At 70.7% G+C, this 50,692-nt stretch carries 29 protein-coding genes and 1 pseudogene; 18 read left to right on the top strand and 12 right to left on the bottom strand.

Annotated elements, in window-relative coordinates; all coding sequences use genetic code 11:
• From ENSA5_RS20645 to ENSA5_RS20625, 5 genes are all read right to left on the bottom strand, one after another.
• Positions 1 to 327: hypothetical protein (locus ENSA5_RS20645; RefSeq protein WP_219906822.1), on the bottom strand; the 327-nt coding region annotated here is incomplete at its 3' end.
• Between the two features lie 2 nt (positions 328 to 329).
• On the bottom strand, positions 330 to 2,873 hold the full coding sequence (locus ENSA5_RS20640) for a hypothetical protein (RefSeq protein ID WP_106393393.1): 2,544 nt from the start codon (positions 2,871 to 2,873) through the stop codon (positions 330 to 332).
• 19 nt (positions 2,874 to 2,892) lie between these two features.
• The gene (locus tag ENSA5_RS20635; RefSeq protein WP_106393392.1) at positions 2,893 to 6,150 is read right to left on the bottom strand and encodes a tubulin-like doman-containing protein; all 3,258 of its coding nucleotides are present in this window, start codon (positions 6,148 to 6,150) and stop codon (positions 2,893 to 2,895) included.
• Between the two features lie 49 nt (positions 6,151 to 6,199).
• Positions 6,200 to 8,761 (bottom strand): COG1470 family protein, encoded by a 2,562-nt coding sequence (locus ENSA5_RS20630; protein WP_146155923.1) that lies wholly within the window; start codon positions 8,759 to 8,761, stop codon positions 6,200 to 6,202.
• 112 nt (positions 8,762 to 8,873) lie between these two features.
• On the bottom strand, positions 8,874 to 10,706 hold the full coding sequence (locus ENSA5_RS20625) for an IucA/IucC family protein (protein ID WP_181197989.1): 1,833 nt from the start codon (positions 10,704 to 10,706) through the stop codon (positions 8,874 to 8,876).
• Between the two features lie 167 nt (positions 10,707 to 10,873).
• On the opposite strand from ENSA5_RS20625, the gene ENSA5_RS20620 reads away from it, so the two are divergent.
• Positions 10,874 to 11,485, top strand: a complete 612-nt coding sequence (locus tag ENSA5_RS20620; RefSeq protein ID WP_146155922.1) for a hypothetical protein — start codon at positions 10,874 to 10,876, stop codon at positions 11,483 to 11,485.
• Between the two features lie 9 nt (positions 11,486 to 11,494).
• Here ENSA5_RS20620 and ENSA5_RS20615 read toward each other — a convergent pair whose 3' ends face one another.
• Positions 11,495 to 11,890 (bottom strand): hypothetical protein, encoded by a 396-nt coding sequence (locus ENSA5_RS20615; RefSeq protein WP_106393388.1) that lies wholly within the window; start codon positions 11,888 to 11,890, stop codon positions 11,495 to 11,497.
• Positions 11,891 to 12,200: 310 nt separating this feature from the next.
• On the opposite strand from ENSA5_RS20615, the gene ybgF reads away from it, so the two are divergent.
• Together ybgF and ENSA5_RS20605 are read left to right on the top strand one after the other, a co-directional pair.
• A complete protein-coding gene (ybgF, locus tag ENSA5_RS20610) occupies positions 12,201 to 13,235 on the top strand; it encodes a tol-pal system protein YbgF (protein ID WP_146155921.1) in 1,035 nt (344 codons plus the stop codon).
• 14 nt (positions 13,236 to 13,249) lie between these two features.
• On the top strand, positions 13,250 to 14,644 hold the full coding sequence (locus tag ENSA5_RS20605) for a LysM peptidoglycan-binding domain-containing protein (protein WP_106393386.1): 1,395 nt from the start codon (positions 13,250 to 13,252) through the stop codon (positions 14,642 to 14,644).
• Positions 14,645 to 15,123: 479 nt separating this feature from the next.
• On the opposite strand, the gene ENSA5_RS20600 is transcribed toward ENSA5_RS20605, so the two are convergent.
• Positions 15,124 to 15,465, bottom strand: coding sequence for a hypothetical protein (locus tag ENSA5_RS20600; RefSeq protein WP_146155920.1), 342 nt, complete (start codon positions 15,463 to 15,465; stop codon positions 15,124 to 15,126).
• A 483-nt stretch (positions 15,466 to 15,948) separates the two neighbouring features.
• Here ENSA5_RS20600 and ENSA5_RS37980 point away from each other — a divergent pair, with 483 nt between their 5' ends.
• On the top strand, positions 15,949 to 16,785 hold the full coding sequence (locus ENSA5_RS37980; protein WP_181197988.1) for a hypothetical protein: 837 nt from the start codon (positions 15,949 to 15,951) through the stop codon (positions 16,783 to 16,785).
• Positions 16,786 to 16,791: 6 nt separating this feature from the next.
• Here the strand turns inward: ENSA5_RS37980 and amrS are convergent, their stop codons facing one another.
• From amrS to amrB, 3 genes are all read right to left on the bottom strand, one after another.
• Positions 16,792 to 17,859, bottom strand: coding sequence for an AmmeMemoRadiSam system radical SAM enzyme (gene amrS / locus ENSA5_RS20590; protein WP_258182941.1), 1,068 nt, complete (start codon positions 17,857 to 17,859; stop codon positions 16,792 to 16,794).
• Between the two features lie 127 nt (positions 17,860 to 17,986).
• Positions 17,987 to 18,580, bottom strand: coding sequence for an AmmeMemoRadiSam system protein A (gene amrA, locus ENSA5_RS20585; RefSeq protein WP_106393383.1), 594 nt, complete (start codon positions 18,578 to 18,580; stop codon positions 17,987 to 17,989).
• Complete coding sequence (amrB, locus tag ENSA5_RS20580) at positions 18,577 to 19,425, bottom strand: AmmeMemoRadiSam system protein B (protein ID WP_106393382.1); 849 nt, start codon at positions 19,423 to 19,425, stop codon at positions 18,577 to 18,579. The genes amrA and amrB overlap by 4 nt, the downstream gene beginning before the upstream one ends.
• Before the next feature lie 236 nt (positions 19,426 to 19,661).
• Here amrB and ENSA5_RS37975 point away from each other — a divergent pair, with 236 nt between their 5' ends.
• Positions 19,662 to 20,768, top strand: a complete 1,107-nt coding sequence (locus ENSA5_RS37975) for a CAP domain-containing protein (RefSeq protein ID WP_181197987.1) — start codon at positions 19,662 to 19,664, stop codon at positions 20,766 to 20,768.
• Here ENSA5_RS37975 and ENSA5_RS20565 read toward each other — a convergent pair.
• Positions 20,765 to 22,555 (bottom strand): acyl-CoA dehydrogenase family protein, encoded by a 1,791-nt coding sequence (locus tag ENSA5_RS20565; RefSeq protein ID WP_106393380.1) that lies wholly within the window; start codon positions 22,553 to 22,555, stop codon positions 20,765 to 20,767. The two genes, ENSA5_RS37975 and ENSA5_RS20565, sit on opposite strands and share 4 nt — an antisense overlap.
• Before the next feature lie 62 nt (positions 22,556 to 22,617).
• On the opposite strand from ENSA5_RS20565, the gene ENSA5_RS20560 reads away from it, so the two are divergent.
• A complete protein-coding gene (locus tag ENSA5_RS20560) occupies positions 22,618 to 24,504 on the top strand; it encodes an acetate/propionate family kinase (protein ID WP_106393379.1) in 1,887 nt (628 codons plus the stop codon).
• 12 nt (positions 24,505 to 24,516) lie between these two features.
• On the opposite strand, the gene ENSA5_RS20555 is transcribed toward ENSA5_RS20560, so the two are convergent.
• Positions 24,517 to 24,975, bottom strand: coding sequence for a hypothetical protein (locus tag ENSA5_RS20555; protein WP_146155919.1), 459 nt, complete (start codon positions 24,973 to 24,975; stop codon positions 24,517 to 24,519).
• A 182-nt stretch (positions 24,976 to 25,157) separates the two neighbouring features.
• Here ENSA5_RS20555 and ENSA5_RS20550 point away from each other — a divergent pair, with 182 nt between their 5' ends.
• From ENSA5_RS20550 to ENSA5_RS20495, 12 genes and pseudogenes are all read left to right on the top strand, one after another.
• Positions 25,158 to 25,871, top strand: a complete 714-nt coding sequence (locus ENSA5_RS20550) for a hypothetical protein (protein ID WP_106393377.1) — start codon at positions 25,158 to 25,160, stop codon at positions 25,869 to 25,871.
• Positions 25,855 to 27,744, top strand: a complete 1,890-nt coding sequence (locus ENSA5_RS20545; RefSeq protein ID WP_258182940.1) for a MutS-related protein — start codon at positions 25,855 to 25,857, stop codon at positions 27,742 to 27,744. The genes ENSA5_RS20550 and ENSA5_RS20545 overlap by 17 nt, the downstream gene beginning before the upstream one ends.
• 12 nt (positions 27,745 to 27,756) lie before the next feature.
• A complete protein-coding gene (locus ENSA5_RS20540; protein ID WP_106393376.1) occupies positions 27,757 to 28,512 on the top strand; it encodes a class I SAM-dependent methyltransferase in 756 nt (251 codons plus the stop codon).
• A gap of 44 nt (positions 28,513 to 28,556) precedes the next feature.
• Positions 28,557 to 29,393: a formylglycine-generating enzyme family protein gene (locus ENSA5_RS20535; protein ID WP_106393375.1), complete on the top strand. Its 837-nt coding sequence runs from the start codon at positions 28,557 to 28,559 to the stop codon at positions 29,391 to 29,393.
• Between the two features lie 491 nt (positions 29,394 to 29,884).
• Positions 29,885 to 30,919 (top strand): formylglycine-generating enzyme family protein, encoded by a 1,035-nt coding sequence (locus ENSA5_RS20530; RefSeq protein WP_258182939.1) that lies wholly within the window; start codon positions 29,885 to 29,887, stop codon positions 30,917 to 30,919.
• A 40-nt stretch (positions 30,920 to 30,959) separates the two neighbouring features.
• Complete coding sequence (locus ENSA5_RS20525; protein WP_106393373.1) at positions 30,960 to 32,876, top strand: S53 family peptidase; 1,917 nt, start codon at positions 30,960 to 30,962, stop codon at positions 32,874 to 32,876.
• A gap of 39 nt (positions 32,877 to 32,915) precedes the next feature.
• Positions 32,916 to 35,003: a CHASE2 domain-containing protein gene (locus tag ENSA5_RS20520; RefSeq protein ID WP_106393372.1), complete on the top strand. Its 2,088-nt coding sequence runs from the start codon at positions 32,916 to 32,918 to the stop codon at positions 35,001 to 35,003.
• Complete coding sequence (locus ENSA5_RS20515; RefSeq protein ID WP_106393371.1) at positions 35,000 to 38,557, top strand: poly-gamma-glutamate biosynthesis protein PgsC/CapC; 3,558 nt, start codon at positions 35,000 to 35,002, stop codon at positions 38,555 to 38,557. The genes ENSA5_RS20520 and ENSA5_RS20515 overlap by 4 nt, the downstream gene beginning before the upstream one ends.
• Positions 38,554 to 41,442, top strand: a complete 2,889-nt coding sequence (locus tag ENSA5_RS20510) for a hypothetical protein (protein WP_106393370.1) — start codon at positions 38,554 to 38,556, stop codon at positions 41,440 to 41,442. The genes ENSA5_RS20515 and ENSA5_RS20510 overlap by 4 nt, the downstream gene beginning before the upstream one ends.
• Entirely contained in the window at positions 41,439 to 42,515 is a 1,077-nt protein-coding gene (locus ENSA5_RS20505) for a hypothetical protein (RefSeq protein WP_106393369.1), read from the top strand. Before ENSA5_RS20510 ends, ENSA5_RS20505 begins: the two co-directional genes overlap by 4 nt.
• Positions 42,502 to 48,177: a hypothetical protein gene (locus tag ENSA5_RS20500; RefSeq protein WP_106393368.1), complete on the top strand. Its 5,676-nt coding sequence runs from the start codon at positions 42,502 to 42,504 to the stop codon at positions 48,175 to 48,177. Before ENSA5_RS20505 ends, ENSA5_RS20500 begins: the two co-directional genes overlap by 14 nt.
• A 48-nt stretch (positions 48,178 to 48,225) precedes the next feature.
• Positions 48,226 to 50,692, top strand: a pseudogene (locus ENSA5_RS20495) (hypothetical protein); the annotation flags it as partial.

Genomic DNA, 50,692 nt, shown 5'->3' with positions numbered 1-50,692 from the left:
GATCAAGCCTGCGAGCAGCAGCAACAGCGCGATCGCAACCAGGGGGAGCACGACCCGGGCCGCGCCGGCGTCGAGGAACTCGGCGATCGCCGGGGCCAGCTGGCGCTCGGCGTCGGCGAAGGTGTCAGGGATGCCCTCGGCGAGGGGGGCGGCTGGATCGAGGCCCGGGTCCGCGAGGGCGTCGACGACCGGATCGGCAGCCAGATCTTCGGTCAGATCTTCGGTCAGATCTTCGGTCAGAGCTGGGTCGCTGTCCTGCGACCCCCCCGGGGGCGCCGCCCACAGCCACAGCCACGCGAGCACGCCGTACCAGCTGAGGCCGAACATGCTCACGACGGGGACTCCGTGCTGTTCGGGTCCACGGCGGGCGCGGGCTTGGCCACCGAGTGGAGCGAGGCGACGGCCGACTCCGCGATGCCCGAGGCCGTGAGCACGTAGTAGGCCCGATCCTCCTCGACCCCGGGCCGCAGGACGATGCGCTCGGACGCGGCCTCGGCCCGCTCGCGGACCAGGGCCAGGGCCGAGCGGGGGACGATCGCCTCGCCGCTGCGGCGGAAGGGGTGGGTCACGCCGGTCGCGTCGAGCTCTTCGTAGCCCGAGAAATTGAGCGCGCCGCGCAGGGATCGCCGCTGCCGACGGACGAAGCCAGCGATCCGCTCGGCGGTCGCGCTGGCCCGCTCGGCCCCGGCGAAAGGATCCCAGGTTGCGATCGGATCGGCGTGGCGCTCCGACGCCCGCCGGAGGCGCGCGAGGTCGGCGAAGGGCAGCTCCTCGCGCCAGCGATCGCCGCGAGCGTAGTGCTTGGCCAGCGTCGCGAGCACGTCGTGGACCCGGCTCTCGCGGCCCTCGGGCGCGAGCGCGTCGACGATGTCCGCGGCCCCGTCGTCGCCGACGAAGGGTTCGACGAGGGTCTCGCCGCCGCGCCCGAGCAGGCCCGAGATGTCGTCGCGCTCGTTCGGGCGGAGCTCGACGCCGAGCTCGCGCAGGTGATCGCGCAGCTCGCCCCGCGCGCGCCGGGCGGCCTTGTCGATCAGCAGGAGGCTCTCGGCGTCGGCGTCGAGCGAGGCCTGGACCGCGAGCAGCGACTCGACCCGGGCGATCGCTCGGGACAGGCGCAGGCGCGTGGTGAAGTACTCGAGCAGCGAGCCGTGGCCGCCGGCGATCGTGTTACGGAGCGCGGCCCACATGCGGTCGAGGGCCCGGAGCAGGGCGAGCTGGGCCTTGCCGAGCACCCACCCGAGCCACGCGCCGAGCCCGAGGCCGCCGAGCAACAACGCGGTGACCCAGGCCTGGTCGCGGACCAGCGGCTCGTACCAGTGATCGGGATCGATCCACAGCGCGTCGGCGAGCATGCGCAGGACCGGCGGCACGAACAGCAAGATCGCGAGCAGGGCCAGGACCGCCCACAGCAGCATGCGCGGGGGATCGGGCTTGCGCCGGGCGGCGTCGAGCATGCGCGCGTGGGCGTCGCGGAGCTCCTCGAAGTCGGGCGGCGGGGCCGGGCGGGCCTGGTCGCGCTCGCGCACGGCGTCGTCGAGCTGCTCGGCGAAGGCCCGGCGGAGCTTGGCCACGAGCTCCTCGGTCCGGCGCAGGCTCTGGGGCGAGGGGTCGTGCCACAGCTCGCGATCGACGCGCCTGCGCAGGCGGGCCAGCAGCTGATCGCGCCAGCGCTCGACGGCCGCGCGATCTCGGGCCACGACGTCGTCGAAGCGCTTGCGTTGGAGCAGCCGCCAGGTGCTCTCGATCTCGCGCATGCGGGCCTCGAGCCAGCCGCGGGGCACGGCGGCCGGGGCCTGGGCTGCGAGCAGCGAGGGGTCGCCGGGGTCGGGGCCAAAGCGCTCGCTGACCCGCTCCGGTCGCTGCCACCAGCGCGGCGGGGGATCGGGCTCGTGCTTGGGGGCGTAGCGCTCGAGGACCGCGCGGACGTCCTGCTCGGCCTCGTCCTCGCGGTCGAATGAACGGGCCTCGATCTCCTCGAGGGCGTCGGCGTCGCTGAGGCTGGCGTCGACCCGCGGCGCGTCCTGGATCGCGTCGAGCAGCTCGAGGGCGACGCGGTCGCGCCCGTAGGCCGCGAGCTTGGCGCGGGGGAATTCGGCGACCGCACACACGAAGGTCGCTAGCGGCTCCTTGGGCTGGTCGCCGTGGAGCAGCTGGCTGCCGAGCTCGGTCCCGACGTCGGAGCCGGGGCCCGCGCCGAGATCCGCGTAGAGCAGCAGGGTCGCAAAGTTGCGCACGCACTGGCTGAGCTCGGCCTCGGACAGGACCGAGAACTCGGCGACGTCTTCGATCAGGTACAGCTGCGGGATCGCGCGGCGGCGCGCGGGCGTGGCGGTGACCGCCGTGACCAGCTCGTGAACCGTGGCGACGAGCTCGGGGCCGTCGGCGGCGCTCGGCGGGTGCGGCATCGTGAGCAGCGGCAAGATCACGCCGTTGCGATCCTTGCCGGTTCGGTAGGCCTCGAAGATCGGCCCGAGCTCGGCCAGCAGCCGGGCCTGGACCTTGCTCAGGATCGACCACAGGTGGGCGCGGACGTCGAGCTCGCCGAGGTTGGCGAACACGAAGATCGTCAGGCGCGTGTGGTGCTCGACGGCGCTCGCGTCGCGGACCGCGACCATCCGCGTGTGGGCCAGGGCCCGGCGCACGAGCTCGAGGGTCTGCTCGGCGATCGTGTCGACGCTGGCGAGGTCCGACGAAGCGACGCTCACGACCCCGAGCGCGTGGTCGGTGTCGGACCTGCTCGCGCCCTGGGCATGCTCGGCCCGGAGGCGCTCGGCGACCCGGGCACCGAATTGACCGAGCCCGAGCAGCACCGCGGGCACCTCGAGGGTCCGCGACGCCCGACCGCGCGTGGTGCTGCCGTCGCCGTCGACCATCGAATGCCCAGCGCGAGCGCTAGTCGCCGACGACCCCGGCCAGGATGCTGCGGGCGTCCGTGAGCTCGCGGTACTCGGTGCTGCGGGTCTTGCCGTCGAGCTCGAGATCCTGGGCTCGGGTCGCCCAGTTGCGGGTGAAATGCTTGAGCTCGGCCTTGATCGCCTCGTCGATCGAGGCGACGTCGGCGAGCAGCGGCGCGACCCAGCTGTCGTAGACCGCGGGCATGTCCTTGCGCAGGGCGACGAGCGCGTCGGCGGCCGCGAGCATGCCCTCGGCCAGGGGGAGCGCGCGGTCCTCGCGGACTCGGAGGGTGAACGAGCGCGTGCCCGTGGTGGGATCTTGGAGCTGTTCGACGACCCCGCGGGCGAGCCCGAGCGCGAGCCCGACGACCGAGACCCGGCGCTGGGCCTCGACCGCCTCGAGCTCACGGCGGCGATCCTCGGGATCGAGATCGGGCAGCCGCTCCCAGTGATGGTCGATGTGCAGGGGCCAGGCCTGCTCGCGCTGGGCCTGGAAGCGGCGGTAGGCCGCCTTCATGTCGTCGTTGATGTGGGGGAAGCAGTACAGGGGCACGCCGAGGATCGAGCGGTAGAACACGATCCGGTGGGAGTCGCCCCACTCGAGCTCCTGCGAGTCGTTGCCCGTGGCCTCGGCGTAGACCTCGTGGAAGGGCCCGCTGCGCAGCGACTCGTGGAGTCCGACGAGCAGCATGTTGGGGTGCTTGATGCTCCCGCGCAGCTCGGGCTGATAGCGCGACAGCGGCTGGGCCTTGTTGATCGACAGGTCGATCTTGCGCCGCGCGTAGGTCCGGACCTTCTCGTCGCGCCACAGCTCGCTCGGGTCGAGGGGGCGATCGTCGAGGAGCTCGATCGGCTCGGCGCGGGGGTCCTCGGACTGGCGGCCGTAGTAGGCGGCCTCGAGCGCGAGCGCGTCGTCGATGCGCAGGCCGAGGCGGCGGCTGGGATCCGAGGCCTTGGGGTCGCCGACGATCTCGGGCCCGAGCCGCTGCTTGGCCATGTCGATCAGCTGATCGACGATCTCGCCGACGATCCGGCGCGCGTCGGGGCGGACCGTGCCGCCGTGCTCATCGAAGCGCGGGCGCAGGGCCTCGCGCAGGGCCACGAGCACCGCGTCTTGGTTTTGGAGCTCGGGCCGGCTCTCGATCTGGTCGACGTAGTACCAGCTCCAAAACCGCATCCGCGCCGAGGGGTGCTGGAGCAGCTCGACGTCGAGGGCGTACTCGTTGGCCTCGCTGCGCAGGCCCTCGACGCCGCCGTCGAATTCGTAGCGCCGGGCGATCTCTTCGAGGTTGCGGGCGAGGCGACCGGCCGAGGCCTCGATGTCGCGGAAGGTCCGGCGCAGGTGCTCGGCGGCGCGGCCGAGCGCGCCGACGAACTCGAGCAGCGCGGCCTTGATCAGCCACGCGCGGATCTTGTCGACGTAGTCGTTGAACAGCGAGACCGCGCGATCGCGGGCGGCCTCGAAGTCCTTGTCTTTGCGGGTCAGGAGCTTGTCCCAGCCGCCGTAGGTCCGCTTGATCTCCCCGGCCTGGGTGTTCATCTCGCCGCGGAAGCGCCCGTCGCTGCCGAGCTCGCTCTCGGCCTGGAGGCGCTGGACCTGGGTCCGGAGCTCGTCGATCGCGCTGGCCGTGAGCGGGCCGTCGCTGCTCTCGCGGAAGTCGATCAGCACGAAGCGCTGCTCGTAGAGGTTGAGCTCCGGGGCCTCGTCGGGCCCGGCGTTGGCCAAGAAGGTCGTCCACCAGTCGCCGGTTGCGATCCGGTCGAGCTCGAGCTGGACTGCCTTCTCGATCTTCTCGCGGGCCTCGGCGACCTGACGCTGGAGGGCGTTGAGGCTCGCGGCCGGGGTCCACGAGCCGTCGAGGATCCGGTCGGCCGAGATCTCGCGGACGCCCACGGTCTGATCGCGCAGCTCGTTTTGGAACTTGTCGAGCGCGGCCTGGAACTTGGCCCGGGCGAGCTCGGGCAGCTTGGCCATGCGCTGCCAGATGCCGCCCTCGACGTCTTGCTGGGTCGCGAGCAGGCGGATCTTGCTCTCGAAGCTGTCGTCGATCCGCCGGGCCTTGGCGTCGTCGGACAGCTGCGAGAATTCCTCGGGCTTGATCGCAAAGCGCTTGAACTGTTCGCGCTGGCGCGGCGAGATCAGGGCCGGATCGTCGAGCAGCACGTAGCGGCGCACGGCCGTGGCCGCGTAGCGCCGGGCGCAGTACTCGAGCACGTCCTCGCGCGGGAGGATCATGACCGAGGCGCCGAGGGTGCCGTAGAAGGCCGAGTAGCCGTCCTTGCGATCCCACAGCGAGTCGGGAAAGAGGCGCCGGTTCTCTTTGGTGTAGTTGTCGTAGTCGGCCTGCTGGTCGCCAATGATCGGCGAGAAGATCTGGACGTAGGTCGCGTCGGCGAGGGCCTCGCCGACGTCGTCGAGGCTGAAGGTCTGGGGCCGATCGACGACGTAGAGCAGGTCGTAGGGCCGACGCGAGACCGAGAGCCTGTGCTTGTTGCGGGGGTCGTAGTGGAACGCGAGCTCGTCGACCGGGTACTGGGTGTCGAGCTTCATCAGATGCTCGACCTCCTTGAGCGCCGCGTAGCCGTTGGCGTAGATGCCGTCGCGGTTCATGCCGACCACGCTCTCGAAGGCCTCGGGCAGGATCGCAAAGCCGACCAGCCGGGCCGAGCGATCGTCGAGGATGTCGCGCATCATGTAGGCGAAGGGCAGGAAGCCGCCCGAGCCGGTCCCGCCCGCGACCGAGAAGTACACGAACACCTGGATCGACGCGCTCTGGTGGCGCATGCCGTCGGAGTGACTGCGCAGCTCCTGAGTCACGGCCTGGAGCTTCTGGACCATGTCGGCCGACTCGATCGCCCGGAACATGCTCAGGCGGCTCTCGATCCGGATCTGGCCGGCCCCGGCGCCGCTCTCTTCGCGGAAGTGGTACCAGTCGTGGACCCACTGGGTGAAGTAGCTGTCTGCCTCGGCGAAGCTCTCGCCCCGGCGGAGCTTGGAGTAGGCGACCTTGTCGAAGTCGCTGATCAGCACGGTCTCGTCGACCTTGCCGTACTCGTCGGTGCCCTTGCGGAGGCGGGCGAGGTCGGCGTCGTTGGTGTCGACCGCAATGAAGCGGACGAGGCTGCGAAACTGGAGATCGTAGTCGCTGTGGGCCCGCAGCCGCTTGGCGATGCGCCCGACGGCGCGGCCGCCCGAGCCGCCGAGTCCAACGAACAGAGTCGGGGTGACCTCACCTGGCATGATCCTGATCGGCATGGCTGTCTCCTGTTGGTCTTCGCTGGGCTGTCGTTGTTGAGGGCGCGCGTCAGCGCCGGAACATCAGGTAGGTGTCGTCGCGGCGCAGCACGATGCTGCTGCCGATCGGGAGCTCGCCGGTCGGGACTGGCTGCCAGCCCGACGATTCCTTGAAGATTTCGATGCCCTCGGCCTCGACGACGAGGGTCGCGTTGCCGTGGCCGCGGGCCTCGATCCGCGCGTCGGCCGGGAGCTCGCGCAGGCTCGGGAGCGCGGCCTTGGGCCCGCCAAGGTGGACGGTCGCGGGCGTGTAGAAGCCGCGCTTGGTCGTGTCGAGCGAGCGAACCAGGCGCCAGTCTTCGTCGCCCTCGGTGAGCTTGGACAGGGCCTCGTGGCTCTCGGATCGGGCGAGGACCGCGGTCTCGGCGAACTTGGCCGGCGAGGTGAACCCCCGGATCAGCCAGATCGAGAAGCCGAGGCCGAAGGCGACGAGGGTCCACTTCAAGATGATCTTGCCGGGGCAGACCCAGAAGCTGGGCTTGGCCACGGTCACGGTCAGCGGGATGTCGAGGGCGGGCCCACCTGCGCGGTCGTGGACGAGGAGCGAGTAGGCGTAGCTGCCCGCGGCGCAGCAGTCGGTCGCGGTCAGCGAGATGCTGACCTCGGCCTCGCTGCCGGGCTCGCCGGTCAGGCGCAGCTCGCTCTGATCGAGGGCGAGCGCGAGGCCCTCGGGGAGGTCTTCGTCGCGGGCGACGAGCTCGAGCTCGACGGCGGCGTTGACCGGGCCCGGGAAGCGCAAGGTCGCGCTGGCCGACTCGCCACCGGTGACCTCGGCGGCCTGCGCTTCGATGAGCGCGTGGCGCAAGCTCGCGCGGATCGGCACCCGCCGCTCGCCGACCTTCTCGGCCGCGCCCGTGGCCTCGACGACGAGGTCGAGGGCGACCGGCAGCTGGCCCAGGGCGTCGGACACGAGCGGGCAGAAGCTCGACGCCGCGACCTCGACCTGGACCGTGAAGGGATCTTGAAGCCCGACGGTCGTCGGCTTGGGTACACAGCGCAGGCAGGGCAGCTCGCCGGCGAGCAGGTTGGCCTGCCCGGTGTCGCCAGCGATCTCGCAGCGGACCTCGGCCTCGCCGCCGTCGGGGAAGCTGCCCGAGAGCTCGAGCGTGACGACCGAGGGCAGCGCCTGCGGGAGGACCCCGAGCTCGAGCCCGTCGATCGGCTGGTCGGGCTGGTCGGTGCGCGCGACCGAGGTGATGCCGAAGGCGACGGCCTGGATGCCGCGCCGAGCCGTGACCGGGCTGGCGAGCGAGCCGCCGTGGGCCCGAAACCAGCGCTCGCTTCGGCCCTCGGGCATGACCCCGAGCTGGGCGTTGTGGGTCCCGTCTTGGTCGGGCTGCATGGCCGACGAGCGCTCGCAGGCCGCGTCCTCGCAGACCTCGAGCTCGAAGGCGAAGGAGTGGTTGGGGTGGATGGTCTCGCCGCGATCGCCGACCAGCCGGGCCCACGCGCACGCGGGCTGGCCCGAGCGCACGGCTTGCTCGCGGGTCCACGGCAGCGGCGGGCGCCCGTCGTCGCCCGGGCCCGGACCCGCCGTGCACGGACCGACCACGGCCTCGACGCGGAGGGCCCCGTAGCTGGGGATGACGAGGACCTCGACGCCCGCGTCGGGCGAGCGGACGGAGAAGGGCAGCTCGTGGGCGCCGCTGCGGGCGACCCGGAGGCTCCAGCCGTAGTCGCCGTGCTTGTAGGTGGGGCCGCCGGTCAGCGGATCCTCGCGCGAGCCCATGCTCGCGTCGGTGAACGCGAGGCTGATCGGCGCCTGGCCCTCGGTGCTCACGGCCAGCACGCGGACCTCGCGGGCGCCGGCGAAGCTGCGGTCGAGGCCGACCCGGCCGCCGCCGTCGTAGCGCAGCCCGCGGGAGAAGGACAGGACCTCGGCGAAGGCCTGCAGCAGCGAGCGCGAGTCGAAGGAGATGTTGGGATCGGTGGTCCAGCCCGTCGCGGTGGCGTAGGCGACCAGGGCTGGATCGACGCGCCCGCTGGTTTGCTTCTTGCTCAGCAGCGCGAAGCGAAAGCGCTGGTCGGCGTGGCTCTGGAGCCTGGCGAGCCACGACTGGGCCGGCTCGATCGCGCCGCTGCAGGCCCCGTCGGTCAGCATCAGCAGGGTCTGCGGGGCGCCAGCGGCGGCCACGGCCTCGAGCAGCTCGGCCGCGCGATCGAGGGCTTGCCTGCAGGGCGTGCCGCCTTGGTGGACGGCCATCTGATCGAAGGCGGCTCCCGCCAACGCGCGCTCACCCTCGCCGCCGTCGCGCTCGGCGAGCAGCTCGCGCGGCGACACGAAGCGCGGGCCGTTGACCCCGCCGTCGGCGAGTTCGTTGAGGCCGACGATCATGATCTGATCGGCGTCGCTCAGCGAAGCCGCGAGCGCGAGCGAGGCGAGCATCACGATCCGGTCGGGATCGCTGCTGTTCATGCTGCCCGAGTCGTCGACGACGACCAGGTACTGGCCCCAGGTCTCGGCTCGCGCCGGGCTCGGCCACGCCAGCGTGACGAGCGCGAAGCACGTCGCCACCAACCAGGCCAGACCGGTGACCCGAGCGAGGCGATCACTGAGAACAGAGGAGCTCACGGGCTGACGAGTTGCGGCGCGCAACTGGCGTGAGGTTCGGATGAATTTGTCAGCTGTGCAAGCGCTTCTCAGCCCGGTGGGTAGTCGTCGAAAGGCGAAAACCGATCCCATCTCAGCTGGGGGACAGCGCGTTGTCGACCGTGGTGTAGTCGTAGTCCGAGCTACGCTGGAACAGACGCATGCTCAGGAGGGCCTTGGCGCGGACCTGCGGGCGGGTCAGGGCGCGGAGGTCGTCGTCGAGATCGCGGCGGCGCTGCGCGTTCGTTCCTGTCTCGGATCGCCAGGCTGTGTAGCAGTCGGTGACGCAGCGGCGCAGCTTGGCCCAGGATCGGCGCTCGTCGACGCCGAGGGTGCCCGCGACCGCGAACAGGCTGGTGAAGTGGGCGTGAAACAGCGTGTGCTCGAGCTTGCCCCGGACCTCGTCGAGATCGTCGGTCACGATGAAGGAGCCGTCGGCGAAGCTCGGCTGCTCGATCGCGAGCGCGCGCAGGCGCGGCGCGTGGATCCGAATGCCGCCGAGATCCCGGACCCAGATCGCTCGCAGCCGGCCCTCGGCCACGCACGCGAGGGTGTTTTGGGTGTGGAGCTCGAGCGCGACGCCGTAGACCGACAGCAGTCGCAGCGCCGCCGGACACAGCTTGGCGATCCAGTCGTCGATCAGGGCCTCGACGCGCTCGCGTCGCCCGCCCGGGTAGCCGGCGCTGGCCCGGTCGAGGACGAGCTCCTCGGTCCCCGGCCAGCGCTCGCCGATCGCGGCGCAGACCCAGGCCTGCTCGCCCGTCCCGAGCTCGGGTACGACGCGGAGGATCGCCCCGAGCTCCGACGCGCGCGGGCCGACGCGCGCGGGCTCGAGCCCCGCCGCGGCCGGCTCGGGCAGCAGGTGCAGCTCGGCGGTCAGCGGATCGCGGCGCTGGATGGCGGCGATCAGCCGTGACACCTGCGGGCCGTTGTGAACGCTCATCGGTGAGACCACGCGCCGGGTCGAGGTCGTGTGCACGGGGCACGCGAGCTTGAGCTGACGGGTCGGCGCGAGCGCGAGCGTGCGCAGGCTCAGGAGCGAGCGGCAGGGCAGGGCGGGGGCCTGGCTGGGACGGATCGCGCCGCGCTCGATCAGGCCCGGGAACAGCCGGCGGAGGTTCGCGGGCGCGGCCGGGTGGATCGGGACGCGGACGAAGCCCGACGGCGCGGCCCCAAACCACCGCGCGGACTCGTCGCTCCACTCGCCCGCGACGCGCACGATCGCGGCGTCGACGTCGACGCAGCGGACCCGGTTGAACGCGAGCTGCTCGGGCGCGTGGCGCAAGACGGCGGCGCGCGAGAGGCCGAGGCGCGTGCGGGTCATGGGATGCCAGGGGTGGCCGTCGGTCACGAAGTGCTCGGGATCTCGGAGGCGAGGATCGTCCGCGTCGACTCCCCAGCGCGCGGGGTCGCGCGCGACGAGCGAGCGGAGCTCGTCGGCGACTCGGGCCTGGGCGAGGTTGACGATCGAGTCGAGGATCTCGACGCCGACCCGATCGCGGTTGCGTGGGTCCAGGCCTGCCCGGGCGCACACCTGCGCGACGGTGGCCAGGGGATCGTCGAGGCGCGGATCGAGCTCGAGCTCGAGCTCCGGCCAGTGAAGCTCGAAGGGGCCGCGGCGTCGCAGCGGCACCGTCAGCGCGCCGTCATCGAGCTCGATCTCGACTGTGTCCGCGCCGTAGCCCCCGTCGAGCAGCCGCTCCCGGACCCCCGCGAGCAGCACTCTCGCCGCGATCTCGTGGACCGCGGCCGGCCAGATCCTGGCACACAACTCCGAGAGCCAGGCCGCCGAGACGGGCGGCGTGATCTCGGCTGAAGCAAACAGCGGGCCGCGCCACACCAGCTCGACCCAGCGCAGCCAAGCCTGAGCCTGGCGCGCGAGCGCCATCGTCGTGGGTGTTCGGAGCGGGTCGCTTTGCCGGGTCAACTCGACGACGGTACTGCTGCGCCCGGGGGCCTGGCATCAGCGCTGTTTCCGCCCGCGAATTTGGCCTGTCTTGGGCCCGTGCCTGGACGAAGCCCTCGAGTCGGCCTACTTTGATCAGGATGGACGGTGCGCGCGAGGTCGCGTGGGCGGTGACGCGTGCGGGTTGTATGCGTAGGCAGATCGCCGACGACTTCGAGATGCTGGTCGGCGCGGTCGCGGGCGCGTGGAGCACCTCGTTTCCGCGCCGGCTGGGCTACACGACCCGGACCGAGGCTGTGTCCGACGAGAGCGTCAGGCTCCACGTCCGGCGCGGCGACTTCGAGGCCCACGTCGAGCTGTGTTGCGACGAGGATCGCCGGGGCGCTGCGCTGATTCGGGCGGTCGCCTCGGCGCGGTCCCGTCGGCTCAGCGCCGCGGAGGCGGCCGGTCAGCGCGTCATCCGGCGCACCCGCGCGATCGCAACTGGAGTCGGAGCCGCGCTCGGCGGCGGGTTTTGCTGGCTCGCGGCCGGGGTTCAGATGCCGATCGTGGGCGGGCTGATGCTCACGGTAATCACCACCTCCTTGCTCGTCGGCGGAGCCAACCTCGGGGGCCGCATGGGCGAGGCGATGGCGGAGCGCCGCCGGATCAGCGCCGAGCGTGCGATCCGCGAAGACATGAGCGTGCAAGCCGATATCCGCCGGTGGAACAGCGTCAATCGGCAGCTGAGGAGCCACCGTCGGGCCCTCGCGCGGGGCCTCGACGGGGCGCCATTTCGGCGCCCCGCGGTGGGCGCCTGACCGGCCTACTCAGGTCGGCGGCTTGCTGACCCGGCCCCGCTTGTTGTTGTTGCGGAGCGAGAACCCGACCAGGCACTTGGCCGAGCCCTGGCCGTTCTGGTAACGCGGGGCGATGTTGACCTCGCCATCCTGGCGGATCGACTCGACGAGGACCTGGATCATGTCGGCTGACAGCGTCCGGCTGCCGCAGGAGGTGCCGCCCCAGCGATACTCGACCGTCGACTTGCCGGCGGTGACGAACAGCCGGCCATGATACTTGACGTAGGCGTCCGCGGAGGGGCTCAGGACCTCTACCGTCTTGGCTTGACCTTCGCTGCCGGTCTTGTCGGCGGCGTGGGCAGTGGTGGGGATGGCAACGGCGATGGCGAGGAATGAGGCGAGAGCGAAAGAGCGACGAGCACGCATGGACTGTGGGTCTCCGGTGGTGAGTGAGGTGCGCGCCCCGATGGCGCGGCAGTGAGTGCGCTGACCGACGGATCAGTCGCGCACAGATTCAGCCGAGGCCAGTGCGCTGTCTCGGATGGGGCGGAACATACCCAAAGTCGGGTTCTCCGTCCCATCCTGCCCCATGCTTCACGGGGTGGGGGGCGCCCCGTCACCTGGCTTTGTGGCTTTTTTCCCAGCTCGCCCCGCGCTTGCTAGCCTGATCGCACATTGGTGCCCAGTGCCCCTCGGGCCAGGCACTCGAACGCGGGTTCGCTCGCCGAGGTACTGCATGCCGGTTCAGCAACGACGACTCTCACTCTCTGGGGCCAAGGCGGCGCTGGTCTGCCTCTCGCTCCCGCTGCTCGCCGCTGGCTGTGCCGCCAACCAAGCCGAGACCGAGGCCCCGGGCGTCGAGCAACGTGACTCGGAGGTCGCGCAGCTGCGGCGCGAAAATGCCGGCTTGCGCACGCGGGTTCAAAACCTCGAAGAGCGCGTGCGCCTGCTCGAGCACGGCGGCGCCGACTGGGGCGCCGCCAGCACCAGCCTCGGCGGATCCGGCTACGACAGCTACGCGGTCGACCCCGGCGACACCTGGGCCGAGCCCGAGCACGACGGCCCGCGCGAGCTTCCGGTCGTCAAGCTCACGCCTCACGAGCGCTCGATCGACCGCCACGGAGCGGTCGCCCAGCCGACCTCCGCCCCGCGCCCGAGCGGCTCGATCGCCCTGTCTCCGGTCCCCCACAGCGGCGCCCCCGAGCAGGTCGGCAGCCAGTATGTCGTCGACGCCCGCGGCGGCGTCGACCACGATGAGCTCGTCGATGAGGCGCCCGCGTACGCCGCCGCCGACGTCGGCGGCGAGCCGGCCAGCTATCGCCTCGTCGGCAGCAAGCTGGTCCAGGCGACCAAGCGCAAGTCCAGCACCAGCAAGCGCAGCAGCGATCGCGACTCGGGCGTGATCAAGGATTACAAGGCCGCGATGAGGATCTATCGCGAGGGCCGCTACGGCGACGCCGAGGCCGCGTTCGCGGCGATCGTCCGCGCCCACCCCAACCACGACTACGCCGACAACGCGCTCTACTGGCAGGGCGAGGCCGCCTACGATCAGGCTCACTACGCCGACGCGCTCGCGGCCTTCACCAAGGTCGTCGAGCAGTACGGCGGCGGCAACAAGGCCCCCGACGCGCTGCTCAAGATCGGACTGTGCTACGGGCGGCTCGGCGATGCTGCCAACGCCCGCGACGTCCTCACCCAGCTCGTCGCTGCCTATCCTCGGGCAGAGGCCAGCAAGATCGCCAAGCGCAAGCTCGCCGATCTCGGCGACTGAATCCACGGAGTCCCATGCGCCTCTCGCTTCGAACGAGTCTCCCCGGTCTGTTCTTGTTGTTCGCCGCTGTCGAGTTGTCGACGGCCGGGACCGCCGCCGCGAGCCCGCCGTCGAATGACGGCGGCGCCGGGGCCAGCGTCGGCATCGGCGGGTTCTCGCCGCCGCCCCAGGGCGAGTACGACCCGAGCACGACCTCCGATCCAGGCTTGCTCGATCGGCCGCGGGCCCAGGCGGCCGATCAGACCTACGGCCCGAGCGGTCAGGGCGATCAGCTCGGCTACGACATCATCGACGTCGGGCTCTACGCTGAAAACGGCTGGGAGCAGACCACGCCCGACTATCACATCGTCCAAGAGGGCGACACGCTGTCGGGGATCTGCGCCTACTACTACGGCGACATGTACCTGTGGCCGAAGGTCTGGTCCTACAACCCGCACATCACCAACGCGCACTGGATCTTCCCCGGTGATCGCATCCGCCTGACCGACCCCTACGACACCGTCACCGGCCCCGGCGGCGACGGCCTGAGCTTCGCCGAGACTTACGATCCCAGCCAACCCAGCAGTCAGACCTACCTGCTCGAGCGCTACGCGTTCATCGACGAGGAGGAGATCGACCAGGCCATGGAGATCACCGGCGGCGCCGAGGCGGCGATCATGATGGGCACGCTGGACACCGCCTACATCAGCTACAAGCCCGAGAACCCGCCGATCCCCGGCGAGCGCCTGAGCGTGTACCGCAAGAAGAAGGCGGTCTACGACATCAAGGTCAAGGGCAAGAAGCAAAAGCACAAGCAGGGCAAGCGGATCGGCTGGCTGGTCGAGGTCGTCGGTGAGGTCTACGTCCGCGACGTGGCCGAGAAGTCGGCCGAGGCCGAGGTCGTGGACGCCGTGCGTCCGGTCGAGCGCGGGCAACGGGTCGGCGAGCTCAAGACTCGCTTCGCGCGGGTCTCTCCCGCGACCAACGACGTCACGCTCAATGGCCTGGTCGTCGAGACGATCCGCGAGCAGACGATCAACGGCGAGACCCAGTTCGTGATCGTCAACCTCGGGGCCCAAGACGGGATTCGCCGGGGCAACACCCTCGAGGTCGTCCAAAAAGGCGACGCCTACACGCCCGACCATCGGCTCCACCAGCCCTACGACAAGGGCCACCCCCGGCGGGTCGTCGCGCAGCTGCTGGTCCTGCAGATCGAGGGCGACAGCGCGCTGACCGTGGTCACCGACTCGACCCGCGAGATCGTGACCGGGGACCACGTCGAGATCATCGCGGCCGGCGAAGAGGCCCCCGACTTCGACCCCTACGAGGCCAGCAAACGCAGCGAGCGGCGCGCCAGCGCTGACGGCTCGACCCGCAGCGGCGACGGCGAGGCTTCGGCCTCCGGCGAACTCGAGCTCGGGGGCTCGTAGGTTGTTTTAGACCCCCACAGGCGTTAGCGACTCTGCCACGCACGGCCGCAAGCGGCCGGTCGTTCGGTCGCTGCGCTCCCTCTCTCGGTGGGCTGGGGTGAGCTTCGCAGTCGCTTGCGTGGCCCCCTAGAAGGGGGCTGGCTGGTTTAGACCCCCACAGGCGTTAGCGACTCTGCCACGCACGGCCGCAAGCGGCCGGTCGTTCGGTCGCTGCGCTCCCTCTCTCGGTGGGCTGGGGTGAGCTTCGCAGTCGCTTGCGTGGCCCCCTGGAAGGGGGCTGGCTGGTTTAGACCCCCACAGGCGTTGGCGACTCTGCCACGCACGGCCGCAAGCGGCCGGTCGTTCGGTCGCTGCGCTCCCTCTCTCGGTGGGCTGGGGTGAGCTTCGCAGTCGCCTGCGTGGCCCCCTGGAAGGGGGCTGGATCCTTTAGACCCCCACGGGCGTCCGCACCTCGCCTGGAACGGACTTCGGGTGGGGGATTAGCAACGCTCGGCGAGGGGGCAGTCGAAGCGGTGCTCGGCCCACTCGATCAGGGGGGCCGAGCTCGGGCGGACGACGGTCTCGAAGTCCCAGCCGTCGATGCACACGACCTCGATGCCCTCTTTGCCGTCGACCGTCGCGCGCAGGATTCCGCGGCCGAGATCGACGCTGAGGCCCTCCAGCCGGCCTCGCTTGCGCCGAGCGACCTCGGCCACCAGGTCGGCCGCGAAGGCGACCACGGGCATGACCGCGCGCCCCTCGAGGTCGTGGCCCCGGCCGCTGGAGAAGTGCAGGCGAAGGTGGCCTCGCCGCACATGAAACTTGAAAGAGCTCAAGGCCACGCAATGACCATTACTCCTTGTGCGACCGATGACAAGCTCTGATTTAGCTTTGTTTTTGTGAGGGTCCAGTACCAGTGGATTTTTTGGTGAACTGGCGGAAAAAAGGCTCTGGCACCTCGTTTTCGCCGTATATCGATATGCGGACGAGGCATGGATCTGCCCCAAAAACGCCCCCGAAATGGTCTTTCGGACAGGGGGTTCCAGGCGTGCAGCGGGGCCGTTCTGGAACCGAATCGTGTACTTAAGACCACTTTACCGTCTGAGTGTATCGATTACAGGTGCAGCGTCATTGGAGCAGCTGTCCAATGGGACAGTTCGCGCTCGGATCGCATGGTCGGGATCGCGTCTGCCCGGGCTCGAGCGGCCGACCTTTCTCGCTGCGCGGCGTGACACGCGGACCTTCATCGCTCTAGGATGCTGGCGATGCCACCCAACTCGCTCGTGACTCTCGCGGCTTTGGCCCCTTCGATACCCGGTGTACCCATGGATGGCGGGGGGGTGTTCGGCTCGGTCGCCGCCGCCTTCGCTCTCCCCGTCGCCGCAGCGATCTACATCCTGCTGTTTTGGGGCAAGCGCTCATCGGGGGAGTGCTCGTGGCGCGAGGACGACCAGATCGGCCTGAAGGTGATCGTCGGTACACTGATCATGGTCGGCACCGCGCTGTTCGCTGGCGGGCTCCAGGGCTTGCTCCACCTGCTGCTGACCTTCAAGGAGTTCGTCCCGCGCATCAAGGCGGCGCTGCCCGACCTGCTCGTCGGTGCTGTCGTCGTTGGGGGGGCGATCATGTTCGCGGTGCCCAAGACCAACCATGAGCAGCAGCCCAAGGCGCTGCGCCTGACAGCCGGAGCGATCGCGCTCGTCGGCGCGGTTGCGACGGTCGTCGGCCTCGACTCTCTGCTCAAGACCGTGTTCCAGTGGCCGAGTTGGCACGCGGTGGCAGGCTCGTTCACCACGCTCCTGACGTCGGCCGTGGTGTTCGCTGGGGCGGGCTTCTTGTACGCCAAGATGGTCGGTGTCGAGGTCCCCGACATTCCGATGCCCGCGAACGCTCCGGCCCAGGTCCAAGCCCACGCGCAGCCCGCTCAGGCCCAGCCGCAGCAGGGCTACCAGCAGCCCGCCCAGGTCCAGCCGCAGCAGGGCTACCAGCAGCCCCAGCAAGGTGGTTATCAGCAACCGCAGCAGCCGCAGCAGCCGCAAGGTGGCGGCTACCCGCCGAGCGGTCAAAGCGGTGGCTCGGCGCCCCCGCGCCCCGGTGGCGGTGCGGCGCCGCCTCCCGGTGGTGGTGGCTATCCGCCCGGTGGTGGCCCCTACGGCCAATAGGCTGACTCAGACCACGACGCGCAGCCGCTTGCGGCCAAAATCGCCAGGCTGCGCGTCGAAGTGGCCAGCGAGCGGCGTCGCGCAGCGGGGACACGCGCCCGTGGCCGTCAGGCGATAGCGAAGCAGCGTGTACCAGTCGCGGACGATCAGTTGTTCGCCACAGCTCGCGCACGAGCTGGTGTCACCCGCGACGTCGTGGACGTTGCCCGTGTAGACGTGACGGATCCCGCTGGCCCTGGCGATCTCGCGGGCTCGACGAAGGGTCGCGGTCGGCGTGGGCGGGATGTCGAGCAGCTTGAAGTCGGGGTGGAAGGCCGAGAAGTGGAGCGGCACGTCGGGCCCGAGCCGCTCGACGATCCACTCGCACTGCGCGCGCAACTCGGTGTCGCTGTCGTTGTGCCCCGGGATGACCAGGGTCGTGATCTCGGTCCAGACCTCGGTCTCGTGGACCAGGTACTCGAGGGTCTCGAGCACGGCCGCGAGCCGCCCTCCCGTCAGCTTGCGATAGAAGTGATCCGAGAAGCCCTTGAGGTCGACGTTGGCCGCGTCGAGCTTGGCGTAGAATTCGGTCCGCGCCTGGGCGTGGATGTAGCCCGCCGTCACCGCCACCGTCTTCAGCCCGCGCTCGTGGCACGCGTCGGCGATGTCCATCGCGTACTCCGCGAAGATCGTCGGATCGTTGTAGGTGAACGCGACGCTCTTGCACTCGTGGCGCCGGGCCGCCCCGGCGATCGCCTCGGGCGACGCCGCCGTCGTCAGCGTGTCCATGTCGCGCGACTTCGAGATGTCCCAGTTCTGGCAGAACTTGCAGCTCAGGTTGCACCCCGCCGTCCCCAGCGAGAGCACGCTCGACCCCGGATAAAAATGGTTCAGCGGCTTCTTCTCGATCGGGTCGATGCACAGCCCCGAAGACCGGCCATAGGTCGTCAGAACCATCTCCCCCCCAACGTTTTGGCGCACGAAGCACAGCCCCCGCTGTCCGTCTCCAAGCGCACAGTCCCGAGGGCAAAGATCACAGACCACCCGCCCATCCTCCCGCCGATGCCAAAACCGCCCCCGATAGTGAGTCGTCACGTCTTTATCGTCTCCAAGACTCGGGCCTGCGGCCCGACAACCTCGCTGCGCCCGGCCCACCGAGAGCGGGAGCGAAGCGAGCGAGCGGCCGTGGGTGGCAGAGTCTCCAACACCCCGGAAAGGGCGATCAATGCCACCAGCCTTGAGCATTTTGCGCGAACCGGGTGCGCGGCTCCTCGAACTTGCGCACGCTGAAGCGCTCGAGCTTCAAGTCCGGGCTCCAAAAGCTCGCGCGCAGCCCGGCCTTGCGCTTGAGGCTGTCGAGGAACGCGCCGGGCTCGGGCAGCGACTCCCAGACCTGCGGGAGGAACACGCCACGCTTGCCCTTGCAGGTGAGCACCAGCCCGTCGACGTGGGGGCGCAGCTGCTGGCGGGCGTCGGCTTCGTTGGCGACCTCGAGCGGCGAGCGCAGCCCGAGGACCGAGACCGACACGCGCATGAGCTCGAGCTCGTCGGCCCGCAGCGCTCGCGTGCGCGGATCGTTGAACGCGGCCATGACCGCGTTGTGGCGGACATCCTCGCGCAGGCTCCGGCGGGCCTCGAGTGAGCCGATGCAGCCGTGGAGCTGCTCGGCCCGGTGGATGGTCACGAAGGTCGCGGCGTGCTCGTCGAGCCAGGCGCGGGGCGGGATCAGCATCTTGGTCGCGCCGAAGCGCTCGTCGACGGCCCCCCGCGCGATCGCGAGGATCAGCGCGGGGTCGATGTCGAGGGGGTCGGTCATGAGCGGCCCTCCCGGATCGCGAAGGCGCCGTAGCCCACGACCTGGTCCCGCGGTCCCGCGGTGTCGCCGGAGTTGCGCAGGTCGAGGAGCTCGACGGCGATCGCGTGACGTTGGCCGAGGGCGAGGAGGCCGTCGATGCAGCGCGCGCCGCAGGCCCGGCGGGGATCGAGCCCGGGACGGGTCGCCCCGACGATCGACTCGGCGGTCGCGCGGTCGAGCTGGGTGGCCTGGGCGTAGTCGTGGTAGTGCGAGAGGTCGCTGGAGATCACGATCGCGGTCTCGGGTCCGCCCCAACACAGCTCGAGGACCTCGGCGACTTGTTCGGGCGTCGCGTCACCGACGACGAGGGGGAGCAGGCGAAAGCGGGGCAAGATCGCCTGGAGAAAGGGGAGGTGGACCTCGAGGGAGTGCTCGCGCGCGTGGGCCTCGGCGCTGCGCTGAACCTGCGGGAGCTCGAGCACCCGCGCCGCGAGCCCGGCGTCGAGCTCGACCTCGCCGAGCGGCGTGGCGAAGGCGTCGGCCTTGGGCAGCGCGAGGCCGTCGAGGTAGACATGGTGCGCCGGCCCGAGCAGCACGACCCGCTCGATCTCCTGGGCGCGCGCGCGGAGGCTGGCGTAGGCCGTCGCGGCGATCGGGCCCGAGTAGGCGTAGCCCGCGTGCGGGGCGATCACGCCCTTGGCCGCGCTCGGACCGGGAGTGGCCCCGGCGAGCAAGCCGTCCACGGCTTCGCCGAGCTGCGCGGGCGAGGCAGGGTAGAAGCGGCCAGCACAAGCTGGCGCCCGGGTTCTTTGCTCCGGGGCGTGCTCGGACCCGTGGGTCCGGGAGACTTTAGGTGGAGCTCCCACTGGGGGTCGATCATGGCACGAAGGATTGGGCCAGGGTCATCGGCCACGCAGCAGATGCTGCGCCGGCTGCCTCTCGCGTCTCCTGACTCGGGGCTGCGCACCGACAACCTCGCTGCGCTCGGCCCCTGGGTCCTGGGAGACTGAGATCAGGCGGACCCTGGAGGGGGTGCGTAAAAAACGCGCACGCGCTTGGATTCCGGGCCAACCTGGACGCGATATTATGGTCTACTCGGCTGATGCGTCGAACTTGGTGGTTGCTCAGCGTGGCGACTTCGCTCGCCTGTTACCAGGGTGTTGGAGACTTCGGGGACAGTCTTGGGACCGAGACTGGGGTAGGGCTCTCGAACGGAGATCTCGGCGATGGAGATCCCGGGGACGGGGACTCGGGCGATGGCGATCCCGGCGATGGCGACCCTGGTGATGGCGACAGTGGCGATGGTGACGGGGACTCGGGGGACGGCGACGGGGACTCGGGCGATGGCGACAGTGGCGATGGCGACGGCGGTCCCGGAGATGGGGACTCGGGCGATGGCGACGGTGACTCGCAGTCGGTCTGCGAGCGCTGGAACAGTGACCGGGCCGACCTCTCGGAGGGCAACTGGAGCGGCTCCGTCAACGGCTGTAACGCGGGTGACATGGACGCGGCGTGGCGCGAGCGCAGCTTGAGGCAGATCAACCTCTATCGCTGGCTCGCCGATCTGCCGCCGGTCACGACCTCCGCCGACCGCAACGCCAAGGCCCAGGCCTGCGCGCTGATGATGGACGCCAACGACGCGCTGAGCCACTCCCCGCCGATGAACTGGACGTGTTGGAGCGCCGAGGGATCGCAGGGCGCGGGCAGCTCCAACATCGCCGGGACCGCGGCCGTGACCGCCGTGGATCTGTACATGGTCGACTACGGCAACGCCTCGACCATGGGCCATCGCCGCTGGATCCTGTCGAACTCTCTCGGGCCCACGGGCATCGGCTCGAGCGACACCTACTCGTGCATGTGGACGATCGGCGGCAACGGCAACGCGGGCAAGCAGTGGACCGCGTGGCCGCCCCCGGGCGAGTTCCCGGCCGAGGCGATCAACCCGCTGTGGTGGGGCGAGGGCCTCGACGAGACCGGCTGGACGATCCAAAGCGACGAGCTGAACCTCGGCGGCGCCGAGGTCAGCGTGACCGTCGACGGCCAGGATCGCCCGGTCTCGATCACGAACCTGAGCTCGGGCTACGGCAGCACCAGCGCGATCACCCTGATCCCGATGGGCTGGAGCGCCGAGGCCGGGACGACCTACCACGTCGAGGTCAGCGGGGCCGGAGCCCCGATCAGCTACGACGTCGAGATCGTCGACTGCTAGTCCAGGACGGGGTGGGTGGGCAGGTAGGCGCCGTTGCCGAGCAGGGCCTCGGCGATCTCGCGGAGCTGGACGTCGCCGTTCTTGCGGCCCTGCTCGACCGCGCGCAGCCGCCGACGGATGCGCCGGTTGGCGCGCTCGCAGAACACCGAGGCGAGCTGGGCCTCGTGCGTGGCGGCCTTGCGACCCTCTTCGAGCGCGCGGGTGGCCCGGGACACGACGGCGACCATCGCGTAGAGATCGATCGCGACGTCGGCGATCCGCTCGACGAGCAGCTGCTCGTCGATGATCGACTTGCCGTGGTGTCGGAGCAGGCGCTCGACGACCTGGCCGAAGGCGTCGGCCTTCTCCTCGATCAATACGGCGGGCCGCTTGAGCTTGGGGTGGGCGCGGTCGAGCTCCTCGGTGATGACCCGCTCGCGGACGCGCGAGACCAGCTCGGTCAGGAGCATGCTGTAGTTCTCGAGCGGATCCTTGAGCGCGCTGGCGAGCTCGCGCAGGTGCTTGCCCGGGGCCTGGATACCCGACAGCCCGATGAACAGGCGGAGGATCTCGTTGGTGCCCTCGAAGATCATGTTGATGCGGCTGTCGCGGACGAAGCGCTCGAACGCGTACTCGCGCGAGTAGCCGAGCCCGCCCATGATCTGGAGGCTCTCGTTGGCCACGCTCCACATCATCTCGGACGCGAACACCTTGGACATCGCGGCCTCGATCGCGTAGTCGCGCTCGCCCCGGTCGATCAGCCCGCAGGTCATGTAGGTCATCGACTCGGCCGCGTAGACGTTGAGGGCCATGGTCGCGAACTTCTTCTTGATCAGCCCGAACTCGCTGAGCTTCTTGTTGAACTGGGTCCGCTGGTTGGCGTAGCTCGCGGCGTCGCGGATCAGCCGCTTGGCGCCGCCGACACAGCCGGCCGCGAGCCCGAAGCGACCGTTGTTGAGGATCGTCATCGCGATCTTGAACCCGCCCCCGACCTCGCCGAGCACGTTGGCCTTGGGGATCTTGCAGCCGTCGAAGTGGATCGCCGTCGTGCTCGATCCCTTGAGCCCGAGCTTGTGCTCTTCGGGGCCGCTCTCGACCCCGCCGAGCTCGCGCTCGACGATGAAGGCGGTGATGCGATCCTTGACCTCGCCGTCGATCTCCACGGGCGTCTGGGCGAACACGGTCATGATGTCGGCGAACCCGCCGTTGGTGATCCAAAGCTTGCTGCCCTCGAGCACCCAGTGCTCGCCGTCGTCCGAGAGCGTCGCGCGGGTCCGAATGCTGGCGGCGTCGGAGCCCGAGCTCGGCTCGGTCAGGCAAAAGGCCGCGACCTTCTCACCGAGGGCGAGGTCGGGCAGGTAGCGCTGCTTTTGGTCGTCGGTGCCGAACAGCAAGATGCCCTTGAGGCCGATCGACTGGTGCGCGCCGATCGTGACCGCGATGCTCGCGCTGGTCGCCGCGATCCGCTCGAACAAGCGGGCGTAGCCGGTGTTGGACAGCCCGAGGCCGTCGTACTCGGTCGGGATGATCAGCCCGAACAGGCCCATCTGCTTGAGCTCGTCGATCAGCTCGGGATCGAGCAGCTTGTCGTGGTTGATGTCGGACTCGTCGATGCGCTCGCGCAAGAAGCGATCGAGAGGTCCGAGCAGCGAGCCGAGGGTCTCGCGCTCTTCGGCGCTGAGCTCGTCGGGGTAGGGGAAGACCTCGTCGTCCTCGACCGAGCCGAAGAACATCTGGCGAGCGAAGGACAGCTCGTTGTCTTCGGGCTTGCTCCCGGGCACTTTCTTGGGCTTGCGCGCTTCGTCCATGGCCGCGCGAGCGTAGCGCTTGTGCCCGGGCTCGGCGAGCCGGCCGTGTTACAAGCCGCCCCATGCACGTGCTGGTGATTAACTGCGGGAGCTCGTCGATCAAGGCCGAGGTCGTCAACACCGAGTCGGGGCGTCGCCACGGCGGGTTCGTGGTCGAGCGCGTCGGGGAGCGCGACGGGGCGGCGACGGCTCTGCGCTGGCGGGGTCCGTGGGCCGAGCGAGGCGAGGACCCGTACCCGCTCGAGGCCGGCGCTGGGGCCGATCATGGCGCCGCGCTCGCCGAGGTCCTGCCCGCGATCCGCGAGCGTCTCACGGCGGCGGAGCTGACCCTCGATGGCGTCGTTCATCGCGTGGTTCACGGCGGCGAGCACTTCGCCGACCCCGCGCGGATCGACGCCGAGGTCGAGGCCGCGATCGCAGCCTTGGCTCCGCTCGCGCCGCTGCACAACCCGGCCAACCTCGCGGGGATCCGGGCAGCCAAGCAGCTGTTGCCCGGGCTCGAGCACGTCGCGGTGTTCGACACGGCCTTCCACCAGACCCTGCCCCGACGCGCCCAGGCCTACGCGATCCCGCGCGAGCTCGCCGTCCGTCACGGCATTCGTCGCTACGGCTTTCACGGCCCCAGCCACGCCTACGTGGCCGCCCGCGCGGCCGAGCACCTCGGCGAGGACATCCGTGACCTGCGCCTGATCACCTGCCACCTCGGCAGCGGCTGCTCGGTCTGCGCCGTCGAGTATGGGCGCTCGGTCGAGACCAGCATGGGCATGACCCCGCTCGAGGGCCTGGCAATGGGCACGCGCAGCGGCGATCTCGATCCGGGCGTGATGCTCCACTTGCTGCGCAGCGGCGAGCTCGACGTCGACGGGCTCGACGAGCTGCTCAACGCACGCAGCGGGCTCGCGGGCCTCTCGGGTGTCGGCAACGACATGCGGGACATCGAGCGACGCGCAGCCGACGGCGACGAGGACTGCCGCCTCGCGATCCACGTGTTCGCCCACCGCCTGCGCAAGTACATCGGGGCCTACGCGGCGGTCATGGGCGGCGTCGACGGGATCGTGTTCACCGGCGGCATCGGCCAGCACAGCGCGCTGATCCGCCACCGCGCGTGCCAGCGCCTCGAGTACCTCGGCGCCCGCCTCGACGAAGATCGCAACCGCGACGCCTCGGTCGAGACGGGCGAGATCGCCGAGCTGAGCGCCGACCACAGCCGCGTGCGCCTGCTAGCGATCGCAACCGACGAGCAGCTCGAGATGGCTCGGGAGGCCGCGGCGCTGCTGGCCTCGCTCGACAAGGTCGGTCACCACGACGAGGACCGCGCGCGGCCGATCCCGATCGCTATCTCGGCCCGCCACGTCCACCTGACCCCGGAGGTCGTGGCCGCCCTGTTCGGCGAGGGCCACGAGCTGACCCTGCGCAAGCCGCTGTCGCAGCCGGGCCAGTTCGCGTGCGAGGAGACCGTCGATCTGATCGGACCCAAGCGCAGCATCGAGCGCGTGCGCGTGCTCGGGCCGGTTCGCCCGCGCTGCCAGGTCGAGATCAGCCGGACCGACGAGTTCCACCTCGGGATCGATGCGCCGGTCCGGGCCTCGGGCGACGTCGCCAACAGCCCGGGGATCACCCTGCGCGGGCCCAAGGGCGCGGTCCAGCTGCGCGAGGGGGTGATCTGCGCGTGGCGCCACATTCACATGACACCGGACGACGCGGCTCACTACGGGGTCGTCGATCGCGACGTCGTCGAGGTCGCCGTCAACTCGCCGACGACCGGGCGCGACCTGGTGTTCGGCGACGTGATGGTCCGCGTCTCGCCCAAATACGCGCTCGAGATGCATATTGACACCGATGAGGCCAACGCGGCCGACCTCAGCCCCCGGACCGAGGGCATGCTGGTCTTGACCGGCGGCGCCGCGCGGCTGACCAAGCGCAAGGTCGTGGCCAGCCGGCTCGTGTGAACCGGGCCAGACTCAGACCCGCGCGGTCGTCGAGCGGCAGCTGAGCACGGCCTCGGCCAGGCGATCTTCGAAGTTGTCACGATCTCCGCAGGCCTCGACCAGATCGCTGCCCGTGACCGCGTTGATGATGACCGCGACGCTCTGGACCGCGCGGCTGCGATAGAGGAACAGCAGCCCGTCGATCGCGGCGTTGTTGTGCTTGATCCACTCGGTCCACAGGTAGCGAAAGCGGGCGTCGTAGCTGGCCATGCCCTCGGCGTCGATGCCGAGGTAGACGTGGCCGAGCTCGGCGACGAGCTGGTCCATGCGCGGCATCATGGACTCGGCGAACTCGACGTAGGCGTGGCCCTCGACGTCGATGCGCACGACCGTCGCGCAGATCTGCGAGAGCCGCCCGCGCCCGGCGGCCGCCGCGACCCACAACCCGTCTCGGGTCTCACCAAGCTCGATGTTCGGGGCGATGTGGCTCATGGATTGGACGGGCACGGTGATGCTGGGGCCGGTGAGGGCGCGGCAACTGTACGTCGTTTGACTAGCTATGTGTACACCTTTTGATCTTTCGGACCATAAGGGACCTACAGGGGCAAAAGTGCGCAAGCTTCGCGGATCAGGAGGGCGACGAGAGGTGCCTGGTCGGCTACAGTCGCCCACCGATGAACGGCAGCAAGCAAGCCTCGATCTGTGCCCTCGCCGGCCTGCTCGTGCTCGGGTGCGGGGGCAAGGACGAGAAACCCGAGGACGCGCCCTCGGGCGAGCGGACCAAGGAGCCGACGCCCGAGACGCCGAAGGACGCGCCGAAGGGGCCCTTCGCCGCCTTCGACTTCGAGGCCGCCGAGGCCAGCTGGCAGGGCTCGTGGGTGCTCGAGGGCGAGGTCGCGGGCAAGCCGGTCGCGTGGATGATCGACGGCGCGCTGCTCGTCGAGTCCGACGGCGCCAAGGAGCGCAAGCTCGAATTCTCGCTCTACTCGCCCTGCCAGGTCGCCTACACCGACACCGAGGCCGGGGTCACGGTCTACAAGAGCTTCGTGTTCGTCCGCGACGCGCTCCACGCCGGGCTCGGCTCGGCCGGGACCGTGGCCGGGGACTCGGTGATCGCGTGCACGGGCGGCAAGACCTACGTGCTGACCGGCGACGAGTGCCTCGCGTGGTCCGAGATGTTCGACAACTGGAAGAGCGAGCCCGCGAACTGCGCGATCGAGGGCGAGGGGGACGCCCGCGCGTTCGTGATCGACGGCAAGACCAAGATCCCCTTCGTCGACGACATGTCCCTCGCGACCGCGCAGCTCCAGGGCAAGGTCGCGGTCAAGCACGCCAACTTCGAGGCGGCGAAGGCCGCGCTAGCGAGCACGGGTGACCCTGCGCCCTGACCAAGACGCTGGCGCCGAGCTGGCCGCGAGCAGCGAGGCCGCGGATCCCCGCGAGCGCGCCCGCGCGCTCTATCGCGAGCGCGCCCGCGAACGCGAGCTGGTGGTGGCCTCGCTCGAGCGCCAGGACGCGCGCCTGTCCCGGGCGCGCGTGGCCTGCTTTGTCGCGTTCTTGATCCTGGTCGTCGCCGGCTGGCAGCTGTCGCTGCCGTGGCTGACGCTGGGCATCCCGGTCGCGGCCTTCGTGATCTTGCTCGTGATCCACGAGCGCGTGCTCGAGCGGCGCGACGCCGCCCGCCGGGCGCTGGCCCACTACCGCGAGGGGCTCGACCGCTGCGCCGATCGCTGGGCTGGCAAGGGCGCGACGACCACGGACCACGCCGACCCCGACCACCCCTACTGGGCTGACCTCGATCTGTTTGGCGAGGGCTCGGTCTTCGATCTCGTGTGTCGCGCGCGGACCCGCGCAGGCGAGGAGCAGCTCGCGCGCTGGCTGACGATCCACGCCACGCAGCGGGTCGAGCCCGGGCAGATCCGCGCCCGCCAGCGCTCGGTCCGGGCGCTGATCGACGCGGTCGATCTGCGTGAGGATCTGGCGGTGCTCGGCGCGGCGGCGCGGGTCGAGGTCCGGCCCGAGGTCCTGATCGACTGGGGCCGCGCGCCGCCGCTGTTCTCGACCAAGACCCGGCGCTGGCTGCCGATCGCCGCCCTCGTGTTGCCGGCCCTCGCCGTCGCGGGCGTCGTCGCGTGGGCCATGGGCCTGGGCGTGTGGGCGCTCCTGGTCGTGCTCGGGATCGAGGCCTGGGTCTACCGCTCGCTCGGGGACACCCTGGCTCGGGTCGCGGGCCCGGCCGATCGCAACAGCCACGAGCTCGGGGTCCTCGCCGCGGTCCTCGCCCGAGTCGAGCGCGAGCGCTTCGAAGATCCTCGCCTCGTCGAGCTGCGCGACGCGCTGCGGACCGATGATCTGGGGGCAGGGGACGCTGTCGCGGGGCTTCGGCGTCTGGCTGGCTGGTACGAGGCTCAGCGCAACGGGCTGTTCGCGCCGATCGCCCTGGTCTTGATGTGGGGGCCGAACTTCGCCCTCGCGATCGAGCGCTGGCGGCGGCGTCACGGGCCGCAGATCGTGGCCTGGATCGCGGCGCTCGGCGAGATCGAGGCGCTGTCGTCCCTCGCCAGCCACGCGTTCGAGAACCCCGACGACGTGTTCCCCGAGATCCTCGATGACGCCGAGGCCGACGACCCCGAGCAGGGCCAGGCGATCCTCGAGGGCTGTGATCTCGGCCACCCGCTGCTGCCTCGGGCCACCTGCGTGCGCAACGATCTGCGCCTGTGCCCCCCGGTCCGCGCCCACGTGATCAGCGGCTCGAACATGTCGGGCAAGAGCACCTTTTTGCGCACGGTCGGCACCAACGTGGTCCTGGCCCTGGCCGGGGCGCCCGTGCGCGCGAGCTCCCTGCGCCTGACGCCGGTCCGGATCGGGGCCACGCTGCGCGTCCAGGACTCGCTGCGCGAGGGCGCGTCGCGCTTTTGGGCGGAGCTCACGCGCCTGCGCACGGTCAGCGAGCTCGCCGACGCCGCGCCGACCCTGTTCCTGCTCGACGAGATCTTCCACGGGACCAACTCCCACGACCGGCGGATCGGCGCCGAGGCGCTCCTGCGCAGCTTGCTCGAGCGCGGCGCGATCGGCCTGCTCACGACCCACGACCTCGCGCTCGCAAAGGCCGCCGAGGCCCTGGCCCCGGCCGCGACCAACGTCCATTTCCAGGACGATCTGCGCGACGGCGAGCTGCACTTCGACTACCGCATGCGCGAGGGGGTCGTGCGCAAGTCGAACGCGCTGGCCTTGATGCGCTCGGTCGGGCTGGACGTATGAGATAAGCGGGGCGTGAGCGACGAGTACCCGGCCCGGCTCTACGCCGCCGTCCACGACGGCAACCCCGGCGATGTCGAGTTCTACCGCCGACGCTGCGCCGGGGCCCGCTCGATCGTCGAGCTCGGCTGCGGCGACGCCCGGGTCCTCGCGGCGCTGGCCGAGCCCGGCCGCTCGCTGGTCGGCGTCGATCTCGATCCAGGCCAGCTCGCCCTCGCCGCGGCCCGCCCGGTCGCGCAGGGCGAGATCGAGCTGGTCGAGGGCGACATGCGTACGGTCGAGCTCGGACGTCGCTTCGAGCGGGTCATCATCCCCCACGGTGGGCTCTACTGCCTGCTCGACGAGGCCGCGCTCGCGGCCGCCCTGGCCCGGGCCGCCGCGCTGCTGACCGACGACGGCCTCCTGATCCTCGACGCGTGGGCGGCCGACGGCTTCCACGCGGAGGCCGATCCCGACGACCAGGATCCGAGCTGGATCGAGCGGGTCAAGACCGTGGACATCGACGGCGAGGCCTGGGAGGTGCTCGAGCGCAGCGCCTGGGACAAGCCGCGCCAGCGGATCGATGCGACCTATCTCCACGTCCGCGTGGGCAGCGAGGACGGTGTCGAGGGCACGCTACGCCAGCGCTACGTGCTCGCGAAGCAATTGCGCCGAGGCCTGAGCGAGGCCGGGCTCGAGCTCGTCGAGCTCGCGGGCGACTTCGATGGGACGGCGTATGGCGCCGAATCTGAGCTCATGGTCGCAATCGCCCGTCGCGGATCCCAGGCCTAAATCAAGCTTCCCGGTCGGGGCCCCGAGCGCGCTAAACTTGGCCGATGTCCGGTTTGATCGCACCTCAGTCCTTGCTCGCGCTCTTTGTCCTCGGCTCGATGGCCACGCTCGGCTGCAACGGCGGCGGGTCTGGAGATGGTGACGACGAGGAGAGCGAAGAGGGCGCCTTCGACGAGGGCACCGGGCTCGGCGAGGGGGACTGCGCGGACATCTGCGGGACCCCGGCGTGCGGGACCTGCCCGAGCGCGACCATGGTCGACGGCGGCGGCTTTCAGATCGACGCGACCGAGGTCGACAACGGCCAGTACGCGCTGATGCTCGAGGTCGAGTTCGACGTCGAGATCTTGCCCCCCGGCTGCGAGTGGAAGAGTGACTTCGAGCCCGAGGAGTGGGCTGACGATCTCGATCCCACGCTGCCGGTCGTCGGCGTCGACTGGTGCGACGCGATGGTCTTTTGCGCGTGGTCGGGCAAGGAGCTGTGCGGCGCGGTCACGGGCGGCGCGTCGGACTGGGACAACGCCGAGGACGCCGAGGGCGACACCTGGTATCGAGCGTGCTCGAGCGCGGGCGCGCAGGGCTACCCCTACGGGCCCGACTACGAAGCCGCCGCGTGCAATGGTGAGGACTCCGGGCAAGACGCGCTCCTCGCTGGCGGCTCGCTCTCGACCTGCGAGGGCGGGGCTCCGGGTTTGTTCGACATGAGCGGAAACGTCTGGGAGTGGACCAACTCGTGCGAGAGCGCGACCGGGGACGGCGCGACCGAGTGCAGGCGACGCGGGGGATCGCGCTACAGCGACGGCGACAACATGCGCTGCGCCGCCAACAGTCGCCGGGTCCGCGGCGAACGCGATAACGCGCTCGGGTTTCGTTGCTGCGGCTGAAGGGTCCACTCCGACCCGGACATGGATGTGGAGGATCGCCTGCCAGGTGGCGGGCGGTGCCGCGATTGATCGTCCGCCCACCGTCTGTCCACCGTCCGTCTACCGTCCGTCCACCGTCCGTCTACCGTCGGCGTATCATGGCACTCACAACACACAATTCTGTAACCATTAGCTGAGCGAAAGGCCTGCGACAAATGGACATACTCGCCCTTCAGATTGTGAGTTGGCGCAATGAACACTGAAGTATCCTACAGTATGCGCTGCGGTTCCCCCTGGGCTATGACATACAGGAAATTCAGCCTGCGACCCGTTTTTTGGCACCCACGCGAGGGCAGAGCGTTTTTTCCGCGCCTTCGCCCACGTCGGTCGCAGGCTAAATCTACTCGATTTTTCACTTTTAACGTTTCGCACTAGCTCGAACACTGGGATAATTCAGCATGCAATCGGTTCATCGTTCTGGTTTGATTTTGGTTCTTGGCGCGGCGTTCGCGATGTCAGCCTGCTCCGACGACCTGCAAGAGGCCGAAGCTGGCGCGGATAGTTCGGGCACGGCGACCGAGACCGCTGGCGATGGTGACGGAGACGGCGAGTCGGGGACGGCCGATCAGGGCGACGGAGACGGTGACCCCGGCGACGGCGACGGCGACGGCGACGGCGACACGGGCGACGGCGACGGCGACACGGGCGACGGCGACGGCGACACGGGCGACGGCGACGGCGACACGGGCGACGGCGACGGCGACACGGGCGACGGCGACGGTGACACCGGAGACGGAGATGGAGACATGGGCGACGGCGATGGAGACACGGGCGACGGTGTCTGCGAGGCCGGCTGCGGCACGCCCAACTGCGGCGACTGCCCGGACGGTCCGATCGGCGTCGACGTCGGCAGCTACGCGATCGACGCGACCGAGATCACCAACGCGCAGTACGGGCAGTTCCTCGACGTCGAGTTCTCGGAGGCGTACCTGGAGGTGCTGATGCCACCGTCGTGCGACTGGAAGTCCGACTTCACGCCCGATGACTGGCCCTTCGATCCCGAAGCCAACCTGCCCGTCGTCGGCGTCGACTGGTGTGACGCGACGGCCTTCTGCGCGTGGACAGGCAAGAGCCTGTGCGGCGAGGTTGGCGGTGGTCCGGACGACCTGCAGGACTTGCAGACACCAAACAACCAGTGGTTCCGGGCGTGCACCCAAGGTCTGATCAAGAATTACCCCTACGGACTGATCTACGACGACACCTCGTGCAACACAATTGACGCGGGCTTCGGTGAACTGACCGAGGTCGGGACCCTCCCGGACTGCGAGGGGGGCTACCCCGGCGTGTTCGACATGAGTGGAAACGTCTGGGAGTGGACCAACGCCTGCGACGACGACGACATGCTGCCGGCTAACGAGCAAAACTGCCGCCGCCGCGGAGGCTCTTACTTCAGCGACGGCCCGACCTCTCGCTGCAGCATCGACAGCGTGCGAGCTCGGGATTACCGCAACAACAACCACGGGTTCCGTTGTTGCGAGACGCTCTGACGCCCAGGACTCCTCCCCAGACAGCCACGAAAGTACGAACATGAAACGGACTCAGCTCAATAAATACGGATCCTCGCTTCTGGCCTTGGCGCTGGTCGGTGCTTGCACCGATGACGTCTCTATTGGAGAGGATGACGGCGCGACAGCTGAGACCGGCGACACGGCGGGCGACGGCGACGGCGACACGACGGGAGACGGAGACGGCGACGGGGACGGAGATGGCGACGGCGACCCCGGAGACGGAGACGGTGATCCCGGCGACGGCGACGGAGACGGCGACGGGGACGGGGACGGCGATGGCGACGGAGACGGCGACGGGGATGGAGATGGAGACGGAGACGGAGACGGAGACGGCGACGGCGACCCGCTCGAAGAGATTCCGGAAGAAGAGTGGGAGCCGGTCGAGAACCCCGACGGCGTCCCGAGCCCGCTGCCGGGCGTCTATGACGACCTCGGCGCGGCCGACCCCAACGACTCCTTCCGCTCGCTGATCGGCCTCGACCTGCGCGACCGCGAGGCCCTCGAGGACTTCGTGATCGAGGTCTCGGATCCGCTCAGCGATCTGTACGGCGACTACATGAGCACGCAGGAGCTGATCGACAACCACTCGCCGCTCGAGGAGGACTTCGAGCTGCTCCAGGCGTGGCTCGAGTACGAGGGCCTGTCGGTCAACTACGTGGCCACCAACCGGATGCTGATTCAGTTCAGCGGTACGGTCGGCCAGTTCAACGAGGCCTTCAACACGACGCTGCACGTCTGCATGCGCGAGAACCCGCAGCAGGGCAACCCGCCGATCCCGGTCTACTGCGCCGGGGACTCGATGACGCTGCCGATCTTCGTCGCCGATCGTAGCCCGGGCATCGTGACCTGCGACCTCCCGGCCGAGGTCGGCAACCTGCCCAACGAGGCCGGCGAGATCATGGCCATCCCGCCCGCCAGCGCCAACAGCGGCTCGCGCCTGCACCCCGATCGCGTCGCGCGGGCCTACAACGTCGACGCGCTCTACGACATGGGCTACGACGGCAGCGGTCAGAAGATCGGCGTGGTCATGGGCGCGACCGTCCACTTCAAGTGGCTCCAGACCTTCTGGCATAGCTGGGACATCGTCCGGAGCAACCCGGAGGTCATCTACTTGATGGAGGACCCGATCACCCGCTACGTCGAGTCGCAGCTCGACAACGCGTGGTCCGGCGCGATCGCGCCGGGGGCCGAGATGATCGGCTACGAGGGGCCCGACTCGCGCAACACCTCGATGGTCTTCGTGTTCAACGAGGCCGTGACCCGGGCCCAGGACGACGGCGTCTCGGTCGTCACCACCTCGTTCGCTCACCGCGAAGACTCGGAGCCCCGGGTGGTTCGCGATCAGTACGACGATTCGGGCCTGATCGGCGCCGCGCTCGGCATCACCTTGCTCGCCGCGAGCGGCGACTCGGCCCGTCCGGACACGCCGAGCACGAGCCCGTGGGTGACCGGCGTCGGCGGCACGCGGGTTTCGCTCAACGGCCAGGGCAACCTGATCGCCGAGACGACCTGGAACGAGTCGGGCTCCGGCGTGGCCAAGTCCTTCGACATCCCGCCGTGGCAGGTCGCGGTCGCGGGGGGGATCGAAAACGGTGACCGCCGGGTCGTCGTCGACGTGTCTGCCGCAGCCTCGCCGAGCTCGCCCTACTGGGTCTACTACAACTCGGCCTGGATGCTCTATGGTGGAACGAGCTTCTCCTCGCCGGTCTGGGCAGGCATCATCGCGGTCGTGAACCAGTACCGCGCCGACAACGGCATGGCGCCAGTCGGCTTCCTCAACCAGATGCTCTATACGACGCCAGCCGTTCAGGCTACGTTCCGCGACATCACCTCCGGTGGCACCGACATGTTCGACGCCGGGCCCGGTTGGGATGTGCCGACGGGCTGGGGGGCTCCCGACGCGGCTGCGTTCGCCGCGGCGGTCCCCTCGCCCTGAGCGCGCCTGCGTTGACCCGCGCGTGGGTCCAAAGTCCCGATGGCCAACAAGCCCAGGAGCAAGACCCCCAGCGACGAGCGAGCCGCGAGCCCGCGCGAGCTGGGTGTCTTGATCCGGGCCGCGGTCATCATCGGCGCCGTGCTGCTCGTGGTCCGGCTGCTCGACGGGCTCGGCCTGGTCGCCGCGATCGACGACGGCTTGCGCGAGCGCTGGGTCTCGTCGTCCGAGTTCCTCGGCAACACCCGCGCGACCAAGTCGATGGTCATCCTCGTCGCCGCCGACAGCGAGACCACGGCGCACCCGGAGTGGGGGCCGCCGCCGTGGCCGGCTGAGCGCCTCGAGCAGCTCCTCGATGAGATCGAGCGCGCCGCCCCGGCGCCGCTGTTGGTGACGGAGGCGGGCCACACCCGGATGTTCGAGCCAGGTCCGGAGCTCGATCGGATCGTGGCCGAACGCCAGGTCCTGTTCGCGCGCAGCGACCAAGATCCGGGCTCGCCGTGGGTCGGCGCCGGGCTCGAGCGCGGCGATCTCGTCGTCGGGCCCCGCGGCCGCGCTCACGCGGTCGCCCGCCAGGCCGGCCTCGAGCCGATCGAAGACGACGGGCTGCCGGTCAACTGGTTGGTGCCAGCGTCGCGCTTGCCGGTCGTGCCCGCTCACAAGGTCACGAGCGGAGACATCCCCGAGTCGTCCTTCTCGGGTCGGATCGTGATGCTGGGCATCACCGACCCGAGCTACGAGATGTTGCTCGACACCCCGATCGGCCGGCTGAGCCCGGCCGAGATCGAGGCCCACGCGCTCACGGGCCTGGCCGACGGCGTCGTGTGGGCCGAGCTGCCACCGCGGGCGGCCTACGGCCTGTGTGCCGGCTTCGCGCTGCTCTTGTTGTGGTCCTTCGCGCGGCTTCGAGGCCGCGCGGCCACGGCCCTCGTCCTCGCGAGCACGACGCTGGTCCTGGTCCTCGACTTCGCCTGCTACTCGCGCGGGTGGGTTCGGCTTGGCTCCGGCCACGCGCTGCTGACCCTGGTCGCGGTCGGCGTGATCTACTGGGGCTACGAGGCGGTCGAGACCTTCGCGGGGCTGCGTCAGCTCCGGGCCCGGGTCCTGCGCGACGCGACCGGCGGCGCCCCGAACTCCAGCGACGAGCCCGAGGACCACGGCTTCTGGGAGGACCTCGCCGAGCTCGGCTCCGAGTACGCCCAGGAGACGATCGGCGGCGCCGCGGCGGCGACGATCATCGAGCGCGAAGAAGAGAGCTGGGCCCTGCGGGTCTGCGCGAGCGCGAGGCTCGACGGCGACAGCCACGCCTACATCGCCAAGCGCGAGGCCCTCGATCTGCGCCGCGCTCCGTTTCGGACGCCGTGGCTGACCCTGCGCGCGGGCTGGGCCGCCGACCTGGTCCCGGCCGGGCCGCGCTTCGGCAAGCGCAAGACCCTGATCGTGCCGCTCGAGGATCAGGGCGAGCTGCTCGGGCTGTGGCTCGTCCACGTCGCCGAAGACGTCGCCGTCGAGCACGAGCACATCGAGACCTTCGAGCGCCTCGGTCGGCAGATGGCCGGCGCGCTCGTGCGCCGACGCGAGCGGATCGCGCTGCGCGATCAAGCGACCAACGCTCGCTTGCGCGATCACGTTGCGACGATCGTCGGCGGCATCCGCCTGATGCGAGACGAGCACCGCTGGGCGCTCGAGCTCCTGGAGCAGCTCCCGGTTCGTGCGCTGATCGCCACGGTCTGGGGTGAGCTGGAGTTCATCGATCCGCGCCTGCGCGCCGACCTCATCCGGCGTTACCCAGGCCTGTTCTCGCCCGACACGCCCGAAGACAATTTGCGCACTGTGCTCGCGCGCTTGACCGGGCGGTCGATTGAAGATGCAAATCGCTTGATGCGCAAAGTCATCGCAGAGGAACTCGAAATCGAACTCGACGCGAAGCCGGGTATCGAGGATCCTGGTGATGACGTGTGGGTGTTGTCCAGGATTCGTAGCAAGCGAGGGATCGACCTACCGGGCTTCAAGCCTGCGGTCCACGAGCACATCTTGCTGATGGCGCGCTCTTCGGCGCCGGCGCAAAAAGTCCGGACTCGCAGCGGTGGCTGGCTACGGGTCCTCCGTGGCGGCTCCGGCGACCCATGAACGAAACCTTCGTGCTCGAGCTGCTCCCGGCTCGCGGTCTCGACCAGTCGATGCTGCTCCCGGTCCTGGTCGGGCTGATCGTCGTCTTGCTGTGCACCGAGACCTTTGGCTGGGTCTTCGCTGGCGCGGTCGTGCCCGGCTACCTGGCCTCGGTCCTGGTCATCCAGCCGGTCACTGGAGTGATCGTGATCTCCGAGTCGCTGGTGACCTTGGCGATCTCGGCGGGCCTCGCCAAGGGCCTGAGCAAGACCGACGCCTGGACCCGCTTCTTTGGTCGAGAACGCTTCTTTTTGATCCTCGTGGTCAGCCTGGTCGTGCGCATGCACGACCACGCCTGGTTCGCGCCGTGGGCGATCGGTGCGCTCGATGGCGCGCTCGGCACCCGGCTCGAGACCCAGCAAGAGTTCTACAGCATCGGCCTGGTCCTGGTCCCGCTCACGGCCAACATGCTGTGGAAGCCAGCGATCCACCGCGGGCTGCTCCAGCTCGGCGTGCAGGTCGGGATCACCTACCTCGTCGTCCGCTACGTCCTGCTGCCCCACACCAATTTGTCGCTGAGCAGCGTCGCGCTGACCTATGAGAACGTCGCGACCGACTTCGTCGGCAACGCCAAGGCCCACATCATCTTACTGACCGCGGCGTTACTGGCGGCGCAGTTCAACCTCACCTACGGCTGGGACTTCAACGGGATCCTGGTCCCCGCGCTGCTCGCGATGCTGTGGCTCACGCCGCTCAAGCTCTTGGCGACCCTGGGGGAGGCGATGATCGTCTTGTTCCTCACGCGGAGCTTCTTGGGGCTCCCGCTGATCCGTCACCTCGACTTCGAGGGCCCGCGCAAGATCGTCTTGGTGTTCTCGCTGGCGTTTTGCTGGAAGCTGGCCCTGGGCTTCTCGCTCGCGCCGATCTTCCCGGAGCTCAAGATCAGCGACACCTACGGGTTCGGCTACCTGTTGTCGAGTTTGCTCGCGGTCAAGATGCTCGGGGTCAAGAGCGTGCGCTCGGTGATGTTGCCGAGCCTCATGGCCTCGGCCGGCGGGTTCGTGCTTGGCAGCTTGGCGGGCTTCTTGCTCGAGCTCGTGGCGCCGCAGCGGCTCCCGCCAAAGGACCTGACCCAGCCCGAGAGCGCGCGCCTGACCAGCAACCCCCTGGGCGTGATGACGCTGGCGCGGATGGACTTCGAGGCCCGCAGCGACGAGCCCGAGCCGCCGACCCAGGCCGAGATCGGGCGGCTGCGGGAATTTTGGTCGGCGGCCGCGCGGCTGCAGCTGGGCGAGGGCACGATCTCGCGGATCGCAGCCCGGGTTCGGGGCGGCACTGGCTTCTTGCAGCTCGACTCGCTGCGGCGGTCCGGGGCCGGGCTCGGGCTCCAGGTCGTCGAGCTCGGGACCTACCCCGCGGGGCTCGAGACCGAGTCGGAGGGCGCGCCCCTGCGGACCTGGCTCGGGGTGGTCGCAGAGGACGCGGGCGGTCGGCGGGGCTTCGCGAGTGGGCTCTTGATCCCCGAGGCCAAGGGTCCGGTCTTGGTCGTGCCGATGCCGTGGAGCGAGGCCCCGGTCGCCGAGGCCGCCGCGATCGCCTGTCGCCGCGTCGACTGTCGGGCGGTCTTGGTCGCCGGTCACGAGCGCAGCGGCCCCGGGACCGCTGTCAGCGCGCGACCGCTCGAGATCGCGATGCAGGCCTTCGACGCCGACGTCGTGGTGTTTCGGGCCGAAGCAGACGAGGACCAAGCTGGGTTCGCGGGCAACGTGGCGCGCTCGATCGCCAAGTCCATCGAGCCCCTGGGCCAGGCGCAGCCCGAGTCCGCGGTCGCGGGCGCTCGCATCCATCAGCTCCGCGGGTACTTCGATCTCGTCGATCTGTGGCCGGACTACGAGCTCGACTGGGAGCCGCGCGAGACCGTGGTTCGGATGCCGCGGGGGACCGGCGACTTCGTGCTCCTGCGCACCACCTTGGCCCGCTACGAGGCCTTCGTCGCCGCGGGAGCCCACGAGCTCCGCGCCGGGGTCGACGGCGACAGGGGCCCAGACGAAGAGCTCGACGGGAGCGTCGACGCCGACCCGAGCAGCCGGCTCGGGACCAGCCACCTGCTCACGATCTTGACCGAGATCCACGAGGATCGTGAGCCCGCCGGGACGGCTGGGGCCAGGTACCGCTCGCCCTCGGACACCGAGCTGCTGGTGCTCGAGAAGCTCATCGTCGAGCCGCTGATGGACTGGGCCGACAGCTCGCCTCCGGGGCAGCCGCCGCCGCCCGGGATCGCCGTCCGCGCGGCCGAGCTCGACTACGAGCTCGTGGAGCTCGGGGACTGTCGCGCGGGGGAGGGCGCGTGCCTGGTCGTGCTGCGCGAGCGCTCGCTGCCGAGCACGTCCGGCTGGGGCACGCTCGTGGTTCGTCGTCAGCGGGGCTCACGACCCCACGTGGTCGAGGTCCCGCGCCCGCATCGCGAGTCGCAGACCTGGCGCGTGGGCGCGGAGCTGTGGCAGATCCTCGAGGGCCGCGCGCTGCTGATCGCGGGCGCCGACGGCTTGCCCCGCGATCCCGAGCGCGCCCGCGACAGCGAGAGCGAAGACGACCTCGGCGAGGTCGGGACCCTGGCGCCGAGCCCCGACCCCGTGCGTCCGGGCAACCTCGAGACCCCCTTCCACGCCTTCCACCAGACCATCGACCGGACCTCGGAGGTGCCCTTCGAGTTCGTGCAGCTGCGTGGGATCGCGTCCTACCGGCCGATCACCCATGACGTCATCGTCGGGATCGGCCTGCCCGCGGCCGGGACCTTGGTCGACGCGGCGTGCTGGGGCCAGATGTCGCCCGAGCTCCGGCCCCTGGTCGCGAGCTGGGACAGCTGCCAGGTCGCCGACGGGTCCGAGGATCTGTACCTCCTGTCGGGCGCTGGCACGCCGCAGCTCGAGTACAGCCGCGAGCTCGGCAACGGTCGCGGTCGGGTCCTGTGGCTCAGCGCGGGCCTCCGCGAGCGCTACGCCGCCCCGCGGACCTCGAGCGTGGGTCGGATCGGGGTCGTGCGCGGGCTCGAGCAGGCCGGGCTCACGGTCGTCACCCGCGGTGAGGTCGGGGCCATGCTCGCGCCGCTGTGGCCGCCGAGCGCGGCGCCGAGCCTCACGGGAGGGGAGCGCGTGGTGGTCGGCAAGCGCGGGCTCGAGGTCGCCGTCGGCTGGGCGGTCGGGTTCGCCGAGACCGGCAACCTCCACCTCCTGCGGGCGCTGCGTGAGCTGCGGGACGTCGCCGTCGACCTGCGCGTGACCGCGGCCGTGGGTCGTGACTTCGGCCAGCCCTTCCTGATCATCGAGTACATGAGCGGGGTCATCGGGCAGCGGGCGATCGTCAGCCTCGACCACACCCTCGACGGCCGGGTCGAGCTGTCCTACGCCGAGCTCGGCCAGACCCCGACCGAGCGCCTGCGGACCGAGGCCCTGGCTCGACCGCAGGTGATGGTGCTCGTCGACATCCCGATCGAGGGCCTGGGCCAGACGGTCGGGCCCGCGCCCGCCGTCGTCCGACCCGGGGCCAAGCGAGGGGCCGAGGAGGGGGCGCCGTGAGCGGAGACGGGCGCCTGCGCCGGCCCGCGACGAGCTCGCGGGTCCAGGTCGCTGCGCGTCTGCGCCGGCCGGCCCAGCACGGCGCCCAGCCCTGGCGGGTCGGCTTCGCCAGCGTCACGGCGGCCGCGGTCTTTGCTCTGCTGGTCGCGCTGACGCTCGCGCGGGCCGTGATCGCCGATCGCGTGGCCTCGCCGCTGGCCGAGAAACTCGCTGGCGCCGAGCGGATCGCCTACTACGTGATCCCCGAGCGCCGCGAGCTCGGCCCGAGCTTTCGCATCGGGCCCGCGGACGTCTCGCTCAAGCTCATCACCCACCTGGTCCTGCCGCCCAACTACCCGTTTCGGGCCGAGGAGGACTTCGCGTACGGTATGCGGGTGACGCTCGAGTCCCTCGACGGCGAGGTCACGTGGGAGCACGAGGTCAACATCCGTACGCGCCAGAGCAAGAGCGGTGGAGCCGGGTTCGGCTGGCGCTACGAGAACGCCTTCATCCTCGACGATCCGGCCACAGGCGAGTACCCGCGCGAGCTGACCGACGATCGGCTCACGCGGGTGCGCCTGCCCAAGGGCACCGGGGATCGTCGGGTCCGGCTGAGCTTCGTCCCGCGCGAGCCGAGCACCGGCGTCCAGGGGCTCGCGCGGGTCTACGTGCGGCGCGAGCGGGCGGTCGACGATCGCACGCTGCGCGAGCTCTCGCTGGCGCCCGAGGTCGCGGCCGAGCTCGTCGATCACCTGACCTACCGCGACTGGGAGCAGCTGACCGATGACGAGCGTCGGACCAAGCTCAGCTACGTGTGGGAGCGCCTCGCCGCCGAGGGTGACGCGGGCGACGACTACGACATTCTCAGCATCTACGAGACGGGCTTTCGCCTCCCGCGCGGCACCAAGACCGACGAGCGGCGGCTCGTCGTCGACGACGCGCGCTCGCTGGCGATCAACGTGATCGGCCCGGTCGAGCTCAGGGTCGACGTGTTTGGGCCGCCCGACCTGGTCACCAAGCTCGGGATCAAGCGCCGCGGACTCGAAGGCGAGGACGTGGCCTACCCGAGCTCGCGCGCGCGCAAGCGATCGCTCGAGGTCCCCCCTGGCGTGCACACGCTGATCTTCGAGTCGCCGATTCGGCTCGAGCTCACGGTCGAGGCCGCCGAGGCCTCGGAGCTGGGCTCGCGCGTGTGGCTGTGCGAGGCCGATCGGCCCATGCGCGTCGACGAAGACGGCAACGAGGTGCTCGAGCCCGATCTGCGCCGGATTCAGGTCGTGCGCGTCGGCGTCAACTGGCGCCTGCACCCGCGCTGGACGATCGACGGCCCCGATGACCTGGCCACGCGGATGTTCCGCTTCGATGTTCGCGTCGTCCACCCGCTGGCGTCGAGCTGGTGGCCGAAGCGGGCGCTCGGGCCCGCGCTCGGGCCCAAGCCGAAGCTCGATCTGTGCTTCCTCGACGCCGCGGGTGAGGAGCTCAGCTGCACGCCCTGGCCGGGTCAGGCCACGCGTCAGTCACGGTTTGAAGCGCTGCGCCTCGGCGACGAGGACGAGCTCGGCACGACCCCCCACGCTGACACGCGCTGGTACATGGTCTCGGAGCCCCAGACCATGCGGGTCGTCGTCCCCGAGGAGGCGGAGCAGATCGAGCTCCGGGCCGCGCCCGATGCCGGAGACCAGCGCCTGATCGTGCGTGGCTATGGCTACTGGCCGGAGGTCGAGACCGTGATCGGCCTGCCGTTTCGCGACCATGGATCCGAGCTGATGCGCTGGCGCTACCCGCCCCTCGACACCCGGACCTGGTTCCCGCTGCGGCCGGCCAACTACGACGAGCTCCAAGACGACAAGGCGATCGCGGACTTGCTCGCGCAGGTCCGGCTCCAGCCGCGGGGCAGCGGAGGCCGGGACTCGCGCTGGTCGCGGGGCGACCCCGACATCGACGACCGCCTGGCCAACGAGCTCGCGGGGGACGACGGCTGGGATCCCGGGCCCTGGGTCACCCTCGAGCCGCGCGGGGTCCATCGCCGCCGCTCGATCCTCGAGGAGCTCGACGACGAGGCCGCCCGGCGCCTCGCCGACCGCTGGGATCCGAGCTTGTTCACCGAGCTGCGTCCAAATCGAACCCTGACGATAAATTTTGCCGCCACCGGTCCTAGTGCCCCACAGCTGCACTGGCAGGTCGCACCGCGTACGCTGGGCAATAGCGTGAAGCTCTCGATCGACAACCAGGAGTACGAGCACCTCGTGGCCGAGACGCGCGGGCGCTGGCGGCTGCCCGTCACGGAGGGCCGGCGCCGGGTCGAGTTCGAATTCGAGGCCAAGAACCACGAGTACGAGATGTGGATCAACCGCCCGGTCATGGTTGCGAGCCCGCCGGTCTCGCGTCGCCGAGTCGTCCACGAGCTGACCAACACCTTGGTGTTTCCGCTGATCAAGCGCAACGAGGCGGCGCTGACGGTCAACGTGGTCGTCTATGTCCTGCGTCGGCGCGAGCGGGTCGAGCTGGCGCTGAGCATCGACGGCGGACACCCGAAGCGGCGGACCGGGGTCCCGATCGAGCACCTGAGCAAGGTCGATCGGACCTACACGATCGACGCCGACGGGGCCTACGACGAGCAAGATCGCCCGGTCGATCCCCGGGTCCCGATCCGCTTCGTCGATCTCGAGGGCAACAACACGCTGCCGCTCGAGGCCGTGACCGTGCAGGTGACCCTCGGTGAGGACATCGTCCCGGGGGCCCACGAGGTCCGGCTCGAGCTGCTCGACGGCGGCCGCGTGTGGGCGCGGGCCTTTCACCGCGGGGTCGCCGATCGCAGCAAGTCAGCCACGAGCTTCACCGAGTCGACGAAGGGCTCGGACGATGTCGGTGTTGGCTTCGATGTCGGGGGCGAGGTCGAGCCATGACCGACTCAGGCTCACGCCCGACCAAGTCGGGCTTGGCGCCAGCTCTGGGCGCGGCGCTGGTCCTCGGGCTCGCGGCCTGCTCGGAGGGGTGCACCCACGAGCTCCCGGTCAGCGATCCACTCGCGGAGAGCCAGCGGATGACCCTCGAGCACGTCAACGATCTGCTCTGGCCTCGCGCCGAAGACAACTGGCAGCCGCTGTCGGAGGGCCAGCTGCTCGGGCTCGAGAAGCTCATCACGCTGCTCCTGCACCGGGCCGAGGCGGGCGACATGTCGGCCGTGGATCTGCGTCGCGCGCACACCTACGCCGCCCTGGTCGGGGTCGAGCTGCGCACGATCGAGCTCGAACTCGACGGTCGGTCCGAGCGCTTTTGGGCCCTGACCGAGCCCGCCGACGATCGCCGCGGGCGGGGCTCGTACCTCATTCGCGTCGGGTCGCTCAGCCCGCCCGCTGGCGAGCGCCGGCCCCGACGGGTCGAGCACCTGTTGCAGGCGCCGCACAGCCGGTTCGACAAGTACAGCGGCAAGATCGCGCTGACGCTCTTCCTCGAGCGCGAGGTCGGGGTCCAGCCTCCGCGGGCGCTGTTCGTCAACACCGTCCACCGCCATCGCCAGGTCGACGGCAGCCGTGTCCGGCGGGCCGACAACCCGGCCGACGCGGCCCATCAGTTCGACCATCCGATCGCGCGGGCGACCGCCGCGGCCCTGCGCAAGCATCCGCTCGTGCTCGTTCAGCTCCACGGCTTCGAGCGGATCGCCGAGTCTGGCGATCCCGACGTGATCGTGTCGTCGGGCATCGAGAGCCCGCGGCCGGCGAGCGCAGGGGTCCTCCGCCGCCTCCGGGTCGCGCTGCCCGAGTTCCCCATGGGTCACTACGGCGTCGACACCGATCGCCTGGGGGCGCTGAGCAACGTTCAGGGTCAGGCGGCCAGAGATGCGCGGCGTTGCTTCGTTCACATCGAGACCTCCGAGTCGGTCCGCCAGGCGCTGCGGACCGATCGCGGGGCCCGACGGCGGTTCTCGGCGGCGGTCTTCGGTGGCGACGCGGGGGAGTTCCGCGGTGGCTGCAAGTGAGCGCGCGCTCGGGCTGATCGGCCTGCTGGTGATCGCGCTGATCGTCGCGCTCGGGGGTCGGCCGGTCCACGCCGGGCCGCCGCTGGTCGACCCGCGGGCGCCGGGCTGCGGGCCCGAAGATCCCGACATCGCGTCGCGCGCGCGGGCCCTGGTCAAGGCGGACGACGAGCCCGCGCAGCCGCGACCTTCGCGGGCGCGGATGCGCCTGATCTGGACCCCGGCGAGCGTCGCGTGGCCGCTCGCGCCAGTCGGAGCCGCCGACGGTGACTACGAGGCCCTCGCGGCTGTGCTCGACGAGCGCGAGGCGATGCTCGACGGCCGGGTCAAGGCGCCGTCCGTCCGCGGGCCCGTCGCGCTCGACTCGGACCAGGCCGCGGGTGTGTGGATCGCGTCGCTCGAGACCATCCGCGTCCGCCAGATCGGCCCCGAGGTCCCGCTGCGCTTCATCCGTGGCGTCGACGCCAACGCGGTGGTCGTCGAGCCCGGCCGCGCGCTGGCGCCCGAGCTCGGCGAAGGCCGCAGCTGGGAGCTGCATCAGCCCCCGAGCAGCGGCGCCCTGTGGTCGATCGAGGCCGACGCGCCGACGAAGGTGATCGTCGAGCGCGTCGAACCCCGACCACCGCGCTACGTCTCGGTCGAGGTCGAGCAAGAGGTCCTCGACTGGATCACCGACGACGAGTCGGTCGGGGGCAAAGGTGCAGGCCCGCTCCCGCTCGAGCCGACCGACGAGGTCGGTCACGAGCTTCGACTTCACGCCGCGCTCGCCGACGAGCTGCTCGCGCTTCGCGGCGGCGACCGCAAGCTCGCCAAGGCCGTCGAGGCCTGGCGGATGCTCGCGGCGATCAACGAGCTCGATCGCTCGCGTCCGGCCGTGCGGCCCTACTACGTCCGCGACCGCCCGAGTCAGCGGCCCGTGCCGCTCAAAGACACCAAGGATCTACGCCTCGATGTTCCCGACAGCCGCGACTATCGCCTGCTCCAGCCTGGTCGGCGGACGATCGCTCGCACGGGGCCCGGGCAGCTGCGGATCGCGGCGCGGACCTGGGCGCCGGTCGGCGCCGAGCTCAAAGCCGCCGAGCTGCGGGTCTACGCGGGCGGCCAGGTCATCGAGCGCCTGCCGCTGAGCGACCGCGCCGCGAAGCACAGCTCCGATCCCGACACCGCGCTGCCGAAGCTCGAGCCGCTGCTGACCGAGGACGGCGAGGCCGTCGGCGAGTTCGCGCACACGACGATCGTGCTCGCGCCGGGTCGCCGCGACTACGAGGTCGAGCTCGTCGGCGGCCCGGCGCTGCTCTCGATCGAGGGCGCGCGCCGGATCGAGGCCTCGCTCCTGTCGCTGAAGGGGCGGACGCCGACCAAGCGCGCGCGGGCGGCCGAGGGCGCGCTGGCCAAGTCCAACGCGCCCGCGCGCGCGTGGCTCGAGCTGCTGCTCGCCCGCGAGACCGCGAGCCCCTTGCCGATGACCAGCGAAGATCCGCGCTTTGACGCGCTCGCGGATCACAGCCCCTTGCTCGCCGCGGCGGCCCTCGCCTACGCGGCCGCCGCCCAGGAGCTCGACGATGACGCGGTCGATCGCGCCGTCGATCGGGTCCAGCCCTTGCTGGCGACGCTGGCCCGCGATCCCGATCTCGACCCGGAGGTCCGCGGGCAGCTGCGGACGCGGTGGTTGACCCTGATCGCCGCGCACGGTCGACCGGAGCGCGCCTCGGCCCTGGTCGAGCAGGTCGCTGGGGGCGCAGACCCCATCTCGGAGCTGCCGGTCGACGGCCTGCGCCTGCTCGCCGAGCTCCTCGGACCGACGGTCGAGGTCGTGCGCAGCCCGGCCCTGGCCGTGCTCGAGCTCGCCCGGACTCGGGCGCCGGCCGACGAGGCCCTGCGCGAGCAGACCCTGCGCCTGTGGAGCGTGGCCTCGCGCTGGTCGCGGCGGCGGCCGGTGCCGAGCGAGGCGTCCGATCAGCTGCTGCGGCCCGTGGGCGAGTGGCTGGTGCCCCGGGTGGTGGTGCCCGCGGCCGAGCGTGAGCTCAGCGAGACCTGGCTGCGGCTCGAGCCCGGACAGGCCGTCGGCGTGCGCGTCGAGCTTCGCGCCGACGCGGTCCGGCGGACGCTGGAGCCCGAGGCTGGCGAGGGGCAGGGCGCGAGCCATGACCGCATGCGCCTGGCCAACATCCACGTGTCGACGCCGCTGGGGGATCCCGAGCCGGCCCTGATCCAGATCGACGGTCAGCGCTGGTGGAGCCCGCAGCTGTTCGGCGTCCAGCGTCACCGCCTGGCCGTGTCCGAGGGCGACCACGAGATCATGGTCTGGGGCCCACCCGGGACCGTGGCGTGGACGGACCTGCGCCCGCTCGAGCGCCAGAAACTCCAGCCTGACGACGTCGGTCGGCGCGAGCAGATGTGGCCGCTGCCGCGCTCGACCTGGTACCTGCCGGGCCCCGCGGTCCCGGGCATCGTGCGCCTCGAGCTGCGCTGGCCCGAGGACATCGAGCCGCGCCCGACTCGGATCACGATGCACCAGCACGGTGACCACCCGCCCGGCGCGACGCCAGCACCCAAGACCGTGGTCTTCGATCCTCGCACACCCGAGGCGGCGCGCGCCGAGGGACCGCTCCCGACCGGGGTCGAGATCATGACCATCGACGACGAAGCGGTCCCGGTCGCGGGGACCTCGTGGGTGTCCCCGCGCCACGACGTCAACCTCGCGATCGCGGCGTCGACGGACAGGCTGAGCTTCGAGGTCGAGGGCGGGGCCGAGATCGCGGCTTCGCTCTCGCTGCGTCGTGGGTTGCGTCCGGGCGAGCGCCGCGACGTCGTCATCTCCGCCGACGAGCCCGAGCCCGAGCTCGAGCTCGACGATCTGTTTGGCGACCTCTCGACCCTCGACGGCGAAGGCATGCTCGACGAGATCGGCGACCTCAGCCGCGTGCTGTTGGTCGCGCCCGACGACCTCGACCGTCGCGCTCGTCGGGCCGCCTTGTTGTTGATGCTCGGCGAGACCGGCCACGCCCGCGCCGACCTCCTGAGGCTGTCGGCGTGGGCCGGGCACGAGGGCACGCGGGGCCGCGCCGAGCTGCTGCTCGCGGAGCTCGAGCGCCGCTTCAACGCCCTGATCGAGCCGCGCGAGATCGTCGTGACCGACCCCCAACGGACCGACAGCGCGGTCCTCGTCGAGCCCGCGCTGTCGGCCTATGTCGAGATGGATCGCGTGCTCATCGATCCGTGGCTCGAGCTGTGGGCGCGGGCCCGGGCCACGCCCAGCGACGAGACCCTCGCCGAGCTCGACCGCGAGCTCGCGCGGCTCCACGACGAGCTTCGCGGCGCCAAGCTCGACGGCGACAAGCGCCGCATCACCCGCTCCTTGCGGGTCGGGGAGCTGACCCGGGCCCACCTCCTGAGCGTCGATCCGAGCCAGGCCCGGACGGCCGGACGCGCGTGGCTCGAGCTCTATGGCCGCATGGACGGCGGCCCCGGAGCCGTCCGTGATCCGATCGCGGTCGGGCTCGCAGCGGTCGCGCCGCTCCTCACACACCTCGACGATCCGGCCAGCGACGCCCGCGACGCCGGGCTCGCCTTTGGCCTCGCCCGCGAGCTCGAGCCCAGCTACGGCCACACGAGCGTGCGGCGGCTGGCCTTCATCGCGGCCATGCGCAGCGACTGGAACACCCTCCAGCACAGCGAAGACAACGCCGGGTTCGAACGCCTCGAGCTGCCCGTGTCCGAGCTCGAGCCGAGCCCCTCGGCCCGCATCCGCGAGGCCCTGCTCGTCGCGCCGTGGCCGGCCAGGGAGGCCGAGCAGCTGCTCCCGGGCCGCAAGGGCGTGCTCAACTGGGACGCCGTGCCCGGGACCGTGACGGCGCAGCTGTGGTGCCGCGCCGAGCGACCCGACCGGGCCCCGAACAGCAAGGCCCTGTCCCTCGATCCCGACAACCTCGGCCGCGCGCGCCTGATCGTGCGTGTGCGCAGCAGCGGCCGCGACCCGGTCGAGCGTCGCGTCGAGCTGCGCGACGCGGAGCTCGGCGAGGTCGTGCTGCCGATCGAACGCAAGGGCCGCCACCGCCTCGAGGTCGCGCTCGCCGCGGATCCGATCTGGCAGTGTTCCTGGCGCACGCAGACCGCAGCGCTCGACGTGGCGCCCGAGGACGCGGAGCTGGTCGAGGCTCACCGACGCGCGCACTGGTCGACCGCCGAGTCGGGCAAGGCCGTCGAGTTCGTGGTCCTCGGCCCCGCGAGCCTCCACGTCGAGAGCCGGGGAATTGCCACCTCCGACGCCCAGGGGCGGCCCACAGCGTTGATCGCCGACGTCAAGAGGGTGGTCTCGGGTCGCTCGTCCGGCGTCCCTGAGCCCGGCCAGGGCCACCTGGCGCTCGATGACGAGGCTGAGCGGGCGGTGATCACCGAGCGGCGCCGACGCTTCGAGGTCGCCCACGCCAACGGACACACGCTGCTGCTGACCGAGGCGGTGCCCTATCGGGTTCGCCTGCGCACCGATCGCGGCCGCGCCCTGATCCGGGCCCGAGTTCGTCGTGATCGCGGCGATGTTGCGCCACCCGCGCGAGTGTCGATCCGCGAGCTCGATCCGCGCGAGCCCGTGGTCTACCCCGAGACCTTCGACTGGCGCAGCGTCGGCCCGGCCACCCCGGTCGTCGCGCGCGATCGGATCAAGCCGATCTGCAATCGGATCGGGAGCCTCGACGCGCGCGTGACCGTTGGCTTCGACGACATCGGCAACGCCGACGACTTCCTGCCGCGGCTCGGGATGGACGCGCGGATCGGCTGGCGGCGCGAGCTGATCGAGGATCGCCTGTGGCTGATGATCGCCGGGCAGATCGCGCTGCGGGACAAGAGCCCGGTCGCCGCTGGTGGGATCTTGGGCATCGGCGCGCGCGTGGACGGCATCGGCGCGCGCCTCGGCGCGACCCTCGACGTGCTCTCACACAGCTTCCTGGGTCGGCCCGAGACCAGCGTGCGGCTCTACGGCTTCGTCGATCGGCCGATCTGGCTCGGCCGCTTCATTCAGCTGCGCCCAGGTCTGACCGCGGGCTTGCGCTGGCAGTCGCTGAACAGCAGGCGCGTGGCCATGGCCACCGGCTCGCTCGAGCCGCACCCGCGCGTGTACCTGTCTTACCTCGAGAACCACCCCGTGCTGCTCCAGCCCGAGCTCGAGCTGCGCACCTATCCCTTTCAGGACATGGCGGTCTGGGCCCAGGCCTCGATGATGCCCAACCTCAACCTCGACCCCCAGCCGATCGATCACGTCGACGTCGAGATCGGCCTCGACGGCATCGGTCGTCGGCCCCGCCCGTGGCTGCCGACCTGGGGCCTGAGCTATCAGCTGTCCACGCGTCTCGCGGACGCCCATCGATCGGCGATGGTTTTGCGTCACCGGGTCGAGGCCGACGTCGGCGTGGCGGTCTGGGCCCGGGACACGGCGCGCGTGATGCTCGGGTTGACCAACCAGCTGTATCTATCCAACGCGGCCAGCCCGATCCGCGACGTGATCCAGCTGTGGATACGCGTAGACGCGACCTTTGGCCGGCGCATGCGTGACTACGGTCCCGGCGAGCTGTGGTTCAGTGAGCCCTGGGCGCCCCGGGCTTGGGGGGACTCCGAGCAGCAGGCTCCATCCACGCAGGGGCGCATTCCCCGGGGATCAAGCCCGCGCTAGCGCAGGGACGATCGCCGATGCTCGGCTAAGCTCTGCATCCGCCACGACATGGCACCGCATCGCTCAGGCAATTTCGTTCGCACGCCGCCGCCCTCGGCCGTGCGCTTGATCGTGTCGCTGATCGAGCAGGTCCTGCCGCCGCTCCAGGCTCGAGTTCGTCGCGACCGGCTCGAGGCGCTCGGCGCTCGGATCGCCGAGCTCACGGATCCGCGCGAGTTCGCTGGCGAAGATCGTCAGGGCCTGCGCCTCGGCAGCCTCGCCGTGCTGACGATCCGCGTGGTTGGCCTGCTCCAGATCGAGCTCGCCGAGCTCGAGCGCCGGATCGCCGCGCACGTCGAGGCCTACGCCCGGGCCAAGACCGACGACGCCCGGCGCAACCGCCTCGAGCTGATGATCGACGAGACCGCGCCCGACGCCCGCAGCGCCCGGGCCGACCGCCAGGCGCTCAACCGCCACCTCGACCTCGACGCGCTGCGCGAGCGCTTCGACGAGCGCCGCGAGCAGCTGGTCGTGTCGATCGAGCTCGGCATCATCCTCATCGGTCCGGCGATCGAGCGCGCGCTGATCACCGAGAACTGGGACGCGAGCTCCTCCTTTGTCCATGACCCCTCGCTCGGCTTGCACAGCGAGGTCCGCACGGTCCTCGACCAGGTCGAGCCCGCGACCTTTTTGCTGGAGCAGCTCGGCCTGCTGCGGCGCTGGCCGACGCGCCTGGCCTGCATCGAGAGCCTCGAGCTCGCGCTGACCTGCCTCGGGCTGCCGATCATGCCCCCGGCCGGGGGCGGCCACCGCAGCGAGCCCGAGCGCGCGATCACGAATCTGCGCGAGGGCCTGCTCGCCGCGGCCAACGACCGCAGCGATCACGAGTGGGTCCAGGCCCGGGCGATCTCCTGCCTCCGGCGGGTCGACGTCGAGGCCAGCCGTGAGTGCGCGCGCGAGCGCCTCGGGCTCGACGCGACCACGGCCCCCGACTGGGGTCCGCGCGAGTTCTTGGTTCGCGGGCTGGTCATCGACCAGCTCGCCGCGCGGCTCGACGACCCCGTCGACGCGGAGATCCTGGCCCGGGCGATCGAGCGCAGTGATCCGAGCGAGTTCGTCCGCATCGCCCACGCCAAGACCCTCGCGGTCTACGCGGTCGAGCGGCCCGACGCGTTCGTGCGCTTCGCCCGGATGCTGACCCGGACGCCCAAGGCCGACGAGGGCGAGCCCGAGGGCCCGCGGGTCCACGCGCGCGCGTGCCTGGCCATGGTCGCGGGCCTGCGCGGGGCGAGCGACACCCGCGCGGGCGAGAAGGTCGCCGAGGTCGTGGTCGAGCGCCTCGCCGCGACGATCGTTGGTGTCGAGCATGTCCTGGTCGCGCGCATCGCCTGCGAGCAAGCCGCGCTGACCTGCGAGCTGATCGCGGACGCGCCGGGTCTGTCGCGCGAGCTCGAGCGCCACGCCGCCGCCCTCGTCGAGGCGCTCCACACTTGCCTGCGCGACGACAGCCGCAGCGCGGCGATCCACGAGGCCGCCGCGCTCGCGATCGAGCAGATCGACGCGGCCTTGCGGCGCGAGCGAGCGGCGTGGACCGAGGCCCTGCGCGAGGCCGTCGCCCGGGTGCCCTCGGGCGGCGAGCGTCGCGTCCCGCTGCCCGTTCACGAAGGTGCGCGGCCGAGCCAGGCCGAGCTCGCCCGGATCCTGCCCGTGCTCACGCGCAACGACTGGGGCCTCGACGTCGACGAGCGTCGCGGGCGCTTGGTCCTGCGTCGCGGCGATCACCGGGTCTTGCGTCTGTGGCGGGTGCTCCACGAGCTCCGCCACCCGGCGGGCAACAAGCGCCAGGCCTTTCTCCACTCGACCGGACGTCGCTACGTCGGCAGGCTGCGCGCCCACCCAGGTCGCCTCGACGAGGTCACCGCGACCGTGGTCCCGGGCGAGCGCCTCCACCTCGACGCCGAGGGCGGCTGGGGTCGCCACTTGCCGCTGGTCGATGATCTGCTCGGGCTGCGCTGGCTGGGCGGCCGGCGCCGCGAGCAGCCCGTCGAGCTCGGCTCGAGCCACGGCGTGACCAGCCTGCGCCTGACCGGCAGCTTCACCCGTCGGCTGTACTCTCGCTGGCGGCTCAACTTTCGCTACGCCGAGCTCTCGGAGCTGCGTCGGCGGGCGCTGATGGCCGATGAGCCGAGCGAGCGCCGTCGCTACGCCGACGAGCTCCGCGAGCGCTACGGGGTCACGCTCGAGTTTCGTCCGCACGCGCCCGTGTTCAGCGAGCGCCCGGTGCCCGCGCGTCTGCGCGCGCTGTTCCCCGACGCCGTCGTCCGGGGCGAGTCGGCGCCCACCGACGCCGACGCCGAGGCCCAAGTCGGGGCTGACAAGGAGGCGAGCGCGAGCCCGACCAACGCCGCGCTCGCCCGGCTCGGCGATCACGAAGGTCTGGACGCCATACATGCCCGCGGCCCCGAGCAGGAGCCCCAGCACGAGCCCGCCAGCGCCCTGTTTGCCGGTCGAGGACGAAGCGCTCACTGGTCGCGGG

Source organism: Enhygromyxa salina, assembly GCF_002994615.1.
Classification (GTDB): domain Bacteria; phylum Myxococcota_A; class Polyangia; order Nannocystales; family Nannocystaceae; genus Plesiocystis; species Plesiocystis salina_A.
This window is presented reverse-complemented; position numbering and strand designations above follow the sequence as displayed.

What these genes read in the sequence shown, in the direction of transcription:
- ENSA5_RS37980 (WP_181197988.1), top strand. Translation starts at nt 15,949, where the DNA reads ATGGATGGCGGGGGGGTGTTCGGCTCGGTCGCCGCCGCCTTCGCTCTC.
- amrA (WP_106393383.1), bottom strand. Translation starts at nt 18,580, where the DNA reads ATGACCGACCCCCTCGACATCGACCCCGCGCTGATCCTCGCGATCGCG.
- ENSA5_RS20615 (WP_106393388.1), bottom strand. Translation starts at nt 11,890, where the DNA reads ATGCGTGCTCGTCGCTCTTTCGCTCTCGCCTCATTCCTCGCCATCGCC.
- ybgF (WP_146155921.1), top strand. Translation starts at nt 12,201, where the DNA reads ATGCCGGTTCAGCAACGACGACTCTCACTCTCTGGGGCCAAGGCGGCG.
- ENSA5_RS37975 (WP_181197987.1), top strand. Translation starts at nt 19,662, where the DNA reads ATGCGTCGAACTTGGTGGTTGCTCAGCGTGGCGACTTCGCTCGCCTGT.
- ENSA5_RS20635 (WP_106393392.1), bottom strand. Translation starts at nt 6,150, where the DNA reads ATGCCGATCAGGATCATGCCAGGTGAGGTCACCCCGACTCTGTTCGTT.
- ENSA5_RS20520 (WP_106393372.1), top strand. Translation starts at nt 32,916, where the DNA reads ATGGCCAACAAGCCCAGGAGCAAGACCCCCAGCGACGAGCGAGCCGCG.
- ENSA5_RS20620 (WP_146155922.1), top strand. Translation starts at nt 10,874, where the DNA reads ATGCGTAGGCAGATCGCCGACGACTTCGAGATGCTGGTCGGCGCGGTC.
- ENSA5_RS20605 (WP_106393386.1), top strand. Translation starts at nt 13,250, where the DNA reads ATGCGCCTCTCGCTTCGAACGAGTCTCCCCGGTCTGTTCTTGTTGTTC.
- ENSA5_RS20560 (WP_106393379.1), top strand. Translation starts at nt 22,618, where the DNA reads ATGCACGTGCTGGTGATTAACTGCGGGAGCTCGTCGATCAAGGCCGAG.
- ENSA5_RS20550 (WP_106393377.1), top strand. Translation starts at nt 25,158, where the DNA reads ATGAACGGCAGCAAGCAAGCCTCGATCTGTGCCCTCGCCGGCCTGCTC.
- ENSA5_RS20505 (WP_106393369.1), top strand. Translation starts at nt 41,439, where the DNA reads ATGACCGACTCAGGCTCACGCCCGACCAAGTCGGGCTTGGCGCCAGCT.
- ENSA5_RS20535 (WP_106393375.1), top strand. Translation starts at nt 28,557, where the DNA reads ATGTCCGGTTTGATCGCACCTCAGTCCTTGCTCGCGCTCTTTGTCCTC.
- ENSA5_RS20525 (WP_106393373.1), top strand. Translation starts at nt 30,960, where the DNA reads ATGAAACGGACTCAGCTCAATAAATACGGATCCTCGCTTCTGGCCTTG.
- ENSA5_RS20565 (WP_106393380.1), bottom strand. Translation starts at nt 22,555, where the DNA reads ATGGACGAAGCGCGCAAGCCCAAGAAAGTGCCCGGGAGCAAGCCCGAA.
- ENSA5_RS20530 (WP_258182939.1), top strand. Translation starts at nt 29,885, where the DNA reads ATGTCAGCCTGCTCCGACGACCTGCAAGAGGCCGAAGCTGGCGCGGAT.
- ENSA5_RS20555 (WP_146155919.1), bottom strand. Translation starts at nt 24,975, where the DNA reads ATGAGCCACATCGCCCCGAACATCGAGCTTGGTGAGACCCGAGACGGG.
- ENSA5_RS20515 (WP_106393371.1), top strand. Translation starts at nt 35,000, where the DNA reads ATGAACGAAACCTTCGTGCTCGAGCTGCTCCCGGCTCGCGGTCTCGAC.
- ENSA5_RS20640 (WP_106393393.1), bottom strand. Translation starts at nt 2,873, where the DNA reads ATGGTCGACGGCGACGGCAGCACCACGCGCGGTCGGGCGTCGCGGACC.